Origin of the sequence: Bacteroides pyogenes DSM 20611 = JCM 6294 (assembly GCF_000428105.1) — a bacterium.
GTDB lineage: Bacteria > Bacteroidota > Bacteroidia > Bacteroidales > Bacteroidaceae > Bacteroides > Bacteroides pyogenes.
Genome location: NZ_ATZH01000010.1, coordinates 57672 through 115342, shown reverse-complemented (window position 1 = coordinate 115342; position 57671 = coordinate 57672). Strand labels below are relative to the sequence as shown.

Sequence of the window (57671 nt, the reverse complement as noted above, 5' to 3'; positions counted from 1 at the left end):
ACATTGCGAAGCCAGCACGAGGCAAAGGGTGGCGAGCAACATAGGAATGATTCCGCTGTTGCACGGGAAATGCAGAAAACCGTATAGGTACACATTATAGAATGCTCCCATAATGAAAAAGACAACCGTATGCGGTATTAGTTTCCCTGCCAATGCGATGTAAATGGAATTGTTGCTCATTCGTAGCCATTCGCGTGCTGTCCGATTTTTAATTTCCACGCCAATGGAATAAACTGTTACCATGAATATGAGTAGCATCAGTACACCGGGTAACAAAGTGTTACATAAGTACACCGAGTAGTTCAACCACGGATTGTTCAGCGGATGTGTGTCGATGACGATCGGTTGCAGAAATCCCATAGCTTGATCTTCTGTAGCTCCTTTGGCATAAAGCATGCTTCTGGATGCTGCCCCGGAAATCAATTCTCCCATCATCTTCATGTCTCTGAACAGCAAAGAGCCGGCAATAAGATAGGAATAATTGGTGTAGAAAGAGACCTTAGGTTGTCTCTGGCTCTGAGCGTCTGCCGAGAGTCCTTCGGGAATATAGAAGAAACCGTATATCTTTCCTTTTTGCAATGCGATGCGAGCATCTGCTATATTGCTGTAATGGTCAACTATTTCTGTTTGAGTGAATGAGTCCAGATTGCGAATGATGTTGCGGGAATTAGCAGACCTGTCCATGTCAACCACACCTGCCGGCAGACCTTCGGGAAGTCCGGAACTCATCAAAGTAGTAAAGAATACATAGCAAAATAGAGGCGAGATTACCATGCTGAAAAGGTATAGAGGCCGTGACACCAGACGACGGCACTCTCGCAGCATGACTTGCCACAAAGCGATGTATTTCTTTTCTTTTTCTTTCATATATTATTTGTTAATGATAACCGACATACCCGGACGAAGATTTTCTATTTTCTCCATCGGAGAAGCTTTCACTTTGAATGTTTTCAGGTCGAACTGCCCGGTTGTCTTGGTGGCTTTCCAGGCAGCGTAGGTGCCTAAATCTTGCAGATAATATACTTTTAGTTTGATGGTTTTATTTTCCAATGCCGGAACGATGGCTTCGAATTCTGCTCCCATTGTCAGGTTTTTCAGCAGATCCTCGCGTACATTAAATGTGGCCCACATATCATCCAATTCGGCAATATTCATGATGGGGGCCCCCGTACCTACCAACTCACCTACTTTGGGGAATATTTCAGATACTTCACCTGCAGTCTGGGCAATCAGATATGTTTCTTTGATATACGATTCTACTTCAGCTACGGCCCCTTTTGCACGGTTAACCAACGCCTCAGCAGCCATTTTATCTTCTCGTTCGGCACCGTTTTTTGCCATTGTATATTGCGATTTAGCGGCTTTTTCCGTGGCGATTGCAGCGTCTCGCTGCGCCGTCACTTCATCCAGTTTTTGTGCCGGCATCACACCTTGTTCGTGCAAATTCTTGATGCGGGTGTACGATTTCTCGGCAATGATAACACCTGCCTGAGCTTTTTGCCACATTTCGTAGGCCGCTTGTATCTGTTCCTGTCGGGTTCCTTTAATAGCTTTTTCATTCTGAGCCCGTGCGGCAGCTTCAGCTGCGCGTGCTTGCTCCATCTTAGCCATAACATCGGGTGCTTCCAATATTGCCAAAGTATCTCCGGCATTTACTTTCTGTCCTTCTTTTACACGAAACTCCAAGATACGTCCCGGTACTTTGCTCGAAACACGATACTCGGTAGCCTCAGCCTGCCCTTGAATGATTTCGGGGCCTTTGCGAAGCATGAAAAAACCAACGACTGCAACGATTGCGATAACTCCCAATAAAGTAAGGAATGCAAGTAGCATATTACTGTTTTGTGATTTTGTAGGTGTCATATTTTAGCTTTTTAATTTTTATTTTTTTATCGACAAGCGGGCGAGTTGACTATGTGCGCGGTCTGTAGTCCTTTTGCCGGTCTTGTCTTGGATTTTTATATTATTTAAGTGTCCCAAGCGCTTTCTTCAAGTAGATTTCCGTCAGCTTCACATCGATTTGAGAATCGATTTTCTCCGATTGCGCTGACAGCCAAGCCGTTTGTGCTTCGAGTACGTTACTTGTGGCAATCACTCCTTCTTTGAAGCCGAGCGTGGCATACCTCAGATTTTCTTCCGCTTTTTCCATATTCTTGGTTGCCATCACTAATTTCTTTCCGGCTTCATTCACCTTGAATGCTGCTTGATTTACCTGCAGCTCGATTTTCTCTTTCGCATCCTGCAGCCGATATTCGGCAATACGGGCTTCCGCTTTAGCGGTTCTGGTCTTATAAGTCCCTTCCCCCCAATGCCAAATGGGGACTTGCAGCATGACTCCCACATTCCACATTCCTTTGAACTTGTTTTCGAATCCGTTAAACATCGAAGGGTTAGTAACTGCGTAGTTACCAATGAGAGCAAGAGAAGGAAGATGTTCCGCACGCGTTACGTTTACTTTCTGGCGGTATATGTTTGTTGCCAGTTCCAGACTGCGTACTTCCGGGCGGTTAGCATAAACTGCTTCCATGTCGAAATAAGTATCTGGTGTAAGTACGGGCAGATTGTCCATCTCTTCGTCTGCCAAACGGATAGGGGTACTCAGATCGATTCCGCAAAGCTGGCACAGCAGCATTCGAGCAAGGCTTAGCCCATCTTCAACTTTGGTGAGTGTCATTTCTGCCTCGTTGACTTTTACTCGTACCGATAATCCGTCGGCTTTCGTTGCTACTCCTTCGGCAATCATTTTTTCTACATCGCTGTCGAGCTGTTGCAAAAGTTTCAGATAACCTTCGGCTAATTTCTTTTTGTTGGCGAGCGATATCACCTGCCAATAGGCCTGGTCGGTGCTCAATATTACTTCTTGCATGCCCGAATGATGTTGTTGGCGCGCTAGCTCTTCCGCATATTGGGTGATTTTGTTGTAGGCACGTATTTTCCCTCCCATATAGATGGGTTGAGTAAGGGTGAGTGCGCCGGCATATACGTTTCGGGTATCTGTGCGGAACGCGTCGATTATTGAGTTCCCTGCATTGTTGAGGGCAGGAACAAGGGAAGAACCTAACTGTTGCCCCAAATTCCCAAGAGAAGAAATGAGCGGAGCCATCTCCGGATGAGCGATAACTATTGCTTGAGCAGCTTCTTGAAAGGGACCGGCTATACTGTTTGCCATATTGGTCCCCAATCCTGAAAGTGCAGCTTTTTGGTCGTTGTTTAAGATTGAAAACTCTTTCTGATTCCGCATGTAGGCACCTGTGGCCGTGATGTCAGGCAAATAGTTTGTAAATGCGGCCTTTTTCTGATTATATGCGGCTTCTATTTTTTCGTTACTGATCAGCAAATCCTTGTTATTGGCGAGAGCCAATGCACGACAACTATCTAAGTTGAGAACGCTTTGCCCTTTAACCATGGATGCCAAGCAACATATAAAGGTTAGAATCAGTACTTTTTTCATTGTGTATAACGTCTTAAAAATAGGATTACTTAATACTTCTTTTATAAAGAATAATTGCATAAACAACGATGCAAAAGTATCTACTTTATATTGAACTACAAAAAAAATTAGCCTTTTTTAAATAGAGACAAATAGAAACGGATTTTTTATACATATTTCGATTTCCAGATTCTTTCTCAATGCGTTTTGGCTTGGGATAACGATGAATTAATTCCATCCCGGGGTGGACAATCGGGATTAAAGTATCATTTACATTTTAGTCTTTGTTTGTTTGATAAATATCGTTTTTCTTTTAAACGAGCATTCGTCTTTCGTTCGGCAGACGAATAAAACACAGACGAAAGACGAATGGGACACGAACGCCGGACGGATAACTTGTATAGTAGAAACAGTAAACTGTAGCACTGAAAAGAATAATGTGTCTTCATGAATCGTGAAAAAAGTTGTTTTTGTTGTCTCGAAGTGATATTATGAAAATGCGGATGAATACGATTCACACTAGCGAAGTTCATTCGTTTTGTGTCAATCTGTGTTCATCCGCATTCTATCATCATATCCGCTACCTTATTATTTATATTAAATATGTAGCCGATAGACTTTTTCTATCTGTATAGGCTTAGAGAGCGCCTACTTCTTTCAAAGCTGCATTTGTAGCATGAACAGCTTTTGCGCTGGCTGCGAATTTCGCTTTTTCGTCAGCGTTTAGTTCTAGCTTTACAATCTTTTCGATGCCGTTTCTGCCAAGGATTACAGGCACACCGATACAAATGTCTGATTCACCGTATTCGCCTTCCAGATATACTGAGCAAGGAATCATCTTTTTCTGGTTGTGAAGGATGGATTCGACAACGAATGCTGCGGCAGCTCCTGGTGCATACCATGCTGAAGTGCCCAGTAATTTGGTTAAAGTTGCACCTCCAACCATAGTGGCACCAGCTACTTCATTCAATTTTTCTTCAGAGAGGAAGTTGCTTACGGGCAAACCTTTGTAAGTAGCGAAGCGAGTCAACGGAATCATGGTTGTATCGCCGTGTCCGCCGATTACCATACCTTCCACTTCGTTAGCGTTGCATCCTAAAGCCTGAGAGAGGAAGTATTTGAAACGAGAGCTGTCAAGAGCGCCACCCATGCCGATAATGCGGTTCTTTGGTAATCCCAGAGCTTTTAATGATAGATAGGTCATGGTGTCCATCGGGTTGGAAACTACAACGAGGATAGCATTGGGAGAATGTTTCAGAATGTTTTGAGCTACTGATTTTACGATACCGGCATTCACGCCGATCAACTCTTCACGAGTCATGCCCGGTTTGCGGGGGATACCTGAAGTGATAACCACTACGTCTGAATTGGCTGTCTGAGCATAATCGTTTGTGCAACCCACCAAGGTCGTGTCGAAGCCCAATAATTGGGCTGTCTGCATCATATCCATTGCTTTACCCTCTGAAACGCCTTCTTTTACGTCCAGCATTACTACTTCGTCTGCTACTTCATTGAAAGCAAGTACATTTGCGCATGTAGCACCTACATTTCCTGCGCCTACTACAGTTACTTTTGACATAATACGATTTTATTTAAAAGTTGATAATTGGTTTTTCTTTTCGTATCCGCAAAATTACAATGTTATTCCCGATTAAAGAAATTTTTCCGTAATAATTTTCGTTAAAGAGGAACTCTTTGTGGGGATACAATGCAAATTGGTCTTTTGCGCATCTGTTTTTTCTTTTTATAGTTTCCATGTGGATGCAAAAAAATATTCTTATTAACAGTCATTTGCCTAAAAAACGCATGTTTGCTTAAGCGCAATTTTTTAGGCAAACGGCTGTTTGGGTCGAGAGTATTTTGTCGGTAGCAAACTTCTTTCCAGCGCGAATAATTTATATTTGCTATTTCTCAGATGTCCGCGGTAGAAATCGGGTAAAAGTTAAAATAAGGTCTTAAAATGTTGCAAAAGTATTTGTTTTTTTGGAATTTGAATGATGGAACATGTGTGAAATGAACTGAAATGCTTACTTTTGCGTCTGTTATCCATATAATTGTTAGATATTGTCGAATATGAATAAAAAGAGCCTTCTGATTGCTGCCGTAGCGTTGCTCGTAATAGCAATGATCGGTATTACATATTTACTGATTACCGAAAAACGCGCGAACCGTGAGTTGGTGGAAGAGTTTGAATTAGATAAGGAAGATCTGGAAAAAGAATACACTCGATTTTCACAGCAATATGACGAACTGAAGATGACGGTTTCGAACGATTCGCTTGCTCAATTGCTGGAACAGGAACAACTCAAGACCCAGCGTCTGCTGGAGGAGCTGCGTACGGTCAAAAGTTCGAATGCTTCTGAAATCCGGCGGCTGAAGAACGAGCTGGCCACGTTGCGTAAGATAATGGTGGGGTATATCAACCAGATCGACTCGTTGAACAAGCTTACCGCACAGCAGAAAGAAGAGATTGCGGAAGTGACCCGGAAATACAACGATGCTTCGCGCCAAATCAGCAACCTTTCGGAAGAAAAAAAGAATCTGGATAAAAAAGTGACGCTTGCGGCGCAGCTGGATGCTACGAATATCCGTGTAGAGGCGCGAAACAAAAGGGGAAAGGTGGCGAAAAGAGTGAAGGATGTGGTGAAAATGGCGGTCAGTTTTACCATTGTAAAGAATATTACGGCGGAGAATGGTGAGCGCACTCTTTATATACGTATTACCAAGCCCGACAACGATGTGTTGACAAAGAGCCCCTCTAATACGTTCCCTTATGAGAATCGCGAGTTGGGATATTCTATAAAAAAATATATAGAATACGATGGTGAAGAGCAGAATATCACTGCCTATTGGGATGTGGAAGAATTCCTGTATGCCGGAAACTACCGGGTAGATATTTTTGAGGGCGGCAACTTGATTGGCTCTCAAAAGTTCGGATTGGAGTAAAAACCGACTTGTCAGTTCCTTCCGTCTGCTCCCCACATCATTTTGCTGCGAAGCGTATCAAAAAAGACATGATTGAAGCGTTTCACTACCTTGATGCTGTAATCTGCTTTCCGGATGGTGAGTCGGGTTGTTTCTTTGCACGACTCGCTTCTTCCATCCACGGCTACGAGGAAATTGTGGCTGCGGCTTTCTACCTCCAATGATAGCTCCCAATCGTCGCGAATGACGATAGGTCGCACGTTGAGGCTGTGCGGAGCCACCGGGGTAATGACTATGGTGTTGGAATGAGGGACGATGATCGGGCCGCCCACGCTCAGTGAATAGGCAGTGGAGCCTGTGGGGGTGGCTATCACTAGCCCATCGGCCTGATAGGTATTCAGGTATGCTCCGTTGATGGCGGTGTGTATGCTGATCATCGAAGAACTGTCTCGCTTGAGCACCGCTATTTCATTCAATGCATAAGGTGATGATTGTAAATGCTTGTCGTTGCAGATGAGTTGCAGCACGCTCCGTTCTTCTATGCTGTATCGGTCGGTATAAATTTCGTCGAATGTTGCTTCCATCTCCTCGGGCGATATGTCTGCCAGAAATCCCAGACGCCCGGTGTTGATTCCTAAAATAGGAATACCTTTTCGTCCCACTCGGCTGGCTGTCTTCAGAAACGTTCCGTCGCCACCGATACTGATAACCATGTCGGCGCTGAAATCTTCTCCGTCGAACAAATTGTCTGCATAAACATTAATGCCCAGTTCTGAAGTTATAAAACGATAAAATTCCCGGCATACATGAATTTCGGCTTGCCTCTCTTTCAGTATTTGGAACAACGTTTCAGCATGCGATGACTTTTTGGCTTGATATGTATTCCCGATAATAGCAAATTTCATAAGCGATTTAGTTATATGTGTTTGCAAATTTGGCATTTTTTCTTGGATTTCTACTTTAAATAACAAAAAAAGAACGGATAATGCGTTTCCCATTATTAGGCAACTAATAATAATATTTGTATTTTTGCACCAAACATTGCGTGTTGAGCTATGACTAAACTGAGTGTAAATATAAATAAGGTCGCTACGCTGAGGAATGCGCGCGGAGGAGATGTGCCGAACGTGGTGAAGGTAGCGCTTGATTGTGAAAGCTTCGGGGCCGATGGTATTACGGTGCATCCGCGACCGGACGAACGCCATATTCGTCGGACGGATGTATATGATTTGCGACCGTTGTTGCGGACCGAATTCAATATTGAAGGTTATCCGGCTCCGGAGTTCATCGAACTGGTCTTACAGGTGAAGCCGCACCAAGTGACGCTGGTTCCCGATGCCCCTTCGCAGATAACCTCTAATTCCGGTTGGGATACGAAATCCAATCTGGATTTTCTGACGGATGTGCTCGATCGTTTCAATAGCGCAGGTATACGCACTTCCGTATTCGTTGCTGCCGATCCGGAAATGGTGGAGTATGCCGCCAAAGCGGGAACCGATCGTGTGGAATTGTATACGGAGCCTTATGCCTCGAAATTTGCGGAAAACCCGGAAGCGGCTGTCGCGCCTTTTATAGAGGCGGCAAAAAAAGCACGCAGTCTCGGCTTGGGGCTGAATGCCGGACACGACTTGAGTCTTGTGAACTTAAATTATTTTTATAAAAACATTCCTTGGCTGGACGAGGTGTCCATCGGGCATGCGTTGATTAGTGACGCGTTGTATTTCGGACTGGAGCGTACCATTAGGGAATATAAAAACTGTTTACAGTAATGAATGCATGGATGTTATTGCTACAGGGAACTGTGAGTATGGCCGACTCTTTGGCAACTGCCAATCCGGTTCTGACTTCGGTCGGTGAACCTGAAATGAATATGCTCGATATGGCAGCTAAAGGAGGTTGGATAATGATTGTGCTCGGTCTACTTTCCTTGATTTGTTTCTATATTCTGTTCGAACGAAATTATATTATCCGTAAGGCAGGAAAAGAAGATCCTATGTTTATGGAACGCATAAAGGATTATATCCATAGTGGGGAGTTGAAAGCGGCTCTTGCTTATTGCCGAAATATGAATACTCCTTCGGCACGTATGATTGAAAAAGGAATTAATCGCTTGGGACGCCCTATTAATGATGTGCAGGTTGCCATTGAGAATGTCGGAAATATCGAAGTAGCTAAATTGGAAAAAGGACTGACCGTAATGGCTACGATTGCAGGAGGTGCTCCGATGATTGGATTTTTAGGTACGGTGACCGGCATGGTTCGTGCTTTTTATAAGATGGCGAATGCCGGAAGCGGGAATGTGGATATCACATTGCTCTCGGGAGGCATCTACGAGGCAATGATTACAACGGTGGGTGGTTTGATTGTCGGAATTATTGCCATGTTTGCCTACAACTATCTGGTTATGCTGGTAGGCCGCGTGGTGAATAAGATGGAGTTGCGCACCATGGAGTTTATGGATTTGCTTAACGAACCGGCGCAGAAAAAGTGAAAATCCCGGACAGGATTTCCGGATCGGGCGAGCTGATAAAGATAATTCCTTATCGCTTTATCCGATTGCCGGACGCTGGAGTAGAGCTTGTCGGTTATTTGTCACTCATTAAAAACTAACCAAGTGGGACTAAAAAGAAGAAATAAAATATCGCCCAATTTCAGTATGGCTTCCATGACGGATGTCATTTTTCTGTTGCTGATCTTTTTTATGATTACCTCTACGGCGGTCTCTCCTAATGCCATTAAAGTGCTTTTGCCGCAGGGGAAACAGCAAACTTCGGCAAGGCCGCTGACGAGAGTCGTTATTGATAAAGACCTGAATTATTATGCCGGTTTCGGCAATGAAACGGAAAAACAACTGACGTTGGATGAATTGACTCCGTTCTTACAGCGTTGCGCTGAAAAAGAACCGGAAATGTATGTGGCGCTGTATGCCGACGAAGCAGTGCCTTATCGTGAAATTGTGAGGATACTCAATATTGCCAATGAGAATCATTTCAAGATGGTGCTGGCTACACGCCCGCCCGGGAAGAAATAAAAGAATGCAGATATAAAGGCAGGAGCACAGATTGGACAAAAGGAATTTCTTTTGCTTGTCTTGTGACTCTGTAGGCTAAAAATGACGAAAAAATGGACAGAAGAAAAAAGAGTGAATATATCGGCGCGCTGGGTACACTGTTGGTGCACATGGCGGTGATTGCTCTTTTGCTTCTGATAGGATTTACTGTTCCTCCGCAGGATGAGGAGATGGGCGGAGTGCCTGTTATGTTGGGAAATATAGAAGAAGCGAGTGGATTAGACGACCCTTCTTTGGTTGATGTGGACCTATTGCCAAAGGAGTCCGTCAATGCCCCGGATGAGGGACGAACACTTCCTTCAGAAGAAGATTTGCTGACACAGACTGAAGAGGAAACCGTTGCTTTGAAACCGAAGCCGACAAAAAACAAAGAGACTGTAAAGCCCAAAGAACCGGCAAAGAAACCGGAGAAAACCGAGGCTGAAAAAGCGGCGGAAGCCAAGCGGATGGCTGAAGAAAAGGCTGAACGTGAACGGAAAGCAGCAGAAGAGCAGGCGCGAAAGAAAGTGGCAGGCGCTTTCGGGAAAGGGGCTCAGATGGAAGGGAATAAAGGAACTTCCAGTCAGGGATCCGGAACCGAAGGTAGTAAGGGGGGCGACTCTTCTGTCGGATCGAAGACCGGCAGTGGCGGTTACGGCACGTTTAACCTCGGAGGCCGTTCTTTGGGTACGGGTAGCCTGCCCAAGCCTGTTTATAATGTGCAGGAAGAAGGACGGGTGGTAGTGAATATTACGGTGAATCCTGCAGGACAAGTAATTGCAACCGGTATCAACCCTCAAACGAATACGGTAAGCTCCGCTTTGCGCAAAGCGGCGGAAGATGCTGCAAAAAAAGCACGCTTTAATGAGATAGACGGGATGAACAATCAAACCGGAACCATTACATATTATTTCAATTTGCGATAAAAGAAGAGCTATCTTCCCGTTTTATTGTTTTAAGAGTTGGGAGTTGAACGTTGAAGTGACTGTGTGGCTGTAATCATTCAAAACACGAACAGGTATGAGAAATCATTCGTTTTTTCGATGATAACGAATCTGTTCTTTTAGAAAGGGATTTTATAAAAGACCGAATTTATTGTTTTACTAAATTATAAAAAGTGCGCAACCGGCTTGAGGTTTTTGCTTGTCGGTAATGAGCACACAAGGAGGCTTATGGGAACTGTATATGTTTTTTTTGCGGATGGCTTTGAGGAAATAGAAGCCTTGACTGCTGTCGATGTGTTGAGACGAGCCGGATTGAATGTGAAAATCGTATCTGTTACTCCGGACGAAATTGTGGTAGGCGCTCATGATGTGTCTTTACTATGTGATGTGAATTTTGATAATTGTGACTTTCGTGATGCGGAGCTTCTTTTGTTGCCGGGCGGTATGCCAGGAGCGGCTACGCTTGGAGAACACAAGAAATTATGTGAACTTTTAAAGGATTTTGCTTCGAAGAACAAACCTCTTGCCGCTATCTGTGCCGCTCCTATGGTGTTTGGTAAGTTGGGACTGCTGAAAGGGAAGAAAGCAACTTGTTATCCGGGATTTGAAATCTATTTGGAAGGGGCCGAGTACCTGAAACAACCGGTTGTCTGTGACGGAAACATAGTAACAGGTAGAGGACCGGGAGCTGCTATGGACTTCGCCTTGGCTATTGTAGCCCTGCTGATGGGACAAACCAAAGTGGACGAACTGAAGGCCGCTATGTGCGTGAAAGATTAGAGTTGGCTTATGAAACAGTATGCTATCATTGTCGCCGGCGGGAGGGGGCTAAGAATGGGGAGCGAGCTTCCCAAACAGTTTTTACCTGTCGGCGGAAAGCCTGTTTTAATGCATACCATCAAGGCTTTTTGCCATTATGATGCGTCGCTTCAAATCATTCTTGTACTTCCGAAAGAGCAACATAACGTTTGGAAGAAACTTTGTCGTGAATATGCTTTTGAAGTGGAGCATCAGCTGGCTGATGGAGGAGAAACACGTTTTCATTCGGTTAAGAACGGATTGGAGTTTGTGCAGGAGCCGGGCTTAGTGGCGGTACATGACGGAGTTCGCCCCTTTGTATCGTTGGAAGTGATTCGCCGTTGCTATGATTTAGCTGCTAAACGAAAGGCGGTGATTCCGGTAGTAGATGTGTTCGAGACCCTTCGTGTGGTTACGAAAGACGGAAGCCGGACGGTAAACCGAGCCGAGTATAAATTGGTGCAAACTCCGCAAGTATTTGATACGGAACTTCTAAAGCAAGCGTACAGGCAGGACTTTAATCCGCTTTTTACAGATGATGCTTCTGTTGTGGAAGCGATGAATATACCCGTTTTTCTCACTGAAGGCAATCGGGAAAATATAAAAATAACGACTCCTTTTGATTTGAAAATAGGAGATGCCTTTCTAAATGTTTGATTTAAGCACACGCGATATCAAGTTTATCTCCGGTGTAGGTCCTCAGAAAGCAGCAGTGCTAAGCAAAGAGTTGGGAATATACTCCTTGCGCGATTTGATTTATTATTTCCCTTATAAATATGTCGACCGGAGCCGCATCTATTACATTCATGAAATAGATGGGAATATGCCTTATATCCAGTTAAAGGGTAAAATTGTAGGATTTGAGACGTTCGGAGAAGGACGTCGCCGTCGCCTTGTTGCTCACTTTTCCGATGGTACGGGAGTTGTTGAACTGGTATGGTTTCAGGGAGTGAAATATGTGCTTAATAAGTACAAACTTCACGAGGAATATATCGTTTTCGGGAAACCCACTTTGTTTAATGGCAGAATCAATGTCGCTCATCCGGATGTCGATAAACCTGATGACGGACAATTGTTTTCTTCGGGTTTACAGCCTTATTACAGCACTACGGAGAAAATGAAACGGAGTTTTCTTAATTCCCATGCCATTGAAAAGATGATGAGAACTGTCGTTCAGCAAATGCAAGAACCGCTACCCGAGACCCTTCCTCTTCAGATTTTGACAAAAAATCATTTGATGTCGTTGACGGAGGCGCTTAAAAACATTCATTTCCCGGGCAATCCCGATCTGTTGCGCAGAGCACAGTATCGTTTGAAATTCGAAGAACTTTTTTATGTACAGTTGAATATTCTTCGATATGCGAAAGATCGTCAAAGAAAGTATCGCGGCTATATTTTTGAAAAAGTAGGCGATGTTTTTAATACGTTTTATGCAAAAAATCTCCCATTCGAATTGACCGGAGCTCAAAAGAGGGTATTAAAAGAAATCCGAAACGATGTAGGCAGCGGCAGGCAAATGAACAGGTTATTGCAGGGTGACGTGGGAAGTGGGAAAACATTGGTTGCTTTAATGAGTATGCTGTTGGCAATAGATAATGATTATCAGGCTTGTATGATGGCACCTACCGAGATATTGGCCAATCAGCATTATGAAACAATTAAGAGTCTTCTTTTCGGTATGGATGTACGTGTGGAGCTATTAACGGGTTCTGTGAAAGGGAAAAAGAGAGAAGCAGTATTAAAAGGGTTATTGACCGGTGAGGTGAACATTTTAATAGGTACTCATGCCGTAATCGAAGAAGCTGTTCACTTTTTTTCGTTGGGGCTGGTTATTATCGATGAACAGCATCGTTTCGGTGTGGAGCAACGTGCTCGTCTTTGGAGTAAGAATATTCAGCCTCCACATGTGCTTGTCATGACAGCCACTCCCATTCCGCGAACACTTGCCATGACTTTGTATGGAGATTTGGATGTTTCTGTTATCGACGAACTTCCGCCGGGGCGAAAGCCGATAACTACAATTCATCAATTTGATAATCGGCGAGAGAGCCTTTATCGTTCGGTTCGGAAGCAGATTGAAGAGGGGCGCCAAATATATATTGTATATCCTTTAATAAAAGAGAGCGAAAAAATTGATTTGAAAAATTTGGAAGAAGGGTATTTGCATATTCGAGAGGAATTTCCGGAATATACTGTGTGTAAAGTGCATGGCAAGATGAAAACAGCCGAGAAAGACAAGCAAATGCAATTGTTTGTTTCGGGGGAAGCGCAAATAATGGTAGCTACTACGGTCATCGAAGTAGGGGTGAATGTGCCTAACGCTTCGGTCATGGTTATAGAGAACGCCGAGCGGTTCGGGCTTTCCCAATTACATCAGCTGCGCGGACGGGTAGGGCGTGGCGCAGAGCAATCTTACTGTATCCTTGTGACAAACTATAAACTGACTGAAGATACCCGGAAACGGTTGGAGATTATGGTGCGTACTAATGATGGGTTTGAGATCGCCGAAGCCGATTTGAAGTTGAGAGGCCCCGGTGATCTGGAAGGTACCCAACAAAGCGGCATCGCTTTCGATTTGAAGATTGCCGATATTGCGCGCGACGCCCAACTGTTACAATATGTCCGTTCGATAGCGGAGGATATTGTGGAGCATGATCCCGGAGCACAACGTCCGGAGAACGAAATCTTGTGGAAACAGCTTAAGTCGCTTAGAAAAACAAATGTTAATTGGGCGGCAATTAGTTGAAATTCGGTTAAACAGATAGCTGGTTTTTACGGATGTGCTGAAAAACATATTTTAGCCCTATATCCCCTGTTTATAGTATCTTGCAGGTATATGAAAGGCTTATTATCTAGCCTTCTATTTGAAAAATAGTTAATAAATTAGTGCTGGTTTCATCAGAAAATATTACCTTTGGGGGAATTTTTTAGTGAATGTATTCGTTTAACCATCTAAAAAGTCACATAATATGCTTGAAAAAACACTGGTCATTTTGAAGCCGTGCACCCTTCAACGGGGACTGGTTGGAGAGATTACTCGCCGCTTCGAACGTAAAGGTTTGCGGTTGGCCGGTATGAAAATGATGCATCTGACAGATGAACTGTTAAGCGAACATTATGCGCATTTGAGTGCCAAACCCTTTTTTCAACGAGTAAAAGATGCCATGATGGCAGCTCCTGTCATCGTTTGTTGTTATGAAGGTGTAGATGCTGTTCAAACCGTGCGTACACTGACCGGGCCGACGAACGGACGTTTTGCTGCGCCCGGAACAATCCGTGGAGATTATAGCATGAGCTTTCAGGAAAATATTGTTCATGCTTCCGATTCACCGGAAACGGCAGCCATCGAATTAAAGAGATTTTTTAAACCGGAAGAACTATTTGAATATAAGCAGGCGACTTTTGACTACTTATATGCGAATGATGAATATTAATCGAACAATCGACAAAGACGAATGAATTTCAGTTGTATTATTAAGACAGGACTTACTGCTGTAGCGGCTATGATTAGCTTGAGTTCTTTCTCTCAAGATCTGATTGCGCGTCAGGCTCCCATTGATAAAAAATTAAAAGTTGTAGACTCTTTGGCATTACAAAGGCAAATCCGTATCGAGCAGTCGGAATATCCCGCCTTGGATCTTTATCCGAATTGGAACAATCAATACGTACATGCTTATGGGAAAGAAGCCATTATTCCTGAGACTTACAATATTGATCTGACAGGTTTCTGCATGCCCACTCCGAGTACGAAGATTACTTCGCCTTTCGGGCCTCGTTGGAGGAGAATGCACAACGGTTTAGATTTGAAAGTAAATGTCGGAGATACGATTGTTTCTGCTTTTGACGGAAAGGTACGCATTGTAAAGTATGAACGCAGAGGATATGGGAAATACGTTGTAATCCGACATGATAATGGTTTGGAAACCGTATATGGGCATTTATCGAAGCAATTGGTTGAAGAGAACCAGTTGGTGAAAGCCGGCGAAGCGATTGGATTGGGTGGAAACACAGGGCGTTCCACAGGTTCGCATCTTCATTTTGAGACTCGCTTTTTGGGTATTGCTATCAATCCCGCTTATATGTTCGATTTTCCAAAACAAGATGTGGTAGCCGATTCATATACGTTCCGCAAGACAAGAGGAATGGAGCGCCACCGTGCGGGCTCCCACGATAGTGGAGACGTTGATGGAGCTATCCGTTATCATAAAGTGAAGAGCGGGGATACACTCTCACGTATAGCCAAGCTACGTGGGGTCTCTGTGAGCAAGCTTTGTAAGTTGAACCGGATAAAGCCGACAACCACTTTACGCATAGGACAGGTATTGCGTTGTTCATAAAGAATTATATCTAAGTTATAGAAGAGGGTACTTTAATATTATTTAGAGTGCCCTCTTGCTGTTTTTACTTAATTATTGTTATCTTTGCGTTCTATTTGGAAGAAAATGAAAGATACCAAGTTACAGTTTGAACATGTCATTGCCTTTTGTCGTGATTTGTTTTCTAAGAAACTACATGATTACGGTCCCGCATGGCGCATTCTGCGTCCGGCTTCCGTAACCGATCAGATTTTTATTAAAGCTAACCGTATCCGCAGTATTGAAACGAAAGGGGTGACCTTGATAGACGAGGGCGCTCGTTCGGAGTTTATAGCTATTGTTAATTATGGAATTATCGGGTTGATTCAACTTGAATTAGGATATGCCGAATCGGCTGATATCGATAATGAAGAGGCCTTGGCTTTGTATGATAAATATTCGCATAAAGCATTGGCGTTAATGCTGGCAAAGAATCATGATTATGATGAGGCATGGCGGAGTATGCGAATCAGTTCTTATACCGACCTGATTCTAATGAAAATATACCGAACTAAGCAGATTGAAAGCCTGTCCGGAGACACATTGGTTTCCGAAGGAATCGACGCCAATTACATGGATATGATCAATTATGCCGTTTTCGGGCTGATTAAAATAGAATTTGAAGGATAAGAATTTACATATTATTCGAAAGACAGGAGCCAATTTGTGCCGCTTTTTTCTATCCGCAGTTTTTATCTTTTCCGGTTTTGTGAAAGCTGTCGATCCTTTAGGCGTGCAGTATAAGATACAGGACTATCTCGCTGCGTTTGGCATACTGTCTTGGTTTCCCTCCTTTTTCCCTTTATTCACCGGCATTGTCTTGTCGGCAATCGAATTTTCCATCGGTGTTTTCTTGTTCTTTGGCGTTCGTAGAACTGTCTCTTCGACGTTGGCATTGATATTCATGGCTTTCATGACTCCGCTGACTTTATATTTGGCTTTTTCCAATCCGGTGGAAGACTGCGGTTGTTTCGGAGATGCATGGAAACTCACAAATTGGGAAACGTTTCTCAAAAACGCTGTGCTGCTTATAGCCGCCATTGTAGTGTTCAGGGAGCGTAAGTCGCTGATTCGTTTTATCACTTTCAAAATGGAATGGTTGGTTTCCTTGTATACGATATTGTTTGTTTTTGCTTTGTCGTTTTATTGTTTGAACCACTTGCCCGTATTGGATTTTCGACCCTATAAGATCGGCCGGAATATACTTCAAGGAATGACCGTTCCCGATGGGGCGCAACCGAGCATATACGAGAATATCTTTATATTGGAGAAGGACGGAGTAAAGAAAGAGTTTACACTGGAGAATTATCCCGACAGCACATGGACATTCGTAGATGCCCGTTCAATTCTTAAAAAGAAAGGTTATGAGCCGCCTATCCGCGATTTCTCTATGATTGAATCGGCTACGGGAAACGATATAACTGAGGATGTGTTGACTGATATGAATTATACATTTCTGCTGATAGCCCATCGTATCGAGATAGCGGATGACAGCAATATCGATTTGATTAATGAGATTTACGACTATTCGATAGAGCATGGTTACAAGTTTTATTGCGTCACTTCTTCATCGGATGAACAGATAGAACAATGGAGAGATAAAACCGGGGCAGAATATCCTTTCTGTCGGGCGGATGATATTACGCTAAGGACGATGATTCGCTCTAATCCGGGACTGATGCTGATAAAGAACGGTGTGATTTTGAACAAGTGGAGCGATGAAGAATTGCCGGACGAGTATGTGCTTACAGACAGGCTGGAGAGTCTTCCCTTGGGAAAGCAGAAGGTTAAGAGCGACCTCCATACTGTAGGGTATGTCTTCTTATGGTTTATCGTACCGCTGCTGTTCGTGTTGGGAGCAGATATTCTGATTATCCGTCGTAAGGATAAGCGGAGGCTTGACAAGCAAAAGACGTAGGAGACGAGTGAGTGAAAAAAGAAAGATAAAAAAGAAGCTATATTAATAACCCTTTAAATAAAAAGAAAAATGAGAAAGAACATTGTTGCAGGAAACTGGAAAATGAACAAAACCCTTCAAGAGGGTATCGCTTTGGCGAAAGAGTTGAATGAAGCATTGGCTAACGAAAAGCCAAACTGCGATGTAGTAATTTGTACTCCGTTTATTCACTTGGCTTCTGTTACTCCGCTGGTAGACGCTGCGAAGATCGGAGTGGGTGCTGAAAACTGTGCGGACAAAGAATCCGGCGCATACACAGGTGAAGTTTCTGCCGCCATGGTTGCTTCTACCGGTGCCAAATATGTGATTTTGGGGCACTCTGAACGTCGTGCATATTATGGTGAAACAGTTGCTATTCTTGAAGAAAAAGTAAAATTGGCTCTGGCAAACGGCCTGACTCCTATCTTCTGTATCGGTGAAGTGCTGGAAGAACGCGAGGCGAACAAGCAGAATGAGGTTGTTGCCGCTCAAATGGCATCTGTATTCTCTTTGTCTGCTGAAGACTTCTCCAAGATTGTTTTGGCTTATGAGCCGGTTTGGGCTATCGGTACAGGTAAGACTGCTACTCCCGAACAAGCACAGGAGATACATGCTTTCATCCGTTCAATCGTTGCCGACAAATACGGTAAAGAAGTTGCCGATAATACCTCGATTCTTTACGGCGGCAGCTGCAAACCTTCCAATGCAAAGGAACTGTTTGCCAATCCTGATGTAGACGGTGGCCTGATTGGCGGCGCGGCTTTGAAGGTCTCCGATTTCAAAGGAATCATCGACGCATTTAACGCATAATTATTTTTATTGCGGATTTCGCAGAATTGCACAGCCTCATATTTCCGTTGTGTGATTCTTCGAAATCCGTTATACTCTTTATTAAACTCCGATGAAGAAACTTTCTTTACTTATTTTATCGTTTGTCTTGATAGGAGCGAGTGCACAGGCGCAAAGCATTATCAAGAGTCTGGAACGTACGGTGCCGGGGCAAGGCAAAGTGACGATCCATCAAGATCCCCGCATCGAAGCGCTGTTGGGTGTGGAACGTTCATCCATCGGCGAGCAGAAAGTAATAAAGACGACCGGATTCAGGATACAGGCTTATGCCGGCAACAATACTCGTGCAGCGAAGAATGACGCTTACGGAGTTGCCGCGCGTGTCAGGCAATATTTCCCGGAATTGGCCGTGTACACTTCTTTCAATCCGCCTCGCTGGATCTGCCGTGTGGGTGACTTCCGCAGTATCGAAGAAGCGGATGCCGTGATGCGAAAGCTCAAAGCGACGGGTGTGTTTAAAGAAGTCTCTATCGTCAGAGATCAAATTAATGTTCCTTTATAATACGATCATGTTTGAAAAAGAAAAGAACTATTCTCCTAATCTGGAGGAACTGAAAAGCCATTATCGCAGTGTCATAACTTTGTTGGGCGAAGATGCCGACCGCGAAGGATTGTTGAAAACACCGGAGCGGGTGGCGAAAGCGATGCTGAATCTTACTCACGGTTATCGTGTAGACCCGCATGAAGTGCTGCTTTCGGCCAAGTTTAAGGAAGAGTACAGCCAGATGGTTATCGTAAAAGATATCGATTTCTTTTCTCTTTGCGAACATCACATGTTGCCGTTTTACGGGAAAGCGCACGTGGCTTATATTCCCAACGGCTATATCACGGGGTTGAGCAAAATAGCCCGTGTGGTAGATATATTCTCTCACCGCCTTCAAGTGCAGGAGCGTATGACGTTGCAGATCAAGCAATGTATTCAGGATACGCTGAATCCGTTGGGTGTAATGGTTGTCGTAGAAGCCAAGCACATGTGCATGCAAATGCGCGGAGTGGAAAAACAGAACTCCATTACTACCACTTCCGATTTTACCGGCGCATTCAATCAGGCGAAAACCCGCGAGGAGTTTATGAACCTGATTCAGCACGGCAGCTTGTGACCTGTTGCCCCATTTTCATCCGGTTGTGCCGATTCGGTTTTTGCCGGCGGGAAAGTTGGTCGAAGCCGCTTTCATTCCCTTACAGAACAAGTCTTTCCGACTTTATTCCGGATCGGGAAGGTTGAAGGTGTCTCCGTCTTCGATGGTTCCCATCCGATATCCTTTTCTCAGCCACGAAGATCGTTGCTTCGATGTTCCGTGGTTGAACGACTCCGGCACTACATACCCGCGCGATTTCATTTGCAACCGGTCGTCTCCGATGGCGTTGGCGGCAATGAGTCCCTCTTCCAGATCGCCTATCTCCATCGAATTGAACATGTCATCGTCATGATGCGCCCATACCCCCGCATAGTAATCGGCCTGAAGTTCGAGGCGCACGCTGATGGCGTTGGCTTTGCTTTGGTTCACTTGCCTCATTTGCGCATGCGCTTTGTCGAGTGTCCCCAGTAGGTATTGTACGTGATGCCCCACTTCATGGGCAATGACGTAAGCATACGCAAAGTCTCCCGATGCTCCGAGCGTCTTTTTCATGTCTCTGAAGAACGAGAGGTCGATGTATAAAGACTGATCCGCCGAGCAGTAGAACGGTCCCGACTGTGCCGAAGCGCTTCCGCAACCGCTGTGGACGGACTCGGTGAATAAAACCATTTTGGGAGGCCGATAGGTCAGTCCTTTTTGTGCGAACACCTTGGTCCATACATCTTCCGTTCCCGCCAGAATTTGTTTGGAGAACTGCGCCAGCGCCTCCTCTTCTTCCGTAGGGACGTATTGCCCTTCTTGCGATACTGCCGATGATCCTTCCTGCAAACCGCTATTGACAATGTCGAGCGGATTGCCTCCCATCAGCCAGATTAAAAGTCCGACAATGATCGTGCCCCCGATACCTAAAGAGGCTTTGCCGACTCTGCGACCTCTGCGGTCGTCTACATTGCTGCTTTCTCGTCTGCCGTCAAGTCTCATATCCTTCCTCCTTTACTTGTTTTTTTTATCTGAAAGTAAAAATACTGTTTTATAAAATATCCTGTTTGTTTTCAAGGGATAAAAAATGTTTTTGCCTAAGAAAAATTTCGCGTTTGATTAAAAAGATTGAGGTTGTATGCTGCACTCTGAACTGCATCCTCAAAGTTTTGTGCTCGGTGGTGTGCAGAGAAAATCACATTTCTTCCAACGCATAATACTGGTAGTCGCGGAGAATCGTACGGAGAAAGTTTTCCGCACTTCCTTCGCGGGGAGTAACGGAGAGGCTGTTCCTTACTTTCTCCGACAGCAGGGCGATGTGTCGTTCGCGGTCTTTTTGCTTCGATTCCAATGTACGGCCGATGAGATTGATCTGTTCCAAAGAGAGATCGGACGATTGGGGATAGACCGGATGATAATTTCGTGCCAGATGCTCGAATTCATCGAGACTGACTTGTATCTTGCGGTAATTCTTTTCCTTGATTACCATTGTTCCGGCAGCCAGGTCGCCTAGCCGCTGATTGTTTTTCGTAAGCAGTATCACTAAAACCCCCAAACCTCCGGTCAGCGGGCCGTCGATCGGCATCAGAAGCCAGCGAAGCAGGTACGCGCTCAGTCCCGGTGTTGAACCGTCTGCCTTCACTACCCGTATTTTCATGACGCGTTTGCCCAAGCTCTGCCCGCGGTTGAATATTTCGCAAAGCAGATGGTAACACAGTGCCGGCAGGTAGATGGCCGCCATGAATATAAACAGGTTCGTGCCCGAAGGAAGAAGCATGCGGAACAGCAAAGCTGTTGTAGAATATACATAAATCACAATAACGAGAAGGTCGATAAATCGGGCGATCAACCGCTCGCCGATACTGGCGGGCGTCTGACTGATGCGCACAAATTGTCCGGTAATGATCGTAGATTCTGCCATTGCTCTATCAAATCTTTTGAAGATTAGGTTGCAAATATATCATAAATCTCTTACTTTTGCTTCCACTTTCGGACAAAACTTCTCCGGGACATTTTACAAACACGTATGAAAGAGGTCACATTTATTCGTCGGAACATCGATAAGTGGAAAGAAAGCGAGAAGAGGCTGGAGGAAGCCAAGTCGCTGTCTCCCGATCGGCTTGCCGACGTATATATGGAGCTCACCGCCGATCTGGCATTTGCCCAAACCCATTTCCCCACTTCGCGCATCACCGTTTATTTGAACAATCTGGCTTCGGCCATGCACAATGAAATATACAGGAGCAAACGCGAGAAGTGGAGCCGGCTCGTCACTTTCTGGACACGGGAAGTGCCCGATATAATGTACGAAGCCCGTAAGGAATTGTTGGTTTCTTTTCTGGTTTTCCTTGCCGCTGTGTTTATCGGCGCGGTTTCGGCATTGAACGATCCCGATTTCGTACGTTTGATTCTGGGCAATCACTACGTGGACATGACGCTCGATAACATTGCCGCAGGAAAGCCGATGGCGGTGTACGGCGGAATGAGCGAAACTCCCATGTTTCTGCAAATCACCCTGAACAATGTGATGGTTTCGTTTTCCTGTTTCGCCATGGGAGTGCTGACGAGTTTCGGCACAGGATATATACTGGTGTCTAACGGAATCATGCTGGGAGCCTTCCAAACCTTTTTCTACCGGCACGACCTGCTTTGGGAATCGGCATTGGCCATCTGGCTGCACGGTACTTTGGAGATTTCCGCCATCATTGTTGCCGGAGCGGCAGGGCTGGCTTTAGGAAACGGATGGTTGTTCCCCGGCAGCTATTCGCGCGGCGAATCTTTTCGCAGGGGCGCAAAGCGCGGAGCGAAGATTGTTGTCGGCACTGTTCCCGTATTTATCGCGGCGGGATTCATCGAAGGCTTTATTACGCGTCACACCCATTTGCCCGATGCGTTGAGGCTCAGTCTGATTTTCGTCTCTTTGGCTTTTGTCATATTCTACTATATTTATTTACCTAACAGGAGAAAACATGGAATCACAAAAAACTAAAATCGCATTGTACGCGAAGCGCTCTTTCGGCGCGAAAATGAATGCTTCTTTCGACTTTATAAAAGAGAACTGGAAACTGTTGTTGAAGTTTACCGTCTACCTCCTTTTACCCGTCTGCCTGGTACAAGCCATCGGTTTGAACGGAATGATGGCGGGAGTCTTCTCCATGGAGAAGATGGCGGCGGAAGGCGCGAATGTGGCGGCGTTGTCGTATCTGATCATCTACTATGCGGTGTACCTGGTGTTCTATTTGATAGGCGCCATTCTCATTGCGTCTTTGGTTTATGCGTTGATGCGTACTTACCGCGAGCGTGAAGAAGGCTTGCAGGGAGTGACGCTCGGGTTCCTGAAGCCTCTGCTGCTGCGCAATGTGAAACGAATGATCGGACTGATACTCCTGTCGGTTGTACTCGTAATCGTTCTTCTGCTGTTTGTGAGCGCTCTTGCGACATTGTCTCTGTACACTTTGATATTCACCTTGCCGTTTATCTTTGCGGTAGTTGTTCCGCTGATGCTGTGGGCACCCGTGTATCTGTTCGAAGAAATCGGACTCATCGCTTCTTTAAAGAAAGCGTTGCGTTTGGGTTTCATGACTTGGGGAGGCGCATTCCTTATCATGTTTGTCATGGGATTGATAGGAAGCATCCTGCAAGGCGTCACCATGCTTCCTTGGTATGTCGCTTCCATTATCAAAGCCGTCTTTGCCATGAGTGATGCCGGTGCCGGCACTGTATCTCCCGCATACAACTTCATGCTTTATCTGCTCGGAGTAGTTCAAGGTTTCGGAACCTATCTCGCGATGATTTTCTCTTTGGTGGGAATCGCTTATCAATACGGGCATGCTTCGGAAACGGCAGACAGCGTAACGGTAGAGAGCGACATCGAAAACTTCGACACCCTTTAACAACACAGCCGGCAGATGCAGATTACTTCCTCCGTCGATACGTTGGTGTGCGATACCGCGCAGATTGCCGTTTGGCAGTCCGACGAGCGGTTTGCCTATCACCGCGAGCTGGTCACTCCCGATATCAATGTCTTTGAGTGGCTTTCCGAGAAATTCTTCGGCTTGCTCCGCAGAGTGTTCGGGAGCCGTTTTGTCGAAGAGTATTCGGCGGTTGTTTTAATCGTGATTGCCATCATCATTCTTGGGTTGCTGGGGTGGCTTGTTTACAGGAAATACCCGGGACTCTTCGTCCGTACCGGCAAAAAAACTCCGGCTTATGCGATAGAGGAAGATACCATCTACGGAGTAGACTTTGAGAAAGCCATCGATGAGGCGCTTTCCCGCCCCGATTACCGCGAGGCCGTGCGGCTGCTTTATTTGCAGACACTGAAGCTGCTCAGCGATGAGGGGCGCATCGACTGGCAACTGTATAAGACGCCTACGCAATATGTGCATGAAGAACGGACGCCTGCCTTTGCCCGGCTCACAAACCATTTCCTGCGGGTGAGGTACGGCAACTTCGATGCGTCGGAACAACTGTTCGACGCGATGCGGACATTGCAGGCGGAGATGAAGGAAGGAGGCGAGAGATGAATGGAAACCGCTGGTTCGTAGGCTTCGTGCTTGTTTTCATTGTTTTGGTATTTGCCTTCCAATACCGGTTGCCGAAGAAGTTTGTCTGGAATCCCACTTTCAGCCGTTACGACGAACAGCCTTTCGGTTGCGCGCTGTTCGACAGCCTGCTTCGCAAATCTCTTCCCTGCGGATACGACGTGTCGAGAAAGACATTTCCGCAATTGGCGCGCGAAGATTCAACGCAACGCCGGGGCGTATTGCTTGTTGCCAACAACCTTTCATTCACGGATACAGACGTCAGAGCACTGCTCGAAATGGCGGAGCAAGGCGATAAGATAATGCTTGCAAGCACTTCGTTCGGCCGTGCCCTCGAAGACACTTTGCGGTTCGCATGCGGCTATTCCCGTTTTATTCCCGCCGTTTTGAAGAAGATGGCCACTTCCTCTGCTTTCGCGAAAGATACCGTTTGCTGGTTGGGAGACTCGGCACGCTATTCCCCACAGGTTTATCTCTTCTATCCTCCTTTCTGCCAGTCGTTCTTCTTGCGTTACGATTCCGCGTCGGTGCAGGAGCCGCTTGCAGTAAAACAAGAGGGGAAACCGATTCGAGGAGGAGCATACGATAAACACGCAACAGGTGTTCCGGTTGCGGCGGACAGCGTGACGGCAGACAGCATAACGGCGGAGAACGTTACAGCGGACCGCGTGACAGCAGACAGCATTATTGCGGAGAGCGTGACGGCGAACCACTCTGTTCGTCACGAAGGGAAGCTTCATTCGTCAGACATTACCGCGGACAGCGTGATGGCGAACCGCATTACGGCGAAGAAAGCGGCAGCGGACCGGGTGACAGCAGACGGCATAACGGCAAACAGCACGGCGGCGACCGATACTGCGGCACGGGCTGCGATTCCCGAAAAAGAAGAAGTTCCGATGCCCGTAGCCTTTGCGCAACCTTGGGGCAAAGGAGAGATTATTCTTGTTTCCACTCCGCTTGTTTTTACCAACTACGGAGTGCTCGACGGGGAGAATGTGAATTACATCTTCCGCCTCCTTTCGCAGATGGGAGATGTCCCGGTGATTCGGTTGGAAAGCTATCTGAAAGAGACTGCCCAAGAGCAGCAGTCGCCTTTCCGCTATTTCCTTTCGCGACAACCGCTCCGATGGGCGTTGTACCTCACTGTGGCGGGAATAGTGCTCTTTATGCTGTTCACCGCCAGAAGGCGGCAGCGTGCCATTCCCGTTATCGAAGAACCGGCGAACCGCTCGTTGGAGTTTACGCAACTCATAGGAACCCTTTATTATCAGCGCAAAAGCCATGCCGATCTGGTGCAAAAGAAGTTCGTCTACTTTGCCGAAGTGTTGCGGCGCGAGATTCAGGCGGATGTCGAAGATGTGGCGGAGGACGAGCGTACGTTCGGCAGAATCGCCTTGAAGACAGGAATGGACGCTGCGGAAATAGCCGCCTTCATACGCGAACTTCGTCCGGTAATCTACGGCGGTCGCGACATTACGGTGGAAGACATGAAGAAGTATATAGATAAAATGAATGAAATAATCGAACACATATAAAGAAGAACTTATGGAAGAACATGCAGAACAACGGGTGGACTTGACACTCTTTTCGGGAAAGATCGGCGAGTTGAAGAAGCAGATCGCCGCTGTCGTTGTGGGACAGGAGCGAACGGTGGACTTGCTGATAACCTGTATACTCGCCGACGGGCACGTGCTGATAGAAGGAGTGCCGGGGGTGGCGAAAACCTTGCTGGCGAAACTCATCGCCCGGCTGATAGACGCACGGTTCAGCCGCGTGCAGTTTACGCCCGACCTGATGCCCAGCGATGTGTTGGGCACGACGGTGTTCAACATGAAGACCAATGATTTCGACTTCCATCCCGGTCCGGTATTCGCCGATGTGGTGCTGGTGGACGAAATCAACCGTGCTCCCGCCAAAACGCAGTCGGCATTGTTCGAAGTGATGGAAGAGCGGCAGGTGAGTATCGACGGGACGACCCGGCGGATGGGCGAGCTTTATACCATCATGGCTACACAGAATCCGGTGGAGCAGGAGGGAACCTACAAACTTCCCGAAGCCCAGCTCGACCGTTTCCTGATGAAAATAACCGTCGACTATCCTTCTTTGGAAGAAGAGGTGAGCATCCTCGAACGCCACCATGCTAATGCTGCTTTGGTGAAACTGAAAGATGTTTCGCCCGTCATCACGCGCGACGAGATACTCGCCCTGCGCGCAATGATGAACCATGTGTTTGTAGACCGCACCTTGTTGCAATACATCGCTCTCATCGTGCAGCAGACACGCACCAGCAAAGCGGTGTTCCTCGGCGCTTCGCCCCGCGCGTCGGTGGCGATGATGCAGTGTGCCAAGGCCTACGCCCTCTTGCAAGGACGAGACTTTGTGACGCCCGAAGACATTAAGTTCGTAGCTCCGTACGTACTTCAGCACCGTCTCATACTTACGGCGGAGGCGGAGATGGAGGGTTATTCGCCGGTGAAAGTCACCCGGCGTTTGATCGATAAGGTGGAAGTGCCGAAATAATTTCGGCCAACTATTACGTTCCGAAGCTGAGCCCTATGGCGACAAAGAACCTCGTATAGTCTTTGTATGTGGAGTTTCTTGAATTATAATGCCTGACTCCGATGCCGATGCTTGGTTTTACTTTCGACTTTCCTAAATGGGCATATACTGAGCCGTCGTAATAGTTATACTTCCAGTCCTGCTTCTTGCGCATATTGTCGCCAAACCCAATGCGGGCATCGATGTTGCACAAATCGTTTTTCAGGAATGTGTAGCCTGCATTGATGCCATAGGCGGCATTGGTATAATGATTTTTTGTCCCGTCGATCTTGAAAAGAGCAATCGTGCTTTCGCCTCGAACGTTCACAAAAAATCTGTCCGTTATATTATACCCGATGTCGCAACTGATTTCATACGGTCTGAACTCTTTGTATAAGACAGAACCCTGAGTGTGGATTTCAACCCTGATGTCTTCTTTCTGAGAAAATCCAACCGTGGCTATGGATAGAAAGCATAATGATAGCAGTAGCCTTCGTTTTTCTCTGCCGGACATCTTGAGTGGTTTCTTTGCGTTCTTTGCTTCACAGGCATTTGAGCCGCAGAAGCTTTGTCTGGTCGTTTCTTGCATCGGTCGTTTGTTTGATGTTATAAATGTTTTTCTTGTATTATGGACAGGCTCGTGTCGAAAGCGAAATTTTTCGCGCTGACATTGAAGAAGCGGTACAGGTGTAAGCAATAGTCTTTTCATAGTTGTAAAACCATAAATAGATTTGCTCTTCAATCTTTCCGCAATCCGCTGCGAGCGTGGCCGATTGATCCTGACGTTGCAATAATAACATGCTTTAAAGGAAGATTGTTCCGGCTCCGGTAAGAAATCTGCCTTTTTCGATAAATAATCTTGTCCGATTCCGGCGTTTTTGTTTTAAACTTCTTTATATTTGCACACACGTTGTGCGCTTGCAAACGTAGGATGTTTCTATAAAAAGTTTTGCCCCTTGTACCTTACCCGTCGTTTCTATATAGCCCTCACGTTCGTTATCCTCCTGCTGGGTAGCGGCTATGCGTTCGCTCCGTTGTTCGTTGCCGGGCAGTGGGCGTTGCTCCTGCTCATCCTGCTTGTGGCGGCGGACGCCTTCCTGCTTTACCGTGTGCGGGGCATACGGGCTTTCCGCAGCTGCGCCGACCGTTTCTCGAACGGCGATGAGAATGAAGTCCGCATCCGCCTGGAAAGCAGTTACCGCCATCCGGTGCGGTTGGAGGTAATCGACGAAATCCCTTTCATCTTTCAGCAGCGCGACCGGCAGATGCGCGTTGCGCTCCGCCGCGAGGGAGAAAAAACGCTTGTCTATTCCCTTCGCCCTACGCGACGGGGTGTCTATTCGTTCGGGCGAATCAGGGTGTTCGCCGCCACGCGGATAGGTTTTCTTTCTCGCCGCTACACCTGTGCAGAGCCTCAGGACATCAAAGTATATCCTTCTTACCGCATGCTTCATCACTACGAACTTCTGGCTATAAGCAACAATCTTACGGAGCTTGGCATCAAGCGCATACGCCGGGTGGGGCATCACACGGAGTTCGAACAGATAAAAGACTATGTGAAGGGAGATGACTACCGCACTATCAACTGGAAAGCCAGCGCGCGCCGCCACCAACTGATGGTGAACGTCTATCAGGACGAACGTTCGCAGCAGATATACAATGTGATAGATAAAGGCAGGGTGATGCAACAGGCTTTCCGGGGCATGACGTTGCTCGATTATGCCATCAATGCTTCGCTGGTGCTTTCGTTCGTGGCGATGAAGAAGGAAGACAAAGCTGGGTTGGCAACCTTCGGCAAGAGCTTCGATTCTTTTGTCCCCGCTTCCAAACAGACGGGGCACATGCAAAGCCTGTTGGAGAGCTTGTACAGCCAGCAGACGGATTTCGGCGAAACCGACTTCTCGTCTCTTTGCGTACACCTGAACAAATACGTGGGCAAGCGCAGCCTGCTGGTGCTTTATACCAATTTCTCGACCATGAGCAGTATGAACCGCCAACTGACTTACCTGCAACAGCTCAATCATCGCCACCGTCTGCTGGTGGTTTTCTTCGAAGATGCCGAACTGAAGGCTTACATCTCCCGTCCTCCGCAGGGCACGGAAGAGTACTACCGCCACGTCATTGCCGAGAAGTTCGTCTTCGAAAAGCGGCTCATCGTGTCCACCCTGAAGCAACAAGGCATTCCGGTGCTGCTCACCACGCCGGAGAATCTTTCGGCGGATGTGATCAACAAGTATCTCGAAATGAAGTCGAGGCAACTGATTTAGGAGTTTAGCGGGGATGAGGCGTACGGTTTGCCGGACCGGAAACCGTTGTCCGGGAGCATTGATTCGCGGGCTGAAACCCTTTGCCTGTGTTTGCGTTGGGTTTTCGTTCGGTGAAACGTTTGTTTTCTTTTCGGCGAATCGTCCGCTTCTTTTCAGCGAATTCTCTGCTTCCCTTCAACGAATTCTCTGTTTCTCTTCGTTGGGCCTTCCGCTTCTCTTCGGTGAAGTTTCTTTGTCCCTTTAACAAATCCTTCGTTTCTTTTCAACGAACCCTCTGCTTCCCTTCGTCGAATCATTTGTTTCCCTTCGGTGAAACTTTTGTTTCCCACCGGGGAAACTTTTGTTTCAATAGCGGGAAACTTTTGTTTCCCCAGTGGGAAACTATTCTTTCCTATTTGACTTACCGCTTTGGCTGTGGTTTAACGTTTCGGATTCACTTTTTCCTTTTTCACTTGTAAGTGGTTTTGATGCCGCTTCCTGCTATTTGCGTTTGGGGCCGACGCCCTTTGAATATCGGTTGAATGTCTTTTACTCTTTGGTTGTCGATTCAGAAAGAAAAGTCGGTCCGACTCATGCAAAACGGTATGGCATGCGGCGGGTGAAACGACGGCGTGGCTTCTTCGGAGGGGTGCCGGGCGGGAATGGGGCTTTTTATGAAATGATGTTCGGAACACTGTGCCGTTCGCAGGCAGAAACAGCGTTGCTTGATGACAAGGCCTCCGTTGACATCAAACAAAGCCTCTGTCACTTCCGAACAGAGCCTCTGTTGCCATCAAATAGAGCCTCCGTTGCTATCGAACAGAACCTCCGTTGCTATCGAACAGAACCTCTGTTGCTATCAAACAGAGCCTCTGTCCCCGTCATTCGGATATAGCCGCCAATAGCACCGAATGTCAGCCTGGCGTGCATGGAACGATATTCCGCAATATCCGGAACCCGGCATCGCCGACGGACTAATGCCCCGATAAGGGGAGACTTCCGGTCGCCTTCAGTGTTTCTACGAAGAAAAAGATTCCCATGCCGATGAGGATACAGCCCAATACGGCGTAGAAGAGCCGCGCCCTGCCTCGTCCCACGTTGCGAACGATGCTTTGCGCGTTTCGCGTGGTGAAGAACCATTCCCAGTTGAACACGGCCGCCATCAGCGAAGTGATTCCCGCCAATACGAATATTCCCTGTACGATGTATTGCCCGATCATAGCTTTATCACTCTGCTGCCGTCTTCCTGTTCCTCTATCGTCACCTTCACGGCGTCGCCGGGCAGCAGTTCCTCCACCAGTTCGGGCCATTCGATGAAGCAGAGCGCGCCGCTGTAGAAGTAATCCTCGTATCCCATGTCGTACACCTCGCTGAGCTTCTTGATGCGGTAGAAGTCGAAATGATAAATCAGCTCCCCCGTTTCGTCCGAGCGATACTCGTTCACAATGGCGAAAGTCGGCGAACTGATAACATCCGATACGCCCAACTCCTCGCACAGCGCCTTGATGAAGGTCGTTTTGCCGGCTCCCATCTTTCCGTATAGGGCAAAGACAGTGCTTTCGCCCATTGCGGCAATAAATTGGCGGGCAGCCTCGCGGATGTTCTCTAATGATTGAATTTTGATTTCCATATCTCTGTGTGTATATATTTATGATAACTTTCTTGTCAGGCAGCTTTTCCCCGTCTTGCAACCGGCATAAATCAAGATGGAGAAGAAGATGATGGAAGCTCCCGAAGGAACTTTCCAGTGGTAAGAGATGAACAGGCCGCCCAGGCAACCAAGGAAGCCGATGGCGATGGACAGCCAGATAATCTTTTTAAAACTGTAAGTGAACAGGTTGGCGGTCATCTGCGGAATGGTGAGCAGCGAGATTGCCAGCACGATGCCTACCATCCGCAGGCACGATACGATGGTGAGGGCGATGAGCATCATCAGCAGGTATTCGAACCGCTCCACGGGAATCTTTTGCGAGCGGGCGAACTCGCGGTCGAAGGCGATGCAGACGATGGGACGGATAAAAAGGCTGAAAAACACCGCCAACACGACGGACAGTATGCCGAGCATCCATAAATCCGCCCGGTTGATGGTGAGAATGTTCCCGAACAGATAGGAGGACAAGTCGGGCGCGAATCCCGGCGAGAGGAAGCTGAAGATGATTCCCACCGCCATGCCGAACGTCCAGAAGACAGCTATTGCCGAATCCTCGCGCATGTCTTTCCGTTTGCTGAGCCATTCCACGCCGAAAGCCGACAAAACGGAAAACACCGCCGCCGAAAGTATGGGTGAAACTCCGGTGAATAAGCCCAAACCCACTCCGCCGAAAGAAGCGTGCGTGATTCCTCCGCTGATGAACACCAGCCGGCGCGTTACGATGTAAGTGCCGATAATGCCGCAGGCAATGCTTGCCAGAAAGCTTCCGAGCAAGGCATGCTGAAAAAATGTATAATGTAGGAGGTCCACTGTCTTTTGTTTTATTTTCGATTTATCAGGTTTGCCGGGCCATGCGGAGCTTTCCTTTTACTCCTTCCAGATTCCTCTGGTTCTTCTTTCTCCGATGATCAGGTACACTTCGTCCTTCAATACGTCGGGAAACTCGATGCCCCGCAGTTGCAGACTTCGTATCCATCCTGCCACTTCCACTTCCTGCATGGTGTAAAGCACATCGCGGAATAGTTCGGCCTCTTCTTCCGTATATTCGTCGCTGAAGCGCCCGACGAATTCATCCAGCTCTTCATCGTCGTAGTACTCTATCTTCTTGCTCACGGCAGCCAGCAGGCTGTCCTTCTCGCAAGTTTCGTGCTGTCCGCAGCATTCCGTATTTACTTCTTTTACCTCCGGCATGCTGTCCAGTTCGCCTTTCTCTATTTTCTTTTGCAGTCTTTCATTGCGTATGATTCCTGCCGTCATGGCCACAATCCCGAGCAACATCAGACCGATGATGAGTATCCACATAATTCTACTAAATCAATTCCCCGCAAAGTTACTTATTAATTTTTAATTAGAAAGAAAAAGATGTGTGCAGAGTGGACGAATCGTTTTGAAGGAATATGGAGGTGGACTTATAGGTCAAAATAAAATCAAGTTTTCGGAAGAAGGAAATGAATACAACAAAGCGTTTGTTTTGTCAGTCTGAGTTCAAGTCTGAAGCGTAAGAGGTTCAGTGTGGTATAATTCTTAAAACATGGAAAGCGTTGTTCAGGGCTGCTTTTCAGGTATTTGCCGAAATCTCTGATATCAAGAGTCGAAACATATGTTTGTAAAAACGGAGAATGTACTTTTGTTTTTCTATACACTCTCCGTTTTGAGAAATCCAAATGAATACTTCTTTTTGTTCTCTTTTTTATTGATTTGCTTTTAAGCTGTTTTCGGCATGTTTCTTTGCTTCAATGTTGTTGAATCGACTCCATCTTGTTTCTGAAAGATTCGTCGCTTCGCTCTTTTGCCTAATGTTTCGGTTTGATATCCAGCTTTACGGGGCAAATCATATTCTCGGGCGATAGTATGGTATTCAGGTCTTTTTCGTCCAGAATATCATGCTCCAATACCAATTCATATACGCCTTTACCGGTTTCCATCGCTTCTTTGGCTATCTTAGTGGAATTTTTGTATCCGATAATCGGGTTAAGCGCGGTAACGATTCCGATACTGTTTTTGATGTAATTGCTGCATACTTGTTCGTTGGCCTCGATTCCTTCGATGCATAGTGTACGCAGTGTGTCGAATCCGTTGGCCATGAGATCGAGCGATTCGAAACAACATTGCGCCATCACCGGTTCCATTGCGTTCAGCTCCATTTGAGCCGCATCGCCTGCTATCGTTACGGTGAGGTCGTTCCCGATTACTTTGTAGCAAATCTGATTCATAACTTCCGGAATTACAGGATTCACTTTACCCGGCATGATGGAAGAACCCGGTTGCATGGCGGGCAGGTTGATTTCGTTCAATCCTGCTCGCGGTCCGCTGCTCAACAACCGCAGGTCGTTGCATATCTTGTTCATCTTAACAGCAATCCGCTTCAACTCGGAACTGTATCCTATCATTGATGACGTGTCGCTGGTGGCACCTACAAGGTCGCGTGCCAGCTTCACTTTCCATCCTGTTACTTGGCACAGCGCTTCGATTACGTAAGGCGCGTATTGAGGTTCCGCGCAAATGCCCGTACCGATGGCTGTGGCTCCCATATTCACTTCGAGTAACTCTTCCGAAGCATGGTCGAGATTGTCCAGTTCAATCTCCAATATGGAAGCGAATCCGTCAAAAGTTTGTCCCAATGTCATGGGGACGGCGTCTTGCAGTTGGGTGCGTCCCATTTTCAGTACATGGGCGAATTCTTTTCCTTTGGCTTTTAGCGCGTCGATCAGTTCGATGAAGTGTGCGCGGAATTTCAAATGAGAGGCGTAAAGTCCCAGATGAATGGCTGTCGGATAAGCATCGTTTGTAGATTGCTCTCCGTTCACGTGATCGTTGGGAGACAGGTATTGGAATTCGCCGGGATGGTGCCCCATGATCTGCAATGCCCGATTGCAAATCACTTCATTGGCATTCATGTTGGTTGTTGTTCCTGCCCCTCCTTGAATCATGTCGATGGGGAAATGTTCATGATGTTTTCCTTCCAACAATTCGTGGCAAGCTTCTACAATGCCCCTTTTTTGCTCATCGTTGATGATGCCCAAACGGTGGTTGGCGATAGCTGCGGCTTCTTTTGTCCAAGCCAACCCTTGAATGAATAAAGGATAATCGCTTAGTTTGAAGTTACTGATGCGGAAGTTTTCGATTCCACGTAATGTTTGAACACCATACAGTTTGTCGGAAGGTATCCGGCGTTCGCCGATCAAATCGCTTTCGATACGAAAGTCATCATTTTTGTTTTTCATGTCTGTAATTCTTTGAAGGTTATTTCCATGCCACAAAGCTACTCTTTCGAGTTGGATATTCCAAGTAAGTAGCTGCTTTTTGTATCATTTTGTCATTAAAAGAAAAAGGCGCCCAAGAGTGGAAGCCTCTCAAACGCCTTATTTCTTATTGGTAGCGGGACCCGGGATTGAACCGGGGACCTCATGATTATGAATCATGCGCTCTAACCGGCTGAGCTATCCCGCCATCATTTCTTGATTGCGGGTGCAAAGATAGATGTTTTTCGATAACCTCCAAAATTATACGATTGTTTTTTTTGAAGTTTTTTCTTTAATGTCTTTCTTTTTCGTTATCAAATGCCGACTCCATGTCTGAAAAACGGAAAATAAGCAATAAAGTATATGCTTTATGCTGTGTATTCAGAAAAAAGTCTTTATATTGGCACGCACAAAACAAATAAAATCTGCTATGAAAAAAGAAAAGATTCATTTGGAGTACCTTTTGAACGCGACATCCAAAAACATCTTATGGGGAGCTATCAGTACGCCCACCGGCTTGGAAAACTGGTTTGCCGATAAAGTGGTTTCCGATGATAAGAATGTCGAATTCCATTGGGGTAAAACTGAACATCGGTTGGCTGAGATAGTAGCGATCCGCTCTTTTTCATTCATTCGTTTTCGTTGGCAAGACGATGCGGATGGACGGGATTATTTTGAAATGAAAATGAATTATAACGAGCTTACAGGCGACTATGTGTTGGAGATTATCGATTTCGCCTATCCCGATGAGACAGATGATATGAGAGAACTTTGGGAGTCGCAGGTGGCTAAATTGAGAAGAACGTGCGGTTTTTAGCTAACTTTCAACCAAATATTTTTCGGCGCTTCTTTTTTTCTGCTACTTTTGCATCTTTAAAGTATGAGAACTATATAAGATGCTACGCATAAAGAAATTAGATATATTTATCGTGAAGAGTTTTTTCATGCTCTTTGTCGGCACTTTCTTCATTTGCCTTTTTATCTTCATGTTGCAGTTCCTGTGGAAGTATGTTGATGAATTGGTTGGGAAGGGGTTGGAAATGAGTGTGATGGCTAAATTCTTCTTTTACTCTGCCCTGACACTTGTTCCGATTTCTCTGCCTTTGGCCATACTTCTGGCCTCTTTAATCACCTTCGGAAATTTTGGCGAACGCTATGAATTGCTTGCAATGAAAGCTGCGGGTATTTCTTTGATTAAGATTATGCGTCCGTTGGTCTTTTTTGTTTGTGGTCTGGTAGCCACTTCTTTTTATTTTCAGAATGTAGTAGGCCCTATTGCTCAAGCCAATTTGGGAACGCTTATTATTTCGATGAAACAGAAGTCACCCGAATTGGATATCCCGGAAGGAGTCTTTTATACGACGATTACCGATTATAATTTAAAAGTGGAAAAAAAAGACCGGAGGACGGGAATGCTATACGATGTGCTCATCTATAATATGAAAGATGGATTTGAGAATGCGCATATTATTTATGCGGATTCCGGACGCATGGAGATGACGGCGGACAAACAACATCTTTGGCTGCATCTGTATAGCGGCGATTTGTTCGAAAACCTCAAGAGTCAGAATATGAAGTCGGACAATGTGCCTTATCGGCGCGAGTCGTTTCGCGAAAAACATATGATTATAGAATTCGATTCCGACTTTAACATGGCCGATGCCAGTATTATGAGTAACCAGTCATCGGCTAAAAACATGAAATCTTTGCAGGTTTCTATTGACTCTATGAAGATAATAGGCGATAGTGTCGGAAGGCAGTATTATCTCGAAATGTCGGAGGGAGTTTTCAGGTCTCCTTACGGATTGAGTAAAGAGGATACGATAAAGATAAAGGAAGCGAATATCCGGAATTATAATATCGACAGTCTTTATAATATAGCTCCTTTGATGCAGAAACAGAAAATTATTTCCGGCGCGGCCGGTCGTGTGGAAAACTTAGCCAGCGACTTGACTTTTAAGAGTTATACCATGGAAGGAAATGATTATAGTATGAGAAAGCATGAGATAGAATGGCATAAGAAAATCACAATTTCGCTTTCTTGTCTGGTCTTTTTCTTCATCGGTGCTCCGCTGGGAGGAATCATTCGTAAGGGGGGATTGGGTATGCCGGTCATTGTGTCGGTACTTCTGTTTATTGTTTATTACATTATCGATAATACAGGTTATAAGATGGCGCGCGACGGTAAATGGATCGTGTGGATGGGAGTGTGGACAAGTACTGCGGTGTTGGCCCCTCTCGGCACTTTTCTCACTTATAAATCGAACAAAGACTCCGTTGTGCTGAATGCCGATGCGTATATGAATTGGTTCAGAAGAATAGTGGGCATCCGCAGTGTCCGGCATTTGTTCAAAAAAGAGGTGATCATCGATGATCCGGATTATAACCGCATTCCTGCTGATTTGGAAGCTCTGACAGCCGATTGCAGGATGTATGCCTCGAAGAATCGTTTGACTAAAGCTCCCAATTATTTCCGGTTGTGGATGTCGGCTGAGAAAGACGATGAGATGATAGCTATCAACGGAAAGCTCGAGGCGCTGGTGGAAGAAATGTCGAATACGAAATCTGCCGCTCTGCTCAATGCGTTAAACAATTATCCGATCATTCCCGTTTCTGCTCATGTACGCCCGTTTCATATCTATTGGCTGAATCTGGCGGCGGGTATTATATTCCCTGTCGGCTTGTTCTTTTATTTCCGTATCTGGGCGTTCCGCGTCCGGTTGGCCAAAGATATGGAGCGTATCATAAAGAACAATGAACAAGTTCAACTCATTATACAGAAAATTAATAAATAAGATATTATGGAAGAAATTAGAATGGATAGAATCGAAGACGCGATTGCCGATTTTAAAGAAGGTAATTTCGTTATAGTGGTAGATGATGAAGACCGCGAGAATGAAGGCGATTTGATTATTGCCGCAGAGAAGATTACTCCGGAGAAAGTGAACTTTATGTTGAAGCATGCCCGCGGAGTGTTGTGTGCCCCCATTACTGTTTCAAGATGTAAGGAACTCGATTTGCCTCATCAGGTAAGCGATAACACTTCCGTATTGGGAACTCCTTTTACGGTGACTGTGGATAAGCTCGAAGGATGTACTACCGGCGTTTCCGCCGCCGACCGGGCAGCTACCATTCAGGCATTGGCCGATCCGTCTGCTACGCCTTCCACCTTCGGACGTCCCGGGCACATCAATCCTTTGTATGCGCAGGAGAAAGGCGTGTTGCGCCGTGCCGGACATACAGAGGCAACCATCGACTTGGCACGTCTGGCAGGTTTGTATCCTGCAGGAGCTTTGATGGAAATAATGAATGAAGACGGCACGATGGCCCGCTTGCCGGAGCTGCGCAAGATGGCAGACGAGCACGGCTTGAAGTTGATTTCTATTCATGATTTGATAGCTTATCGGTTGAAGCAAGAATCAATTGTAGAAAAGGGAGTGGAGGTGAGTATGCCTACCGAGCATGGAATGTTCCGTCTCATTCCTTTCAAGCAGAAACTAAACGGGCTGGAACATGTGGCCCTCTTTAAGGGAACATGGAAAGAAGACGAACCGATCTTGGTACGCGTTCATTCTTCGTGTGCCACAGGAGATATCTTCGGTTCCAAACGTTGCGACTGCGGTGAACAGTTGCACAAAGCGATGGAAATGATCGATAAAGAAGGTAAGGGGGTGATCATTTACCTTAATCAGGAAGGACGCGGAATCGGCCTGATGGAAAAGATGAGAGCTTATAAACTTCAGGAAGAAGGTATGGACACTGTCGATGCCAACATCTGTCTGGGGCATCTGGCCGACGAGCGCGATTACGGAGTAGGAGCGCAGATTTTGCGTGAACTGGGCGTGCACAAGATGAAGCTTCTGACAAACAATCCGGTGAAGCGTGTAGGCTTGGAGGCTTATGGACTGGAAATTGTAGAAAATGTGCCGGTGGAGATCGTTCCCAATACATATAATGAACGTTATTTGAGAACAAAGAAGGAAAGAATGGGGCATACTCTTCATTTCAATAAGTAAACTTTCTTTTTGCTTTCATATTTCGAATATTATTGTTTATTTTGCGGCATATTTTACACAATAACAATAAAATAGATACGAAATGACCCAGCTATCAGACCGTTTGAACAGTTTGTCGCCTTCGGCGACGCTTGCCATGTCGCAAAAGAGTAGTGAACTTAAGGCGCAAGGCGTCGATGTAATTAACCTGAGTGTGGGAGAGCCCGATTTTAATACTCCCGACCACATCAAGGAAGCTGCGAAAAAAGCTATCGACGATAACTTCTCCCGCTATTCTCCGGTGCCGGGATATCCGGCTTTGCGTAATGCGATTGTGGAGAAGCTGAAGAAAGAAAACGGTCTTGAATATACGGTCGCCCAGATTTCTTGCGCGAACGGCGCGAAGCAATCCGTGTGCAATGCTATTCTGGTATTGGTGAATCCGGGCGATGAAGTGATTGTTCCGGCTCCTTACTGGGTGAGCTATCCCGAAATGGTGAAGCTTGCGGAAGGAACGCCGGTCATCGTGTCGGCAGGTATCGAGCAGGATTTCAAAATCACTCCCCGGCAGTTGGAGGCGGCCATCACTCCCAAGACGAAAGCCTTGATTCTTTGTTCTCCCTCAAACCCTACGGGGTCTGTGTACAGCAAAGAAGAGCTGGAGGGACTGGCTGCCGTGCTGGCGAAACATCCGCAGGTGATCGTAATTGCCGATGAGATCTACGAGCATATCAACTATGTGGGCGCTCACCGGAGTATCGCCCAGCTTCCCGGAATGAAAGAACGTACGGTTATCGTAAACGGTGTTTCGAAAGCGTACGCCATGACCGGATGGAGAATCGGATTCATTGCCGCCCCCGAATGGATCGTGAAGGCCTGCAACAAATTGCAGGGGCAGTACACTTCAGGCCCTTGCTCCGTTTCCCAAAAAGCAGCCGAAGCCGCTTATACAGGAACTCAGGAACCGGTGAGAGAGATGCAGAAAGCTTTCGAACGGCGCCGCGATCTGATTGTCGGGCTGGCGAAAGAAGTTCCGGGCTTCGAAGTCAATGTGCCGCAGGGGGCGTTCTATCTGTTCCCGAAATGCGACAGTTTCTTTGGCAAAAGTGCGGGCGACCGTGTTATCAAGGACTCGGACGACTTGGCCCTGTATCTGCTCGAAACCGCTCACGTGGCTTGCGTAGGCGGTGCTTCTTTCGGTGCTCCGGATTGTATCCGCATGAGTTATGCCACGAGCGACGAGAATATCGTAGAAGCCATCCGACGTATCAAAGAAGCGTTGGCTAAATTGAAGTAAGATATTTCAGAAAAAATGTGCGGCAGCGTCTTTCGTTTATCCGGGAAAGCCCGTCTGCCGCTTTTTTTATAACTGCCGGACCTTGCTTTGCCGGATAAAAACGCATCCCTCTCAATGGGAGAATTCTTTCAACCCGGCATGCGATTCATTCCGTTGGGCTGTGGGAACCACTTCGGTGTTTGTAGGGATCCTTTCCGGTGGGAAGGTTTTTTGCGTGCATGAGACTTGAACAGCTTCTCTTCTTTATTCCACGTCTATGCGTGTATCCTCCGGAATGCTCCTAACATGGCGAGGAACTTACCGGACGCAAAAAAAGGCCGCTTCCTTTGTGGAAAGCAGCCTTTCATTTTTTCTTTTCAGATTGTATTATTCAGCCGGGTGAATAGCTTCAGACGGACAAACATCTGCACAAGTACCGCAGTCTGTGCATACATCAGGATTGATAGAGTAGATATCACCTTCAGAGATAGCTTCTACCGGACACTCGTCGATGCAAGTTCCGCAAGCAATACAATCGTCACTAATTACGTAAGCCATGTTGTCAAAATTTAAATTATTAGTACTAATTTGTGCAGCAAAATTAAGTGTTTTATCCATTCGTTGTTTTCTTTCTTGCTTAAAATGACTTAATTTGTACGAATTCTAAATAATCTTCTTCTCTTTATTCTCTCTTATTTTTCGTATTTTTGCAGGCAGATAATCAAATGCAAAGCAACTATGCCTCTTAATTTGCCCGACAGGCTTCCTGCGATAGAGCTGTTGAAGGAAGAAAACATATTTGTCATCGATACTTCACGTGCCACGCAACAGGACATTCGTCCGCTGCGGATCGCGATTCTGAACCTGATGCCGTTGAAGATAACGACAGAAACCGATCTGATCCGTTTGCTTTCGAACACTCCGCTCCAAGTGGAAATTTCTTTTATGAAGATTAAGAGCCATACGCCTAAGAATACGCCGATAGAGCATATGAAGGCTTTTTATACCGATTTCGAGCAGATGCGCGCCCAGAAGTACGACGGGATGATTGTCACCGGAGCGCCTGTGGAGCATTTGCCCTTTGAAGAAGTGACTTATTGGAATGAAATTACGGAGATATTCGAATGGGCGCGCACGCATGTCACCTCCACTCTGTATATATGCTGGGCAGCTCAGGCGGGGCTTTACCATCATTACGGCATTCCTAAGTATCCGTTGGAGAAGAAAATGTTCGGCATTTTCGAACACCGGGTGCTCAATCCGCTCCATCCCATTTTCCGGGGGTTCGACAGTTGTTTTTTTGTTCCCCACAGCCGCCATACGGAAGTGCGCCGGGAGGATATCCTGAAGAATCCCGCACTGACATTGCTTTCCGACTCGCCGGAAGCAGGTGTATACATGGTGATGGCGCGCGGTGGGCGCGAGTTTTTCGTCACCGGGCATTCGGAATATTCACCGTCGACGCTCGACACGGAGTATCGCCGCGACTTGGACAAGCGGCTGCCGATAGAGAAGCCTCGCAATTATTATCTGAACGACGACCCCGCTCAGGGACCGCTGGTGCGGTGGAGGGCGCATGCCAACCTGTTCTTCTCCAACTGGCTGAACTACTTTGTATATCAGGAAACACCGTACAACATCAATGAAATCGGGTAAGCGTAAAATAGAGCTTCTGGCTCCGGCGAAGAATCTGGAGTGCGGCATCGAGGCCATCAACCACGGGGCGGACGCGGTGTATATCGGTGCGCCCAAATTCGGCGCCCGTTCGGCGGCGGTGAATTCGCTGGAAGACATCGAGGCGCTGGTGAGGTATGCCCATCTGTATAACGTCCGCATCTATGTGACGCTGAACACCATTCTCAAGGAAGAGGAGATGCCGGAAACGGAAGAGATGATTCGCGCGCTGTACCGCATCGGGGTGGACGCGCTCATCATTCAGGACATGGGAATTACGAAGCTGAACCTTCCTCCTGTGCCGCTTCATGCCAGCACACAGATGGACAACCGCACGCCGGAGAAGGTAAAGTTCCTTTCCGATGCGGGGTTCCGGCAGGTGGTGCTGGCGCGCGAACTCTCGTTGAGGGAGATAAGGCGGATACATGAATATTGCCCGCAAACGGCGTTGGAAGTATTCGTGCATGGTGCGCTGTGCGTGAGCTACAGCGGACAATGCTATGTCAGCCAGGCTTGTTTCGGCCGGAGCGCTAACCGGGGCGAATGTGCCCAGTTCTGCCGCCTGCCTTTCACGCTGGTGGATGCCGACGGGAAAGTGATGGTGAAAGACAAGCACCTGCTTTCCCTGAAAGACCTCAACCGGATAGACCATCTGGAGGAACTTCTCGATGCGGGAGTCTCATCGCTGAAGATAGAAGGACGGCTGAAGGACGTGTCGTACGTGAAGAATGTCACGGCTGCCTATCGCCGGAAGCTGGATGAGATTCTTGCCCGTCGTCCGGAATATGTGAGAGCCTCTTCGGGAAGCTGCCGGCCGGAGTTCCGTCCGCAACTCGAGAAGAGTTTCAGCCGCGGTTTCACTGATTATTTCCTGCACGGAAGGGAGGGCGATGTGTGTTCTTTCGATACTCCGAAGTCGCTCGGCGAAGAGATGGGCACGATGAAGGAGGTGCGCGGCAACTTTCTGGTTGTGGCGGGGGTGAAGCCTTTCAGCAACGGAGACGGTGTTTGCTATATCGACGAGCAGGGGCGGATGCAGGGGTTCCGCGTGAACCGGGTGGACGGGAATAAGATTTATCCGCAGGAGATGCCGCGCATCAAACCCCGCACGAAGCTGTACAGGAACTACGACCGGGAGTTCGAACGGATGCTGTCGCGCAAGACGGCGGAGCGTAAAATCGCCGTGAACATCTGGCTTGCCGAGCACGGCACGGGCTTTTCGCTGACGTTGGCGGACGAAGACAACATCCGCGTCACTTTGTCGCTCACGCGTGAAAAAGAGCTTGCGCGCACTCCGCAACGCGATAACCTGAAAGCGCAACTTGCGAAGTTGGGAAACACGCCTTTCGAAGCGGCGGAAATAGAAGTCTCGTTCTCGGACAACTGGTTCTTGCCTGCTTCGGTGCTGGCGGAATTCCGGCGTCAGGCTGTCGAGAGACTGGTTGCAACCCGCCGCATCAATTACCGCAGGGAAGTGGCTGTGTGGAAACAGACCGCCCACGCCTTTCCGCAGACAGCGCTCACGTATCTGGGAAATGTGATGAACCCGCTTGCCGCTTCGTTCTATAAAGAGCACGGAGTGCAGAGCGTAGGGGCGGCCTACGAGAAAGAAGCGGTGAAAGATGCCGTGCTTATGTTCTGCAAGCATTGCCTGCGTTACAGCATGGGCTGGTGCCCCGTTCATCAGCGGCAACGTTCGCCCTATAAGGAACCTTACTCGCTGGTGTCGAACGACGGACGGCGTTTCCGTCTGGAGTTCGATTGCAAGAACTGCCAGATGAAGGTGAAGGAGCAGAATGCGCAGTAATGAATGTGTATGAGGCAAAAGAAAGAATCGCCCGATAAATCGTGCTTGGCGGGCAAGAGTAAAGAAAGAACAACCGGATATCCGAATGGAATCGACGAATGAAGATAAGAAAGTTTTTACATATCGGAACAGGGGCGGGAGCGTATCGGCATAGCCTCTTTGCATCGGGTGCGGGGGGCTTTCGCACGGTCCTTTGTTGCGTCGTAGCGGGCCTGCTGTGCTGCCTGTTTTTTTTGTCGGGCTGCCGGTATCGGGTTCCCGATTTGGATTCGGGCGAACTTACGGAAAAAACGAGAGATTCGCTGCGGTATCTGTACGAACGGCATTACACCTGGAACACCAATCTGGAGGTGATCGGCGATTCCGTCGACTTGGAATGCCTGCCCATCAAGAACACATTCGTCCGCCTGTACAAAGGAGACCGCGTGGTGGTGGCGGAGTTTGCCGTGCATCCCGCCGACAGCGTGGACAGTATATGGGTGAAGCTGGCGCATACGCAGGAGGCGCAAGGGTGGATACGCGAGAAAGAACTCATCGGCTCGTTCGTTCCTACCGACAGCATTTCGCAGGCCATCTACCTGTTCAGCGATACGCACGCCTCTTATTTCATCGTTATTTTCGCCTTGTTTGTCGGTGTTTACCTGCTTCGCGCTTTTCGCAAAAAGCAGTTGCGCATGGTCTATTTCAACGATATCGACAGCGTATATCCGCTGTTCCTCTGTCTGCTGCTGGCGTTCAGCGCTACGGTGTACGAAACGATGCAGGTGTTTGTGCCCGACACTTGGGAACATTTTTACTTCAACCCCACCCTGTCGCCTTTCGAAGTGCCTTTCATCCTTTCGCTGTTCCTGCTCAGCATCTGGCTGTTCCTCATTGTCGCTCTGGCGGTGCTCGAAGCCTTGTTCCGCCAGCTCACCCCTGCGGCTGCCATTTTCTACATGCTGGGACTGATGTCTTGCTGCATCTTCTGCTACTTTTTCTTTATCCTGACGACGCACATCTATATCGGCTACCTTTTCCTGCTGCTTTTCATCTGGATTTTTGCGAAGAAAGTGAAGCAGAACATCAGTTACCGTTACTGTTGCGGCCATTGCGGCGCAAAACTGAAAGAGAAAGGCGTATGCCCCCATTGCGGCGCCATGAACGAATGATGAGAGCTTTGGAGAAAACGGATATGATACTTTGTTTCATCCCGGGTGAAGACCCTACGTATCGCGTGATTCGATTTGGCAAGTTGCGTTGTGGCTCGTAACTCTCACAAGTGACCCTATCGTTAATGCCCTTTCCTTGAATAGTTCCTGAGCTAATTTTTCGCTTCGGTTTTCGTCTGTTTTTTATTTCCCTGCATCGCAATAACTTGCTCGTTTTGTAGTAAAAGTAATTCGTCTGCCGATCGTGTCCCATTCGTCTTTCGCTTGAGACTCATTCGTCTGCCGAACGGGAGACGAATGAAACGCGGGTGAGTGATTAATAATTTTATTAAGACTAACGGTTTGATTTTCGCTATCGGGGAAAATAAACTTCTTATTTTTGCAGCAAACAAACTTTTTGATAACAATCTAAATCCATAAAAATATGAGTGCCATATACGATTTGTTCGCAACCCCGAAACGCAGTAAAAGAGAGGCCACGCGCCTGCATGCCCGCATCGTGTCGAAAGGAACGGTGGGGCGGGAGGAATTTCTCGACCGTGTCCATCGGTTTACCGGAATCAGCCGCAGCCTGCTGGCAGGCGCACTCGAAGCCTTTTGCAGCGAGGCGCGCGATCTGCTCGCCGAAGGGTGGACGGTGGAGGTGGGCAGTTTGGGTTACTTCTCCGCTTCGCTGAGCTGTCCTGCGGTGAGCGATAAAAGTGAGATCCGTGCCGCCTCTGTCGAGCCGAGGGGTGTCAATTACCGGGCAAGCAGCCAGATCAAGCGGGAGATAAAGGAAAAGATGAGGCTGCAACGCAGAGAGGCTCCCCGTGCGCCGGAAGCTCCCCCTTTGCCCGAGAAAGAATGCAAAGCCCTTCTCGAAAACTATTTGCTGAAACACGCCTTCATCACCCGCCCGCAATATGCCGGACTGACAGGACGGAAGCGCCTCCTGGCATTGGAAGAACTGAACGCCTGGGTAGAGCGCGGAGTGTTGAAACGGGAGGGAGCCGGACGGCTTACGGTGTATGTGAGGGGAGGATAAAAAGTCGCTATTATTTACTGAGGCGGAAAACTGTATTTGGTTATATATCTCATGTTTGTAAGGGCGTAAACGATTCTCTTTTGTTTTTTATTGTGCAATGTTTTTTTGCAAAAAAGACATTGCAGATGCGCAATCCCTAATTTGATTCGAAAATACAGATGCAAGTCAAGCTAATCAGACGTTTTGTACCATAAATCATCGCATTTTTTGCAACATTATAGGATTCTACTTGATAATACGACAATAATCGGTTATTTTTGTCGCAAATATTGCGACGTTTGGACTGCATTCCGTTGGAATGCGACTGAACTGACAGCGCTTCTTGAAGAAGTGAACCGCAAACAGGGTTTGTTATATGGCAGGCTTGCCTCGCTTGGCTTTGATAGCAAATTAAAAGCGATGGCGGAGAATCTGACGTATGATATCGTTTATTCGTCAGAAATAGAAGGAATACGATTGAATGTAGATGAAGTGCGTTCATCCATTGCTCGAAAATTGGGTATAGAAACTATCAGACAGACAGCGCCATCGCACTACATAGATTCTGTTGTGGCAGTCATGCTTGATGCAGTAAATCATTACGACCAGTTATTGACGAAAGAGAAAATTCGTGCATGGCAAGCAGCATTCTTCCCGACAGGTTTCAGCGAGGGTTCGCAGATTGAAGTTGGACAGTATCGTACAAGCGAGGAACATATTGTCTCCGGGATGTTCGGTCGCGAGAAAATCCATTATATTGCTCCCTCACCGGAACGCGTGGACGAAGAAATGGCACATTTTCTTGATTGGTTTAACAGTCAGGAAAATATAAATTCGGTTATACGGTCAGCCATTGCACATTTCTGGTTTGTCAGCATTCATCCATTTGAAGATGGCAACGGACGCTTGGCGCGCATACTTTCTGATATGCTGTTGGCTCGTGCTGATAAGAGTGAGTTCAGATTTTATAATATTTCCTCTCAAATAAATAAGGATAAAAACCACTATTACGATATTCTGGAAAAGGCTCAACACGGCGATGGTGACATCACAGAATGGATATGCTGGTACGCCCATACGTTGTCTGTAGCACTTGACGAAGCGGAAAATATCGTCAGTACCGTCTTGAACAAGAATTTCTTTTGGCAAAAGGCTTCTTCTGTGCCACTTAGCCGAAGGCAGACCGATATGCTGAACCTGTTTCTTGATGGCTATGAAGCAAAGATAACTTCCAAAACTTGGGCATCATTGGCCAAATGTTCCAAAGACACAGCCATACGAGATATTCAAGACCTTATAGAAAAAGACATTCTTCGAGAAGACATTCCCGGTGCCAAACGACCGAGCTATTCCATTATATACGACCCGGAAGACATCACAGCCTTTTTTTCTGAAATCAGCATCGAGCAGCAAAACGGGAATCAATACATCAAAGCTCTCTACAAGGGTAAGTTACAAGTGTGCGAAAGAATTTTGCCACTTGATGCAGAGCGGTTTGAAAAAGGCGACCTTCCATTAGAAAACCTGCTTGCCAAGTATTGTTCCTATTTAAGGATGAACTGAAAGGTTAGGCACATTCATAATCCTTAATTTATATCAAGCAGGATGGGACGCTCCTAATTTTGCCATTTACCCCCTCGCAGTAGGTATAGTGGCTGCATGGAAGTATGGGCACGAACACTTCAACGCTGCGGCATTCGCCGTTTTCACTGTCAACTACCTCAAGTTTATCACCGGCAAAGTCGATGTACATCCGGTCTCCGGCATAATGCTCGACATGGCCTACAACATGGGTTAGGATGTGTTTCGCGGTACTCTTCGTACAGGGTTTTCACTGTTACGCCCCGTCGGCTAAGTCGGGCGGCATACTCAGGAAGAAGCGCCTCAAGCTCAAGTTGGCGTTGTGACGGAACCACTGGAGAATGTTTGCTATCTTTGTTGTCATAGTAGAAATGATTTTATCCCACCGGTCAAGACGGGTATCAAATCTACGGAAAAATCCCCTGCCGGACATTGTCTGACAAGGGCATTTTATATTGGAATCAATGGGCAGGATTATTTGGGAACAAGGGGATAGAATCGATTGGTTTTAGGGGCATCTTACATAGGATTTTCCAGGTGCACCACGCGGATGTGGCGAAGGAGATTGTGCAAAATTTTTGGCTGGCTCTTTGGGAAAATCCGCGTATGTTGCGCCCCGATAAAGACGGATGCGCAAAGGTTTTTCTGATGCAATATCTGCGTTTCCGCATCTACGACATCTATCGAATTGCCGTTCCCGAAACCGTTCCGATAGATGAAACCGATATTGTTTCGCCGCTTTTGGCAGGTGCCGACATGGAGAAAGAGGAATTGTTGCATATTGTGTGCGATGCACTGAAAAACAGTACGTTGCTCACAAAAAAAACTTTTTGGATGCGGGTGGATAACATTTCCGCCAAAGAGGTTGCCAACGAATTGAATACCACACCGCAAACGGTTCACAACACGTTTTCGAGGGCGTTGCACACCGTTCGCGAGTACATTCGGAAACATTATCCCGAAATTGCCGATAGCGCAGTAAGGTTGTTTGTCGCGATTTATTTTTTCAGGTAAATAAGCCAATACCAATCTTTTGGGTCGCCCGCGCCCACGCTCGGCGTGTAAAGAAACAATTTGGCTTTTTGAGTGGGATTGGCAGTGAGAAATTCGCGCGTTTTTGCCAAACCTTGAACGGAAATCCACGGTTTATCATAATCTAATTCCCTATTGTCGGGGTTAAATACATTTTCAAAACCGGTGGGATAACGGAGGTCGTAGGTTGATATGTGTTTAAAAGCAGAAGCGGGTTCGAGTTTTTTGGGGAACGTCATTTTACCCCGCCCCATCCAATGAATGGTTCCCTCAAAAAGTGGTTGCCAGAGTTCCTTGTAAATCAACTTCACGCTGCCGAAATCGCTTGGCACAACGTACTCGTTTTCAATAGTAAAGTCTTCGGTTTTCTTGTCGAAACCCAATATCGTTCCACCTTCAAACGTGTTGGTGGTGTAGTCCACTCTCAGCAGCAGCACCTGATTGGGGGCGTTACTTTCTAAACCGGTTTCAAAATTTGAGTTCATATCCGCTGAATTACAGGCGAATAGTATGCTCAATAAGGAGACAAATAAAATTTTTGCTTTCATGTTTCGGGTGTTTTATTATTAAACGGTGGCGTATTTGTTTTTGTTTAAATGTTACCTTATTTATGGAGAATCCAGTGTAAGATGCCCGCTAAAACCAAAATGATTCTACCCCCTGAAAATATTCAATAATGCCCCCTCAAAACGTCTTGACCGATGGGGTTATTATTTATTTTAGTTTATTTGGCAGTTGCGAGGTAATAATGATAGACTTGCGTCCATGCCGATCCTCTATTATATCAAGCAGGATGGGACGTTCCTAACTTTGCCACTTTAAGCGTACCCATAATGTACTATCGCCATCTTTCCAATCCAAATCGGTAAAAATCTACTCTTCAATAGCATAGCTTCAAACCGAAAAAACGGCGGGCATGAAGCGCAACTTCTGTTCCCCGCTATCTTTCTGACGAACAAACTTTCTGTTTGCATGAAGCAATCCTATCGGGAAAATCCGCTCAAATGCGGTCGGCCTCCACATATCCGTTCATCACGGCATAGATGGTTAGTCCCGACACCGACTTGATGCCCAGTTTTTCCGTGATGTTTTTTCTGTGCGTGATGACGGTAGTCTGGCTGATGTTCAGCTTGTCCGCAATCTCTTTGTTGATCAAGCCTTTGGTGATGAGCACCAACACCTCGATTTCCCGTGCCGACAGTATATCCTGCTGGGGAACCATTGCCGGGATGGGAGGCATTCCCTTTACGGGATAGCCGTGTTGATGGGCGTGCTGATGCAGCTTGAGCAGGTTTCTCACCAGCACCTCTTCCGTTTCGTATACATTGAGCACGACAATGCCGGAGAGCTGGAACTGCGGACTGTCGCTTGCCAGTACGATCGTTTTCCGTTTGCGGGGCAGGAAGAAGGCATTGTGCTCCATGTAAATTTGTGCGGAAACGAAGTAATGGGCATACATGTCCGGCGTGTCGTCCGCCAGTTCGCCGAAGCTCCGGAACGTGCGGATGACGGCTATCGGAATCATTCTTTCCAACAGGTTCTTCAATCCTAAGCAAGTCAGGGTATTGGGATCTATAATGGCTATTTCGGGTTTATTCATCTTCGTTTGTTTTTGGCGGTTGTTCCTTCTCTGTTTATTTCATATAATTTTTTCATTCCGGGCAGATGTTGCGGGTTTCTCCGGTCGATTCTCATGCTTCCGTTATCCTTGTCCGCCTCCTTGCGCCATATAGCCGGCTACCGCTTCGGCGCAGCGTTCTCCGTCTATCCCGGCGGAGACGATGCCGCCTGCATACCCCGCCCCTTCGCCGCAAGGGAAGAGTCCGCGCAAGGTGACGTGTTGCAGGCTCTCTTTGTCGCGCGCGATGCGGACAGGCGACGAGGTGCGTGTTTCGACTCCTATCATCACCGCTTCGTTCGTCAGGAAACCGCGACTGCTGCGTCCGAACTGCCGGAAACCCATTGACAGGCGTTGGGTGATGAACTCCGGCATCCAGAAATGGAGAGGGGAGGAGACGATGCCCGGATTATACGATGTTTCCGGCAAGTCGTAACTGAGCTTCCTGAGGGTGAAGTCGAGCATGCGCTGTGCGGGAGCCGTCTGCCGTCTTCCTCCTTGTTGCCAGCACTGTCGTTCGAGTTCTTCTTGGAAATAAAGTAGCGGGAGAATCCGGGTATGAAGCGCCGAAAGTTCTCCGTTTGTCAGCAACGGGTTGATGGCGAGAAGCTGTTCGTCGCGTTGTTCGCTCCGTTCTTCGCTTCCGGTTTTCAGCTTGCCGCTTGCGAGATCTTCGGGCTGTATCTCCACCACCATGCCCGAGTTGCTCCAGCGCGAGCCGCGGTTGGAAGGAGACATGCCGTTCACCACCACCTGTTCCGCTCCGCTGGCTGCCGGAACGACGAATCCTCCGGGGCACATGCAGAAACTGTACACTCCCCGCCCTTCGGCTTGAGTGACAAAACTGTATTCGGCTGCGGGGAGGTATTTCCCCCTTCCGTTCCGGTTGTGATATTGTATTTGGTCGATCAACGCCGCCGGATGTTCCAGACGAACGCCTACGGCAATCCCTTTCGGCTCGATGGCGATGCGATGCGCTGCCAGCCACCGGTAAACATCGCGCGCGGAGTGCCCCGTTGCCAGAATGACAGGACCCGAGAACGTCTGTCCCGCGTTCGTCTCGATGCCTTTCACCTCTCCGTCTTCAATAATCAAAGCATCCATCCGGGTTTGGAAATGCACTTCGCCCCCGCACGAGAGAATCGTTCGGCGCATATTCTCAATCACGCGAGGCAGCTTGTCCGTACCGATGTGCGGGTGAGCGTCCGCAAGTATCGCTGCGGATGCCCCATGCTGGCAGAACACGTTCAGGATTTTGTCCGTGTTTCCCCTTTTTTTGCTGCGGGTATAGAGCTTCCCGTCGGAGTAGGCGCCCGCCCCTCCCTCTCCGAAACTGTAATTCGATTCGGGGTTTACGATATGTTCACGGTTGATTTGCGCAAGGTCTTTCTTCCGCTCGCGTACATCCTTTCCGCGTTCTACGACAACGGGGCGCAAACCGAGTTCGATAAGGCGCAGGGCTGCGAACAACCCGCCCGGACCGGCACCCACTACGATAACCTGTGGCTTTCCTTCTACGTTGGGGTAGTGCGTATGCGCGTATTCATCGTCCTGAGGAACTTCGCGAATGTACGCCCGTACCTTCAGGTTGACGAACACGGTGCGCTGCCGCGCGTCGATGCTCCGCTTCAATATCCGGACGGCAGTCATCTCGTGCAGTCCGATTCCTTTCTCTTTCGACAAATATTCTTTCAATCGCTGCTCGTTGGCGGCCGTTTCGGGGAGAACGCGCAGTTGGTATTCTTGTATCATAAGATTCGTTTATCTGCCGGTTTCGTGCGGGTTTATCCGAATAGCGCCCTGAACGCCTCTTCCACCTTCCTCACCGGAACCAGTTCAATTTTCAGTTTTTGGGTATTTATCCCTTGCAGGTTGTATTTGGGCAGCAGAAACTGTTTGAAACCCAGCTTTTCCGCTTCACCGATGCGTTGCTCGATGCGGTTCACCGGGCGTATCTCTCCCGAAAGTCCGATTTCTCCCGCCATGCAGATTTCCCGTTCGACGGGAGCGTCCATGTTCGACGACAAGATAGCGCTGATGACTGCCAAGTCGATGGCGGGGTCGTTCACTTTCAGTCCGCCGGCAATGTTGAGGAACACGTCTTTCTGCGCAAGTTTGAAGCCGACGCGCTTTTCGAGCACCGCCAGCAACATGTTCATCCTACGTATGTCGAATCCCGTAGCCGAGCGTTGGGGCGTTCCGTAAGCCGCCGTGCTTACCAGAGCCTGCGTCTCTATCAGAAACGGGCGCACGCCTTCGATGGCGGAGGCCACCGCCACTCCGCTCATCCCTTCATGGTCTTGGCTCAGCAACAGTTCCGACGGGTTGCTCACTTGCCGCAGTCCGTCCTGCCGCATCTCGTAAATGCCCAGCTCCGCCGTGCTGCCGAAACGGTTTTTGATGCTTCGCAGGATGCGGTACATATAGTGTTGGTCGCCTTCGAACTGAAGAACGGTGTCGACGATGTGCTCCAGCACTTTCGGCCCTGCGATGCTTCCTTCCTTATTGATATGCCCGATCAGCAACACCGGCGTATGGGTTTCTTTGGCAAACCGCAGGATGGAGGCCGAACATTCCCGTACCTGGGCGACGCTTCCGGGCGAAGATTCGATCGTCTCGGTGGAGATGGTCTGGATGGAGTCGATGATGACTAAATCGGGGTTGGTATTCTTGATGTGCACGTATATTTGCTCCAGCGAAGTCTCGCATACGATGAGGCAATCGTTCGACACGCGGGAAAGGCGGTCGGCACGAAGTTTCAACTGCCGTGCGCTCTCTTCGCCGGAGACGTAGAGGATTTTCCGTTCCGGCATACGAAGCACGGTTTGCATCACCAGCGTCGACTTCCCGATGCCCGGCTCACCGCCTATCAGTACGAGCGAACCCGGCACAAGTCCGCCTCCCAACACCCGGTTCAACTCTTCGTCGTGCATGTCGATGCGCGGTTCGTCGTCCGCTTCTATCTCGCTCAATGCAAGCGGTTTCGCCTTCGGGGTCTCGATACCCGACACGGGACGCCGGCTTACCGGCTCTTTCCGCACAATCTCTTCCACATACGTGTTCCATTCTCCGCACGACGGACATTTGCCGACCCATTTCGGCGAACCCTGTCCGCAGTTGCTGCATACATACACTGTTTTCTCTTTAGCCATCGGCGCTTCTCCTTCTTTTTACGGTTTGCAAAACAAGGGGCGGTTTGCTTTCAATTTTCTCCCTTCCTGTCCATACGGCAGCATTCGAGAGGTCCGTACCGCAAGTTCTATCCGGACGGTTTGTTCTGAACTCCCTCTGATCCTGTAGGTACGACCGATGTTGCATGTTCGCCAACGGAAATCGTTTGTTCGAAAAACCTTGAACGGCATAGCCTCACCCTCTTTTGCAGCCTACAAAAATAGCGATAATTTATCGGAAAGAGGCGAATATCGCCTCAGTATCTTTGCAGGAGCGGGCAAAAATACGTCTATTCTTCTGTTTGAATGGTAATCTCTCCCGCTATCGAGCGGTTCATCCGGAGGCGGACTTCTTCGGGGCTGTATCCGTGTCCCAACAGGAACATCAGTTTGGCGATGGCGGACTCCGTAGTGCTGTCGTATCCGCTTACCACGCCTGCTTGCAGAAGCTGGTAACCGGTTTCGTATCGTTCCATCTCTACGGTTCCGGCATTGCATTGAGTCACATTCACTATCACCACGCCTCGTTTGCTGGCTTCGCATAGCCGACGGATAAACCAGTCCTTTCGCGGAGCGTTGCCCGACCCGTAGGTTTCGAGCACCAGCGCTTTAAGTCCTTTGATTTCCAGAATGGTGGCGACAACATCTTCCTGAATGCCGGGAAAAAGTTTCAGTACCGCCACGTTGGTGTCGAGCAGATAATGGGGAATCAGCTTGCGCCGTTCGCCGTTGACGTGAATTTGTACATTGTTGTATTTAATATGGATGCCTGCTTCCGCCAGTACCGGGTAGTTGAACGATCCGAACGCGTTGAAATTCTCCGCGCTCAGTTTGGTGGTGCGGTTTCCCCGCATCAAATGGTTCTCGAAGAAGATGCAGACTTCCGGCACGAGCGACTTCCCCTCGCCGTTGCAAGCGGCGGCTATCTCGATACTGGTCATCAGGTTTTCTTTCCCATCCGTGCGAAGCACTCCGATAGGCAATTGCGAACCTGTCAGAATCACCGGCTTATCCAGATTCTCGAGCATGAAGCTCAGCGCCGAAGCGGTATAAGCCATCGTGTCCGTTCCGTGCAGAATGACAAATCCCCGGTATCGGTCGTAATTCTCGTAAATGATGCGCACCAGCTTTTGCCACATGTCCGGCTCCATATCCGAAGAGTCCATCGGAGGATCGAACTGGTAGGTATCGATAGGGAATTTGAATTTCAGCAATTCGGGGACATGCTTTTGCAGATGTTCGAAATCAAAATTCTCTAATGCACCTGTTTCCGGGTTCTCGATCATTCCAATCGTTCCTCCGGTGTATATTAGCAATACGGAAGTGTTTGGTGCCGTCATAAGCGGATATAATGCTTTTATTTTTTGCAAATGTAGCAAAATTATGGATATAAAATAGCAAAATGACATAAAAGTGCATTTGTTGTTTCGGATGCTCCGGAAAGGGGAAATGCTTTTTATTAGAAAAATATCGAAAAATGTGATAGATTGAATATTATTATTCTTATTTTTGCGACACTTATCAATGATAAAGGTAGAAACAGAGACTATGATGAATTACTATCCACATACAGTCATGTTCATGTGCACCATGACCCTTAGGGGTTAAGGGATAGTATTTGTGTATCTACGCGATTCACGCCTATGTAAGTAGGCAAAATTCAAAATTTTAGTTTTAGTTGGCAAGGAGATTAAATGAGCCGGTTATATTCTGCCGCTCCATGTCTCGCTTCTGTAGATTGCCGGCTTGTATCTGTAAAACAACAATCATGAAAGTAATGAAATTCGGCGGAACGTCTGTGGGTTCCGCAAAAAGCATATTAAACGTAAAGAGAATCGTTGAGGCTGCCGGCGATCCGGTAATCGTAGTCGTTTCCGCATTGGGAGGAATTACCGACAAACTGATACATACGTCGAAGATGGCGGCGGCCGGAGATTCGGGGTATGAGGAAGCCTTCGGCGAGATTGTCCGCCGCCATGAAGAGATGGTGGAGGATATTATTCCGGCGGGTGAAAGGAAACATGCGTTGAAACAGCGGATCGGGGAATTGCTGAATGAGTTGAGAGACATCTTTCAGGGAATTTTCCTCATCAAAGATCTCTCGCCGAAAACATCCGATACGATAGTAAGCTACGGCGAGCGGCTTTCTTCCATCATTGTCGCCGAACTGATTGAAGGAGCCGAACGGTTCGATTCCCGCGCATTCGTCAAGACGGAGAAGAAGCACAGCAAGCACACATTGGACAAAGATCTGACGAACCGGCTGGTGAGAGAAACGTTTCGTTCCATTCCCAAGGTGGCGGTAGTGCCCGGCTTTATCTCTTCGGACAAAACAACGGGAGAGGTGACAAATCTCGGACGCGGCGGTTCGGACTATACGGCAGCGGTGATTGCCGCCGCGCTCGATGCCGACAGTCTGGAAATATGGACGGATGTAGACGGCTTCATGACTGCCGATCCGCGTGTAATCCCGAATGCTTACACCATCACCGAGCTGAGTTATGTGGAGGCCACCGAGCTTTGTAACTTCGGGGCCAAAGTCGTTTATCCGCCCACCATCTATCCGGTGTGCCACAAGAACATACCTATTCTGATAAAGAACACGTTCAATCCCGACGGAGCGGGTACGGTTATCAAGCAAGAGGTTTCCAGCCCGCAAAGCAAGGCCATCAAAGGAATCTCCTCGATCAACGATACCAGCCTCATTACGGTGCAGGGCTTGGGAATGGTCGGCGTCATCGGTGTGAACTACCGCATCTTCAAAGTGTTGGCCAAGAACGGTATCAGTGTGTTTCTCGTTTCGCAGGCTTCTTCGGAGAACAGCACGTCCATCGGAGTGCGCACTGCCGATGCCGATCTGGCTTGCGAAGTGTTGAACGAAGAGTTTGCCAAAGAGATAGAAATGGGAGAAATCTCGCCGATGCAGGCCGAGAAAGATTTGGCAACGGTGGCTATCGTGGGCGAGAATATGAAACATACGCCGGGTATTGCCGGCAAGCTTTTCGGTACGCTGGGGCGAAACGGTATCAATGTAATCGCCTGCGCGCAGGGAGCTTCGGAGACCAACATCTCCTTTGTCATCGATTCCCGCTCGCTTCGCAAAGCGTTGAATGTGATTCACGACTCGTTTTTCCTTTCCGAGTATCAGGTACTCAACCTCTTTATCTGCGGCATCGGTACGGTAGGCGGCAGTCTGATAGAGCAAATTCGCAGCCAGCGGGAAAGGCTGATGGCGGAAAACGGATTGAAGTTGCACGTGGTAGGCATCATCGACGGAAGTAGAGCAATGTTCGGGCGCAATGGTTTCGACCTTGCCAATTTCCGTGAAGAACTTAAAGCCCACGGGATGCCCAGCAGCCGCGAGACCATCCGCGACGAGGTGATAGGGATGAATATATTCAACTCCGTATTTGTGGATTGTACGGCGAGTCCCGATATAGCGTCGCTCTACAAAGACTTCTTGCAGCACAATATCTCTGTGGTGGCAGCCAATAAGATTGCCGCTTCTTCGGAGTATGAGAACTACCGCGAGCTGAAGACCATCGCGCGCCGGCGTGGCGTTAAGTTTCTTTTCGAGACCAACGTGGGTGCGGGACTGCCCATCATCAATACGATCAATGATTTGATTCACAGCGGCGACAAGATATTGAAGATCGAGGCGGTGCTTTCGGGCACGCTGAACTACATTTTCAATAAGATCAGTGCCGACCTTCCTTTCAGCCGTACCATCAGGATGGCGCAGGAGGAGCGATATTCCGAACCCGATCCGCGCATCGACCTGAGCGGAAAGGACGTCATTCGCAAGCTGGTGATTCTGGCGCGCGAGGCGGGTTACCGCATCGATCAGGAGGATGTGGAGAAGAATCTTTTTGTACCGAACGACTTTTTCGAAGGTTCTCTGGACGACTTCTGGAAGAAAGTGCCGAGCCTCGATGCCGCTTTCGAAGAGCGTCGCCGGATTCTGGAGAAAGAACACAAGCATTGGCGCTTTGTGGCCAAGCTGGAAGAGGGGAAAGCTTCCGTCGGCCTGCAGGAGGTTGCCGCAAACCATCCGTTCTACGGACTGGAAGGCAGCAACAACATCATTCTGCTCACGACGGAACGTTATAAAGAGTATCCGATGATGATTCAGGGATACGGTGCCGGCGCCGGAGTCACCGCAGCCGGAGTATTTGCCGATATCATGAGTATAGCAAACGTATAAAGATGAAGCATATTATCATATTGGGAGACGGCATGGCCGATTGGCCGGTGCAGTCGTTAGGCGGCAAGACTTTGTTGCAATATGCCGATACGCCGTATATGGACAAGCTCGCCCGCATGGGACGAAACGGACGTTTGGTTACCGTGCCCGAAGGTTTTCATCCCGGCAGCGAAGTCGCCAACATGTCTGTGTTGGGGTATGACCTGCCGAACGTGTACGAAGGGCGCGGCGTGCTCGAAGCCGCCAGCATCGGTGTCGACCTGCAACCGCGCGAGATGGCGATGCGCTGTAATCTGGTGTGCGTGGAAGGGGAGATTCTGAAGAACCATTCTTCGGGACACATTTCCACCGAAGAGGCCGATGTCTTGATCCGTTTCCTGCATGAGAAGTTGGGGAACGAACGCGTACGCTTCCATACAGGTGTACAGTATCGTCATTTATTAGTTGTCGAAGGAGGAAACAAACAATTGCACTGTACCCCTCCGCACGATGTGCCTTTGCAGCCGTTTCGCCCGCTGCTGGTGAAACCCTTGGTTCCCGAAGCGGAAGAGACGGCGGCTCTGATCAACAATCTTATACTGAAATCGCAGGAACTGCTGATGAATCATCCGTTGAACCTGTGGCGAATGGCTGAGGGAAAAGATCCTGCCAACAGCATCTGGCCGTGGAGTCCGGGCTATCGCCCGCAGATGCCTGCGCTTTCCGCCACCTTTCCGCAGATAAGAAAAGGCTCTGTGATTTCGGCGGTGGATCTCATCAACGGCATCGGGGCGTATGCCGGACTGCGTCGTATTGCGGTGGAAGGAGCGACAGGGCTGTACGATACGAACTACGAGAACAAGGTTGCCGCAGCTCTCAAGGCTTTGCGAACGGATGACTTTGTCTACCTGCACATCGAAGCCAGCGATGAGGCGGGGCATGAAGGGGATGTGGCCTTGAAACTCCGAACGATTGAGAACCTCGACCGGCGCGTTGTCGGACCGATTTACGAGGCTGTGAAAGATTGGAGCGAGCCGGTTGCGATTGCCGTGTTGCCCGATCATCCCACACCCTGCGAACTTCGTACGCATACGGCAGAGCCGGTTCCTTTTCTCATCTGGCATCCGGGCATCGAGCCCGACGCGGTGCAGACGTATGACGAGGCGGCCGCCTGCGAGGGTGTTTACGGATTGCTGAAAGAAGATGAATTTATGAAGAAGTTCATGGGAGAAGGTTCTCCGGAGACTGAACGGGGATAACTTTTGCTTTGCAACGTACCGTCGTCATTGGCACAAGACGTGGGCAGACTGAAAAAAGGAATAACCTTTTCTTTGCGCTGTACCGTCGGTGGATTCTGATGCACTGCTGTTGGAATAATAAGGAAGAAGAATGCTTGTGAAAGCGTTGCGTTTTCTTTCCGGCGCATTGTCTGGGCAACCTTTTGCAGAACTTTTTTTGTCATAAAATAAAAAAGAACTATGAACTATTACAGTACCAATAAAAAAACGTCGGCGGTTTCGCTGCAAGAAGCTGTGGTGAAAGGGCTTGCCGCAGACAAAGGGTTGTTTATGCCCGCAACCGTCGAAACTCTTCCGCAAGAGTTTTACGATTCG

General features: G+C 47.8%; 53 protein-coding genes, 1 tRNA gene and 1 pseudogene (2 of these 55 cut by a window edge). 34 read left to right on the top strand and 21 right to left on the bottom strand.

What is annotated here, in order from left to right; genetic code table 11:
* The 4 genes from C234_RS0102965 to mdh form a co-directional block, all read right to left on the bottom strand.
* Nucleotides 1-867 carry the 5' portion of an ABC transporter permease gene (locus C234_RS0102965; protein WP_027324552.1) on the bottom strand. Its footprint begins 315 nt before the window's first position, so only the first 867 of its 1182 coding nucleotides appear in the window; its start codon is at nucleotides 865-867; its stop codon lies off the left edge, out of view.
* A 3-nt stretch (nucleotides 868-870) separates the two neighbouring features.
* The gene (locus C234_RS0102960) at nucleotides 871-1863 is read right to left on the bottom strand and encodes an HlyD family secretion protein (RefSeq protein ID WP_027324551.1); all 993 of its coding nucleotides are present in this window, start codon (nucleotides 1861-1863) and stop codon (nucleotides 871-873) included.
* Nucleotides 1864-1963: 100 nt separating this feature from the next.
* Nucleotides 1964-3451 carry a TolC family protein gene (locus tag C234_RS0102955; protein ID WP_027324550.1) on the bottom strand — a complete coding sequence of 496 codons (1488 nt, stop codon included), beginning with the start codon at nucleotides 3449-3451 and terminating at the stop codon, nucleotides 1964-1966.
* A 616-nt stretch (nucleotides 3452-4067) separates the two neighbouring features.
* Complete coding sequence (mdh, locus tag C234_RS0102950; protein WP_027324549.1) at nucleotides 4068-5009, bottom strand: malate dehydrogenase; 942 nt, start codon at nucleotides 5007-5009, stop codon at nucleotides 4068-4070.
* Nucleotides 5010-5503: 494 nt separating this feature from the next.
* On the opposite strand from mdh, the gene C234_RS0102940 reads away from it, so the two are divergent.
* Nucleotides 5504-6376 (top strand): hypothetical protein, encoded by an 873-nt coding sequence (locus C234_RS0102940; protein WP_027324548.1) that lies wholly within the window; start codon nucleotides 5504-5506, stop codon nucleotides 6374-6376.
* Between the two features lie 11 nt (nucleotides 6377-6387).
* Here C234_RS0102940 and C234_RS0102935 read toward each other — a convergent pair whose 3' ends face one another.
* The gene (locus tag C234_RS0102935; RefSeq protein WP_027324547.1) at nucleotides 6388-7260 is read right to left on the bottom strand and encodes an NAD kinase; all 873 of its coding nucleotides are present in this window, start codon (nucleotides 7258-7260) and stop codon (nucleotides 6388-6390) included.
* 150 nt (nucleotides 7261-7410) lie between these two features.
* Between C234_RS0102935 and C234_RS0102930 the strand changes: the two genes are divergently transcribed.
* From C234_RS0102930 to folE, 14 genes are all read left to right on the top strand, one after another.
* Nucleotides 7411-8124 (top strand): pyridoxine 5'-phosphate synthase, encoded by a 714-nt coding sequence (locus tag C234_RS0102930; RefSeq protein WP_027324546.1) that lies wholly within the window; start codon nucleotides 7411-7413, stop codon nucleotides 8122-8124.
* Complete coding sequence (locus tag C234_RS0102925; protein ID WP_027324545.1) at nucleotides 8124-8846, top strand: MotA/TolQ/ExbB proton channel family protein; 723 nt, start codon at nucleotides 8124-8126, stop codon at nucleotides 8844-8846. Before C234_RS0102930 ends, C234_RS0102925 begins: the two co-directional genes overlap by 1 nt.
* A gap of 123 nt (nucleotides 8847-8969) precedes the next feature.
* The gene (locus C234_RS0102915; RefSeq protein ID WP_027324544.1) at nucleotides 8970-9386 is read left to right on the top strand and encodes an ExbD/TolR family protein; all 417 of its coding nucleotides are present in this window, start codon (nucleotides 8970-8972) and stop codon (nucleotides 9384-9386) included.
* Between the two features lie 92 nt (nucleotides 9387-9478).
* The gene (locus tag C234_RS0102910) at nucleotides 9479-10330 is read left to right on the top strand and encodes a cell envelope integrity TolA family protein (protein WP_027324543.1); all 852 of its coding nucleotides are present in this window, start codon (nucleotides 9479-9481) and stop codon (nucleotides 10328-10330) included.
* 246 nt (nucleotides 10331-10576) lie between these two features.
* Nucleotides 10577-11128 carry a DJ-1 family glyoxalase III gene (locus tag C234_RS0102905; RefSeq protein WP_027324542.1) on the top strand — a complete coding sequence of 184 codons (552 nt, stop codon included), beginning with the start codon at nucleotides 10577-10579 and terminating at the stop codon, nucleotides 11126-11128.
* Nucleotides 11129-11137: 9 nt separating this feature from the next.
* Nucleotides 11138-11803, top strand: a complete 666-nt coding sequence (locus tag C234_RS0102900) for a 2-C-methyl-D-erythritol 4-phosphate cytidylyltransferase (RefSeq protein WP_027324541.1) — start codon at nucleotides 11138-11140, stop codon at nucleotides 11801-11803.
* Nucleotides 11796-13892, top strand: coding sequence for an ATP-dependent DNA helicase RecG (gene recG / locus C234_RS0102895; protein WP_027324540.1), 2097 nt, complete (start codon nucleotides 11796-11798; stop codon nucleotides 13890-13892). The genes C234_RS0102900 and recG overlap by 8 nt, the downstream gene beginning before the upstream one ends.
* 223 nt (nucleotides 13893-14115) lie before the next feature.
* Nucleotides 14116-14580 carry a nucleoside-diphosphate kinase gene (gene ndk, locus C234_RS0102890; protein WP_027324539.1) on the top strand — a complete coding sequence of 155 codons (465 nt, stop codon included), beginning with the start codon at nucleotides 14116-14118 and terminating at the stop codon, nucleotides 14578-14580.
* 21 nt (nucleotides 14581-14601) lie between these two features.
* A complete protein-coding gene (locus tag C234_RS0102885; RefSeq protein ID WP_027324538.1) occupies nucleotides 14602-15483 on the top strand; it encodes a M23 family metallopeptidase in 882 nt (293 codons plus the stop codon).
* A 105-nt stretch (nucleotides 15484-15588) separates the two neighbouring features.
* Entirely contained in the window at nucleotides 15589-16131 is a 543-nt protein-coding gene (locus C234_RS0102880; protein WP_027324537.1) for a DUF1599 domain-containing protein, read from the top strand.
* A complete protein-coding gene (locus C234_RS0102875) occupies nucleotides 16121-17419 on the top strand; it encodes a BT_3928 family protein (protein ID WP_027324536.1) in 1299 nt (432 codons plus the stop codon). Before C234_RS0102880 ends, C234_RS0102875 begins: the two co-directional genes overlap by 11 nt.
* Nucleotides 17420-17488: 69 nt before the next feature.
* Nucleotides 17489-18247: a triose-phosphate isomerase gene (gene tpiA / locus C234_RS0102870; RefSeq protein ID WP_027324535.1), complete on the top strand. Its 759-nt coding sequence runs from the start codon at nucleotides 17489-17491 to the stop codon at nucleotides 18245-18247.
* A 91-nt stretch (nucleotides 18248-18338) separates the two neighbouring features.
* A complete protein-coding gene (locus C234_RS0102865) occupies nucleotides 18339-18788 on the top strand; it encodes an SPOR domain-containing protein (protein ID WP_027324534.1) in 450 nt (149 codons plus the stop codon).
* Between the two features lie 7 nt (nucleotides 18789-18795).
* Entirely contained in the window at nucleotides 18796-19386 is a 591-nt protein-coding gene (gene folE, locus C234_RS0102860) for a GTP cyclohydrolase I FolE (protein WP_027324533.1), read from the top strand.
* A 102-nt stretch (nucleotides 19387-19488) separates the two neighbouring features.
* On the opposite strand, the gene ypfJ is transcribed toward folE, so the two are convergent.
* Nucleotides 19489-20346: a KPN_02809 family neutral zinc metallopeptidase gene (ypfJ, locus tag C234_RS0102855; RefSeq protein WP_027324532.1), complete on the bottom strand. Its 858-nt coding sequence runs from the start codon at nucleotides 20344-20346 to the stop codon at nucleotides 19489-19491.
* A gap of 193 nt (nucleotides 20347-20539) precedes the next feature.
* Complete coding sequence (locus C234_RS0102850; RefSeq protein ID WP_027324531.1) at nucleotides 20540-21265, bottom strand: RDD family protein; 726 nt, start codon at nucleotides 21263-21265, stop codon at nucleotides 20540-20542.
* A 105-nt stretch (nucleotides 21266-21370) separates the two neighbouring features.
* On the opposite strand from C234_RS0102850, the gene C234_RS0102845 reads away from it, so the two are divergent.
* From C234_RS0102845 to C234_RS0102825, 5 genes are read left to right on the top strand one after another with little or no spacing between them, the layout of a single operon-like run.
* A complete protein-coding gene (locus tag C234_RS0102845; RefSeq protein ID WP_027324530.1) occupies nucleotides 21371-22333 on the top strand; it encodes a stage II sporulation protein M in 963 nt (320 codons plus the stop codon).
* A complete protein-coding gene (locus C234_RS0102840) occupies nucleotides 22314-23237 on the top strand; it encodes a hypothetical protein (protein ID WP_027324529.1) in 924 nt (307 codons plus the stop codon). Before C234_RS0102845 ends, C234_RS0102840 begins: the two co-directional genes overlap by 20 nt.
* Before the next feature lie 15 nt (nucleotides 23238-23252).
* The gene (locus C234_RS0102835) at nucleotides 23253-23870 is read left to right on the top strand and encodes a DUF4129 domain-containing protein (protein ID WP_027324528.1); all 618 of its coding nucleotides are present in this window, start codon (nucleotides 23253-23255) and stop codon (nucleotides 23868-23870) included.
* Complete coding sequence (locus C234_RS17950) at nucleotides 23867-25423, top strand: DUF4350 domain-containing protein (RefSeq protein ID WP_027324527.1); 1557 nt, start codon at nucleotides 23867-23869, stop codon at nucleotides 25421-25423. Before C234_RS0102835 ends, C234_RS17950 begins: the two co-directional genes overlap by 4 nt.
* A gap of 10 nt (nucleotides 25424-25433) precedes the next feature.
* On the top strand, nucleotides 25434-26408 hold the full coding sequence (locus C234_RS0102825) for an AAA family ATPase (protein WP_027324526.1): 975 nt from the start codon (nucleotides 25434-25436) through the stop codon (nucleotides 26406-26408).
* A gap of 13 nt (nucleotides 26409-26421) precedes the next feature.
* Here C234_RS0102825 and C234_RS0102820 read toward each other — a convergent pair whose 3' ends face one another.
* The gene (locus tag C234_RS0102820) at nucleotides 26422-26940 is read right to left on the bottom strand and encodes a hypothetical protein (protein WP_027324525.1); all 519 of its coding nucleotides are present in this window, start codon (nucleotides 26938-26940) and stop codon (nucleotides 26422-26424) included.
* Nucleotides 26941-27382: 442 nt separating this feature from the next.
* Here C234_RS0102820 and C234_RS0102810 point away from each other — a divergent pair, with 442 nt between their 5' ends.
* Nucleotides 27383-28693 (top strand): DUF58 domain-containing protein, encoded by a 1311-nt coding sequence (locus C234_RS0102810; RefSeq protein ID WP_027324524.1) that lies wholly within the window; start codon nucleotides 27383-27385, stop codon nucleotides 28691-28693.
* A gap of 953 nt (nucleotides 28694-29646) precedes the next feature.
* Here the strand turns inward: C234_RS0102810 and C234_RS0102800 are convergent.
* The 6 genes from C234_RS0102800 to C234_RS0102775 all read right to left on the bottom strand — a co-directional run bounded on the left by C234_RS0102800 (nucleotide 29647) and on the right by C234_RS0102775 (nucleotide 33773).
* Nucleotides 29647-29892 (bottom strand): immunity 17 family protein, encoded by a 246-nt coding sequence (locus tag C234_RS0102800; protein WP_021647154.1) that lies wholly within the window; start codon nucleotides 29890-29892, stop codon nucleotides 29647-29649.
* Nucleotides 29889-30302, bottom strand: coding sequence for a tRNA (adenosine(37)-N6)-threonylcarbamoyltransferase complex ATPase subunit type 1 TsaE (tsaE, locus tag C234_RS0102795; protein WP_027324522.1), 414 nt, complete (start codon nucleotides 30300-30302; stop codon nucleotides 29889-29891). Before tsaE ends, C234_RS0102800 begins: the two co-directional genes overlap by 4 nt.
* 18 nt (nucleotides 30303-30320) lie before the next feature.
* Nucleotides 30321-31133, bottom strand: coding sequence for a metal ABC transporter permease (locus tag C234_RS0102790; protein ID WP_027324521.1), 813 nt, complete (start codon nucleotides 31131-31133; stop codon nucleotides 30321-30323).
* A 57-nt stretch (nucleotides 31134-31190) separates the two neighbouring features.
* Nucleotides 31191-31625 carry a hypothetical protein gene (locus tag C234_RS0102785; RefSeq protein ID WP_027324520.1) on the bottom strand — a complete coding sequence of 145 codons (435 nt, stop codon included), beginning with the start codon at nucleotides 31623-31625 and terminating at the stop codon, nucleotides 31191-31193.
* A 491-nt stretch (nucleotides 31626-32116) separates the two neighbouring features.
* Nucleotides 32117-33547 carry an aspartate ammonia-lyase gene (locus C234_RS0102780; RefSeq protein WP_027324519.1) on the bottom strand — a complete coding sequence of 477 codons (1431 nt, stop codon included), beginning with the start codon at nucleotides 33545-33547 and terminating at the stop codon, nucleotides 32117-32119.
* Nucleotides 33548-33696: 149 nt separating this feature from the next.
* Nucleotides 33697-33773 (bottom strand) — tRNA-Met (locus C234_RS0102775).
* A gap of 222 nt (nucleotides 33774-33995) precedes the next feature.
* On the opposite strand from C234_RS0102775, the gene C234_RS0102770 reads away from it, so the two are divergent.
* From C234_RS0102770 to C234_RS0102755, 4 genes are all read left to right on the top strand, one after another.
* Complete coding sequence (locus C234_RS0102770; RefSeq protein WP_027324518.1) at nucleotides 33996-34382, top strand: START-like domain-containing protein; 387 nt, start codon at nucleotides 33996-33998, stop codon at nucleotides 34380-34382.
* Nucleotides 34383-34461: 79 nt separating this feature from the next.
* Nucleotides 34462-36360, top strand: coding sequence for an LptF/LptG family permease (locus C234_RS0102765; protein WP_027324517.1), 1899 nt, complete (start codon nucleotides 34462-34464; stop codon nucleotides 36358-36360).
* Nucleotides 36361-36366: 6 nt separating this feature from the next.
* Nucleotides 36367-37581: a bifunctional 3,4-dihydroxy-2-butanone-4-phosphate synthase/GTP cyclohydrolase II gene (locus C234_RS0102760; RefSeq protein WP_027324516.1), complete on the top strand. Its 1215-nt coding sequence runs from the start codon at nucleotides 36367-36369 to the stop codon at nucleotides 37579-37581.
* A gap of 82 nt (nucleotides 37582-37663) precedes the next feature.
* On the top strand, nucleotides 37664-38857 hold the full coding sequence (locus C234_RS0102755) for a pyridoxal phosphate-dependent aminotransferase (protein ID WP_027324515.1): 1194 nt from the start codon (nucleotides 37664-37666) through the stop codon (nucleotides 38855-38857).
* 366 nt (nucleotides 38858-39223) lie between these two features.
* On the opposite strand, the gene C234_RS16985 is transcribed toward C234_RS0102755, so the two are convergent.
* The gene (locus C234_RS16985; protein ID WP_002559159.1) at nucleotides 39224-39394 is read right to left on the bottom strand and encodes a DUF362 domain-containing protein; all 171 of its coding nucleotides are present in this window, start codon (nucleotides 39392-39394) and stop codon (nucleotides 39224-39226) included.
* A 180-nt stretch (nucleotides 39395-39574) separates the two neighbouring features.
* On the opposite strand from C234_RS16985, the gene metA reads away from it, so the two are divergent.
* The 5 genes from metA (at nucleotide 39575) to C234_RS0102720 (ending at nucleotide 46037) form a co-directional block, all read left to right on the top strand.
* Nucleotides 39575-40492, top strand: coding sequence for a homoserine O-acetyltransferase MetA (metA, locus tag C234_RS0102745; protein WP_021644146.1), 918 nt, complete (start codon nucleotides 39575-39577; stop codon nucleotides 40490-40492).
* The gene (locus C234_RS0102740; protein WP_027324514.1) at nucleotides 40479-42317 is read left to right on the top strand and encodes a peptidase U32 family protein; all 1839 of its coding nucleotides are present in this window, start codon (nucleotides 40479-40481) and stop codon (nucleotides 42315-42317) included. The genes metA and C234_RS0102740 overlap by 14 nt, the downstream gene beginning before the upstream one ends.
* Before the next feature lie 98 nt (nucleotides 42318-42415).
* Nucleotides 42416-43468 carry a zinc ribbon domain-containing protein gene (locus C234_RS0102735; RefSeq protein ID WP_235343286.1) on the top strand — a complete coding sequence of 351 codons (1053 nt, stop codon included), beginning with the start codon at nucleotides 42416-42418 and terminating at the stop codon, nucleotides 43466-43468.
* A gap of 424 nt (nucleotides 43469-43892) precedes the next feature.
* Nucleotides 43893-44495 carry an HU family DNA-binding protein gene (locus tag C234_RS0102725; protein ID WP_027324511.1) on the top strand — a complete coding sequence of 201 codons (603 nt, stop codon included), beginning with the start codon at nucleotides 43893-43895 and terminating at the stop codon, nucleotides 44493-44495.
* 246 nt (nucleotides 44496-44741) lie between these two features.
* Complete coding sequence (locus C234_RS0102720) at nucleotides 44742-46037, top strand: Fic family protein (protein ID WP_034537190.1); 1296 nt, start codon at nucleotides 44742-44744, stop codon at nucleotides 46035-46037.
* 67 nt (nucleotides 46038-46104) lie between these two features.
* On the opposite strand, the pseudogene C234_RS17945 reads toward C234_RS0102720, so the two are convergent.
* Nucleotides 46105-46384 (bottom strand): annotated as a pseudogene (locus tag C234_RS17945) (IS21 family transposase); the annotation flags it as partial.
* A 238-nt stretch (nucleotides 46385-46622) separates the two neighbouring features.
* Here C234_RS17945 and C234_RS0102710 point away from each other — a divergent pair.
* A complete protein-coding gene (locus tag C234_RS0102710) occupies nucleotides 46623-47069 on the top strand; it encodes an RNA polymerase sigma factor (protein WP_148295155.1) in 447 nt (148 codons plus the stop codon).
* Here the strand turns inward: C234_RS0102710 and C234_RS0102705 are convergent.
* From C234_RS0102705 to C234_RS0102685, 5 genes are all read right to left on the bottom strand, one after another.
* The gene (locus C234_RS0102705) at nucleotides 47054-47635 is read right to left on the bottom strand and encodes a hypothetical protein (protein ID WP_021646417.1); all 582 of its coding nucleotides are present in this window, start codon (nucleotides 47633-47635) and stop codon (nucleotides 47054-47056) included. The two genes, C234_RS0102710 and C234_RS0102705, sit on opposite strands and share 16 nt — an antisense overlap.
* Before the next feature lie 452 nt (nucleotides 47636-48087).
* A complete protein-coding gene (locus C234_RS0102700) occupies nucleotides 48088-48687 on the bottom strand; it encodes a response regulator transcription factor (RefSeq protein ID WP_021646416.1) in 600 nt (199 codons plus the stop codon).
* A gap of 102 nt (nucleotides 48688-48789) precedes the next feature.
* Nucleotides 48790-50457: an NAD(P)/FAD-dependent oxidoreductase gene (locus tag C234_RS0102695; protein ID WP_027324507.1), complete on the bottom strand. Its 1668-nt coding sequence runs from the start codon at nucleotides 50455-50457 to the stop codon at nucleotides 48790-48792.
* Between the two features lie 32 nt (nucleotides 50458-50489).
* Complete coding sequence (gene radA, locus C234_RS0102690; RefSeq protein WP_027324506.1) at nucleotides 50490-51857, bottom strand: DNA repair protein RadA; 1368 nt, start codon at nucleotides 51855-51857, stop codon at nucleotides 50490-50492.
* Nucleotides 51858-52165: 308 nt separating this feature from the next.
* Nucleotides 52166-53215 (bottom strand): asparaginase, encoded by a 1050-nt coding sequence (locus C234_RS0102685; RefSeq protein ID WP_027324505.1) that lies wholly within the window; start codon nucleotides 53213-53215, stop codon nucleotides 52166-52168.
* A gap of 428 nt (nucleotides 53216-53643) precedes the next feature.
* Here C234_RS0102685 and thrA point away from each other — a divergent pair, with 428 nt between their 5' ends.
* The 3 genes from thrA to thrC form a co-directional block, all read left to right on the top strand.
* Complete coding sequence (thrA, locus tag C234_RS0102680) at nucleotides 53644-56079, top strand: bifunctional aspartate kinase/homoserine dehydrogenase I (protein ID WP_021646411.1); 2436 nt, start codon at nucleotides 53644-53646, stop codon at nucleotides 56077-56079.
* 2 nt (nucleotides 56080-56081) lie between these two features.
* A complete protein-coding gene (locus C234_RS0102675) occupies nucleotides 56082-57317 on the top strand; it encodes a cofactor-independent phosphoglycerate mutase (protein ID WP_027324504.1) in 1236 nt (411 codons plus the stop codon).
* A 219-nt stretch (nucleotides 57318-57536) separates the two neighbouring features.
* Nucleotides 57537-57671, top strand: partial view of a threonine synthase gene (gene thrC / locus C234_RS0102670; RefSeq protein WP_027324503.1) — the 5' portion only. It continues 1167 nt past the right edge of the window; 135 of the gene's 1302 nt are visible here — the first part of the coding sequence; it begins with the start codon at nucleotides 57537-57539; its stop codon lies off the right edge, out of view.

Bases quoted from the DNA above. Each gene is read 5' to 3' on its own strand.
- C234_RS0102960 (WP_027324551.1), bottom strand. From the start codon at position 1,863: ATGACACCTACAAAATCACAAAACAGTAATATGCTACTTGCATTCCTT.
- C234_RS0102955 (WP_027324550.1), bottom strand. From the start codon at position 3,451: ATGAAAAAAGTACTGATTCTAACCTTTATATGTTGCTTGGCATCCATG.
- mdh (WP_027324549.1), bottom strand. From the start codon at position 5,009: ATGTCAAAAGTAACTGTAGTAGGCGCAGGAAATGTAGGTGCTACATGC.
- C234_RS0102940 (WP_027324548.1), top strand. From the start codon at position 5,504: ATGAATAAAAAGAGCCTTCTGATTGCTGCCGTAGCGTTGCTCGTAATA.
- C234_RS0102935 (WP_027324547.1), bottom strand. From the start codon at position 7,260: ATGAAATTTGCTATTATCGGGAATACATATCAAGCCAAAAAGTCATCG.
- C234_RS0102930 (WP_027324546.1), top strand. From the start codon at position 7,411: ATGACTAAACTGAGTGTAAATATAAATAAGGTCGCTACGCTGAGGAAT.
- C234_RS0102925 (WP_027324545.1), top strand. From the start codon at position 8,124: ATGAATGCATGGATGTTATTGCTACAGGGAACTGTGAGTATGGCCGAC.
- C234_RS0102910 (WP_027324543.1), top strand. From the start codon at position 9,479: ATGGACAGAAGAAAAAAGAGTGAATATATCGGCGCGCTGGGTACACTG.
- C234_RS0102905 (WP_027324542.1), top strand. From the start codon at position 10,577: ATGGGAACTGTATATGTTTTTTTTGCGGATGGCTTTGAGGAAATAGAA.
- C234_RS0102900 (WP_027324541.1), top strand. From the start codon at position 11,138: ATGAAACAGTATGCTATCATTGTCGCCGGCGGGAGGGGGCTAAGAATG.
- recG (WP_027324540.1), top strand. From the start codon at position 11,796: ATGTTTGATTTAAGCACACGCGATATCAAGTTTATCTCCGGTGTAGGT.
- ndk (WP_027324539.1), top strand. From the start codon at position 14,116: ATGCTTGAAAAAACACTGGTCATTTTGAAGCCGTGCACCCTTCAACGG.
- C234_RS0102885 (WP_027324538.1), top strand. From the start codon at position 14,602: ATGAATTTCAGTTGTATTATTAAGACAGGACTTACTGCTGTAGCGGCT.
- C234_RS0102880 (WP_027324537.1), top strand. From the start codon at position 15,589: ATGAAAGATACCAAGTTACAGTTTGAACATGTCATTGCCTTTTGTCGT.
- tpiA (WP_027324535.1), top strand. From the start codon at position 17,489: ATGAGAAAGAACATTGTTGCAGGAAACTGGAAAATGAACAAAACCCTT.
- C234_RS0102865 (WP_027324534.1), top strand. From the start codon at position 18,339: ATGAAGAAACTTTCTTTACTTATTTTATCGTTTGTCTTGATAGGAGCG.
- folE (WP_027324533.1), top strand. From the start codon at position 18,796: ATGTTTGAAAAAGAAAAGAACTATTCTCCTAATCTGGAGGAACTGAAA.
- ypfJ (WP_027324532.1), bottom strand. From the start codon at position 20,346: ATGAGACTTGACGGCAGACGAGAAAGCAGCAATGTAGACGACCGCAGA.
- C234_RS0102850 (WP_027324531.1), bottom strand. From the start codon at position 21,265: ATGGCAGAATCTACGATCATTACCGGACAATTTGTGCGCATCAGTCAG.
- C234_RS0102845 (WP_027324530.1), top strand. From the start codon at position 21,371: ATGAAAGAGGTCACATTTATTCGTCGGAACATCGATAAGTGGAAAGAA.
- C234_RS0102840 (WP_027324529.1), top strand. From the start codon at position 22,314: ATGGAATCACAAAAAACTAAAATCGCATTGTACGCGAAGCGCTCTTTC.
- C234_RS0102835 (WP_027324528.1), top strand. From the start codon at position 23,253: ATGCAGATTACTTCCTCCGTCGATACGTTGGTGTGCGATACCGCGCAG.
- C234_RS17950 (WP_027324527.1), top strand. From the start codon at position 23,867: ATGAATGGAAACCGCTGGTTCGTAGGCTTCGTGCTTGTTTTCATTGTT.
- C234_RS0102825 (WP_027324526.1), top strand. From the start codon at position 25,434: ATGGAAGAACATGCAGAACAACGGGTGGACTTGACACTCTTTTCGGGA.
- C234_RS0102820 (WP_027324525.1), bottom strand. From the start codon at position 26,940: ATGTCCGGCAGAGAAAAACGAAGGCTACTGCTATCATTATGCTTTCTA.
- C234_RS0102800 (WP_021647154.1), bottom strand. From the start codon at position 29,892: ATGATCGGGCAATACATCGTACAGGGAATATTCGTATTGGCGGGAATC.
- tsaE (WP_027324522.1), bottom strand. From the start codon at position 30,302: ATGGAAATCAAAATTCAATCATTAGAGAACATCCGCGAGGCTGCCCGC.
- C234_RS0102785 (WP_027324520.1), bottom strand. From the start codon at position 31,625: ATGTGGATACTCATCATCGGTCTGATGTTGCTCGGGATTGTGGCCATG.
- C234_RS0102780 (WP_027324519.1), bottom strand. From the start codon at position 33,547: ATGAAAAACAAAAATGATGACTTTCGTATCGAAAGCGATTTGATCGGC.
- C234_RS0102770 (WP_027324518.1), top strand. From the start codon at position 33,996: ATGAAAAAAGAAAAGATTCATTTGGAGTACCTTTTGAACGCGACATCC.
- C234_RS0102765 (WP_027324517.1), top strand. From the start codon at position 34,462: ATGCTACGCATAAAGAAATTAGATATATTTATCGTGAAGAGTTTTTTC.
- C234_RS0102760 (WP_027324516.1), top strand. From the start codon at position 36,367: ATGGAAGAAATTAGAATGGATAGAATCGAAGACGCGATTGCCGATTTT.
- C234_RS0102755 (WP_027324515.1), top strand. From the start codon at position 37,664: ATGACCCAGCTATCAGACCGTTTGAACAGTTTGTCGCCTTCGGCGACG.
- C234_RS16985 (WP_002559159.1), bottom strand. From the start codon at position 39,394: ATGGCTTACGTAATTAGTGACGATTGTATTGCTTGCGGAACTTGCATC.
- metA (WP_021644146.1), top strand. From the start codon at position 39,575: ATGCCTCTTAATTTGCCCGACAGGCTTCCTGCGATAGAGCTGTTGAAG.
- C234_RS0102740 (WP_027324514.1), top strand. From the start codon at position 40,479: ATGAAATCGGGTAAGCGTAAAATAGAGCTTCTGGCTCCGGCGAAGAAT.
- C234_RS0102735 (WP_235343286.1), top strand. From the start codon at position 42,416: ATGAAGATAAGAAAGTTTTTACATATCGGAACAGGGGCGGGAGCGTAT.
- C234_RS0102725 (WP_027324511.1), top strand. From the start codon at position 43,893: ATGAGTGCCATATACGATTTGTTCGCAACCCCGAAACGCAGTAAAAGA.
- C234_RS0102705 (WP_021646417.1), bottom strand. From the start codon at position 47,635: ATGAAAGCAAAAATTTTATTTGTCTCCTTATTGAGCATACTATTCGCC.
- C234_RS0102700 (WP_021646416.1), bottom strand. From the start codon at position 48,687: ATGAATAAACCCGAAATAGCCATTATAGATCCCAATACCCTGACTTGC.
- C234_RS0102695 (WP_027324507.1), bottom strand. From the start codon at position 50,457: ATGATACAAGAATACCAACTGCGCGTTCTCCCCGAAACGGCCGCCAAC.
- radA (WP_027324506.1), bottom strand. From the start codon at position 51,857: ATGGCTAAAGAGAAAACAGTGTATGTATGCAGCAACTGCGGACAGGGT.
- C234_RS0102685 (WP_027324505.1), bottom strand. From the start codon at position 53,215: ATGACGGCACCAAACACTTCCGTATTGCTAATATACACCGGAGGAACG.
- thrA (WP_021646411.1), top strand. From the start codon at position 53,644: ATGAAAGTAATGAAATTCGGCGGAACGTCTGTGGGTTCCGCAAAAAGC.
- C234_RS0102675 (WP_027324504.1), top strand. From the start codon at position 56,082: ATGAAGCATATTATCATATTGGGAGACGGCATGGCCGATTGGCCGGTG.